This window comes from Paenibacillus sp. B2(2019) (assembly GCF_008370385.1).
In the GTDB taxonomy this organism is placed as follows: domain Bacteria; phylum Bacillota; class Bacilli; order Paenibacillales; family Paenibacillaceae; genus Paenibacillus_AQ.
Map to the genome: position 1 here is coordinate 461,372 of NZ_VTZR01000002.1, position 57,671 is coordinate 519,042.

The 57,671-nt window shown below is 40.2% G+C and carries 61 protein-coding genes and 1 tRNA gene (2 of these 62 running past the window's edge); 34 read left to right on the top strand and 28 right to left on the bottom strand.

The window, feature by feature from the left end:
- Positions 1-872: the 3' portion of an ABC transporter substrate-binding protein gene (locus tag PAENI_RS02420; protein WP_256989875.1), read on the top strand. Its footprint begins 148 nt before the window's first position; only the last 872 of its 1,020 coding nucleotides appear in the window; the start codon falls outside the window, past its left edge; the stop codon is at positions 870-872.
- A gap of 115 nt (positions 873-987) precedes the next feature.
- Positions 988-2,583 (top strand): helix-turn-helix domain-containing protein, encoded by a 1,596-nt coding sequence (locus PAENI_RS02425; protein ID WP_149644133.1) that lies wholly within the window; start codon positions 988-990, stop codon positions 2,581-2,583.
- Between the two features lies 1 nt (position 2,584).
- Here PAENI_RS02425 and PAENI_RS02430 read toward each other — a convergent pair whose 3' ends face one another.
- Positions 2,585-2,776, bottom strand: a complete 192-nt coding sequence (locus tag PAENI_RS02430) for a DUF6199 family natural product biosynthesis protein (RefSeq protein WP_042187270.1) — start codon at positions 2,774-2,776, stop codon at positions 2,585-2,587.
- A gap of 143 nt (positions 2,777-2,919) precedes the next feature.
- Between PAENI_RS02430 and PAENI_RS02435 the strand changes: the two genes are divergently transcribed.
- The 3 genes from PAENI_RS02435 (at position 2,920) to PAENI_RS02445 (ending at position 4,805) form a co-directional block, all read left to right on the top strand.
- On the top strand, positions 2,920-3,132 hold the full coding sequence (locus PAENI_RS02435; RefSeq protein ID WP_149644134.1) for a hypothetical protein: 213 nt from the start codon (positions 2,920-2,922) through the stop codon (positions 3,130-3,132).
- Between the two features lie 194 nt (positions 3,133-3,326).
- Positions 3,327-4,223, top strand: coding sequence for an SDR family oxidoreductase (locus tag PAENI_RS02440; protein ID WP_149644135.1), 897 nt, complete (start codon positions 3,327-3,329; stop codon positions 4,221-4,223).
- 267 nt (positions 4,224-4,490) lie between these two features.
- Positions 4,491-4,805 (top strand): hypothetical protein, encoded by a 315-nt coding sequence (locus PAENI_RS02445; RefSeq protein WP_149644136.1) that lies wholly within the window; start codon positions 4,491-4,493, stop codon positions 4,803-4,805.
- A 38-nt stretch (positions 4,806-4,843) separates the two neighbouring features.
- Here PAENI_RS02445 and PAENI_RS02450 read toward each other — a convergent pair whose 3' ends face one another.
- Complete coding sequence (locus PAENI_RS02450; protein WP_149644137.1) at positions 4,844-5,521, bottom strand: DUF1796 family putative cysteine peptidase; 678 nt, start codon at positions 5,519-5,521, stop codon at positions 4,844-4,846.
- 79 nt (positions 5,522-5,600) lie between these two features.
- Positions 5,601-5,849: a hypothetical protein gene (locus PAENI_RS02455; RefSeq protein ID WP_076299475.1), complete on the bottom strand. Its 249-nt coding sequence runs from the start codon at positions 5,847-5,849 to the stop codon at positions 5,601-5,603.
- A gap of 291 nt (positions 5,850-6,140) precedes the next feature.
- Between PAENI_RS02455 and PAENI_RS02460 the strand changes: the two genes are divergently transcribed.
- From PAENI_RS02460 to PAENI_RS02475, 4 genes are all read left to right on the top strand, one after another.
- The gene (locus PAENI_RS02460) at positions 6,141-6,599 is read left to right on the top strand and encodes an NUDIX domain-containing protein (RefSeq protein ID WP_149644138.1); all 459 of its coding nucleotides are present in this window, start codon (positions 6,141-6,143) and stop codon (positions 6,597-6,599) included.
- A gap of 49 nt (positions 6,600-6,648) precedes the next feature.
- Positions 6,649-6,924, top strand: coding sequence for a hypothetical protein (locus PAENI_RS02465; RefSeq protein ID WP_149644139.1), 276 nt, complete (start codon positions 6,649-6,651; stop codon positions 6,922-6,924).
- 77 nt (positions 6,925-7,001) lie between these two features.
- A complete protein-coding gene (locus tag PAENI_RS02470) occupies positions 7,002-7,412 on the top strand; it encodes a hypothetical protein (protein WP_149644140.1) in 411 nt (136 codons plus the stop codon).
- Between the two features lie 4 nt (positions 7,413-7,416).
- Positions 7,417-7,683 carry a hypothetical protein gene (locus PAENI_RS02475; RefSeq protein ID WP_149644141.1) on the top strand — a complete coding sequence of 89 codons (267 nt, stop codon included), beginning with the start codon at positions 7,417-7,419 and terminating at the stop codon, positions 7,681-7,683.
- A 67-nt stretch (positions 7,684-7,750) separates the two neighbouring features.
- On the opposite strand, the gene PAENI_RS02480 is transcribed toward PAENI_RS02475, so the two are convergent.
- Positions 7,751-8,710, bottom strand: coding sequence for a hypothetical protein (locus tag PAENI_RS02480; protein ID WP_149644142.1), 960 nt, complete (start codon positions 8,708-8,710; stop codon positions 7,751-7,753).
- 327 nt (positions 8,711-9,037) lie between these two features.
- Here PAENI_RS02480 and PAENI_RS02485 point away from each other — a divergent pair, with 327 nt between their 5' ends.
- On the top strand, positions 9,038-9,277 hold the full coding sequence (locus PAENI_RS02485; RefSeq protein ID WP_149644143.1) for a hypothetical protein: 240 nt from the start codon (positions 9,038-9,040) through the stop codon (positions 9,275-9,277).
- Positions 9,278-9,370: 93 nt separating this feature from the next.
- Here the strand turns inward: PAENI_RS02485 and PAENI_RS31725 are convergent, their stop codons facing one another.
- Complete coding sequence (locus tag PAENI_RS31725; protein WP_156113100.1) at positions 9,371-9,511, bottom strand: hypothetical protein; 141 nt, start codon at positions 9,509-9,511, stop codon at positions 9,371-9,373.
- A 363-nt stretch (positions 9,512-9,874) separates the two neighbouring features.
- Here PAENI_RS31725 and PAENI_RS02490 point away from each other — a divergent pair, with 363 nt between their 5' ends.
- From PAENI_RS02490 to PAENI_RS02500, 3 genes are read left to right on the top strand one after another with little or no spacing between them, the layout of a single operon-like run.
- The gene (locus PAENI_RS02490; protein ID WP_149644144.1) at positions 9,875-11,860 is read left to right on the top strand and encodes an AraC family transcriptional regulator; all 1,986 of its coding nucleotides are present in this window, start codon (positions 9,875-9,877) and stop codon (positions 11,858-11,860) included.
- Positions 11,847-12,896, top strand: coding sequence for a FecCD family ABC transporter permease (locus PAENI_RS02495; RefSeq protein WP_149644145.1), 1,050 nt, complete (start codon positions 11,847-11,849; stop codon positions 12,894-12,896). Before PAENI_RS02490 ends, PAENI_RS02495 begins: the two co-directional genes overlap by 14 nt.
- A complete protein-coding gene (locus PAENI_RS02500) occupies positions 12,893-13,900 on the top strand; it encodes a FecCD family ABC transporter permease (RefSeq protein ID WP_149644146.1) in 1,008 nt (335 codons plus the stop codon). Before PAENI_RS02495 ends, PAENI_RS02500 begins: the two co-directional genes overlap by 4 nt.
- Before the next feature lie 277 nt (positions 13,901-14,177).
- On the opposite strand, the gene PAENI_RS02505 is transcribed toward PAENI_RS02500, so the two are convergent.
- From PAENI_RS02505 to PAENI_RS02585, 18 genes are all read right to left on the bottom strand, one after another.
- Entirely contained in the window at positions 14,178-14,369 is a 192-nt protein-coding gene (locus tag PAENI_RS02505) for a hypothetical protein (RefSeq protein ID WP_149644147.1), read from the bottom strand.
- Between the two features lie 772 nt (positions 14,370-15,141).
- On the bottom strand, positions 15,142-16,590 hold the full coding sequence (locus tag PAENI_RS02510) for an Ig-like domain-containing protein (RefSeq protein ID WP_188114453.1): 1,449 nt from the start codon (positions 16,588-16,590) through the stop codon (positions 15,142-15,144).
- Between the two features lie 15 nt (positions 16,591-16,605).
- The gene (locus tag PAENI_RS02515) at positions 16,606-16,953 is read right to left on the bottom strand and encodes a hypothetical protein (protein ID WP_149644148.1); all 348 of its coding nucleotides are present in this window, start codon (positions 16,951-16,953) and stop codon (positions 16,606-16,608) included.
- A gap of 75 nt (positions 16,954-17,028) precedes the next feature.
- The gene (locus tag PAENI_RS02520; protein ID WP_149644149.1) at positions 17,029-17,706 is read right to left on the bottom strand and encodes a hypothetical protein; all 678 of its coding nucleotides are present in this window, start codon (positions 17,704-17,706) and stop codon (positions 17,029-17,031) included.
- Positions 17,707-17,881: 175 nt separating this feature from the next.
- Entirely contained in the window at positions 17,882-18,589 is a 708-nt protein-coding gene (locus PAENI_RS02525; protein WP_149644150.1) for a DUF4145 domain-containing protein, read from the bottom strand.
- A gap of 550 nt (positions 18,590-19,139) precedes the next feature.
- On the bottom strand, positions 19,140-20,459 hold the full coding sequence (locus PAENI_RS02530; RefSeq protein ID WP_149644151.1) for a phage portal protein: 1,320 nt from the start codon (positions 20,457-20,459) through the stop codon (positions 19,140-19,142).
- Positions 20,460-20,474: 15 nt separating this feature from the next.
- Positions 20,475-22,055, bottom strand: a complete 1,581-nt coding sequence (locus PAENI_RS02535) for a terminase large subunit (RefSeq protein ID WP_149644152.1) — start codon at positions 22,053-22,055, stop codon at positions 20,475-20,477.
- Between the two features lie 114 nt (positions 22,056-22,169).
- A complete protein-coding gene (locus PAENI_RS02540; protein WP_223178894.1) occupies positions 22,170-22,667 on the bottom strand; it encodes a phage holin family protein in 498 nt (165 codons plus the stop codon).
- A complete protein-coding gene (locus PAENI_RS02545) occupies positions 22,630-23,025 on the bottom strand; it encodes a hypothetical protein (protein ID WP_149644154.1) in 396 nt (131 codons plus the stop codon). The genes PAENI_RS02540 and PAENI_RS02545 overlap by 38 nt, the downstream gene beginning before the upstream one ends.
- A 4-nt stretch (positions 23,026-23,029) precedes the next feature.
- Complete coding sequence (locus tag PAENI_RS31730; protein ID WP_188114455.1) at positions 23,030-23,170, bottom strand: hypothetical protein; 141 nt, start codon at positions 23,168-23,170, stop codon at positions 23,030-23,032.
- A gap of 127 nt (positions 23,171-23,297) precedes the next feature.
- Entirely contained in the window at positions 23,298-24,188 is an 891-nt protein-coding gene (locus tag PAENI_RS02550) for a helix-turn-helix domain-containing protein (RefSeq protein ID WP_149644155.1), read from the bottom strand.
- A gap of 828 nt (positions 24,189-25,016) precedes the next feature.
- Positions 25,017-25,829, bottom strand: a complete 813-nt coding sequence (locus PAENI_RS02555; protein ID WP_149644156.1) for a hypothetical protein — start codon at positions 25,827-25,829, stop codon at positions 25,017-25,019.
- Between the two features lie 451 nt (positions 25,830-26,280).
- The gene (locus tag PAENI_RS02560) at positions 26,281-27,171 is read right to left on the bottom strand and encodes an SU10 major capsid protein (RefSeq protein WP_149644157.1); all 891 of its coding nucleotides are present in this window, start codon (positions 27,169-27,171) and stop codon (positions 26,281-26,283) included.
- A gap of 34 nt (positions 27,172-27,205) precedes the next feature.
- Positions 27,206-27,631 carry a hypothetical protein gene (locus PAENI_RS02565; RefSeq protein WP_149644158.1) on the bottom strand — a complete coding sequence of 142 codons (426 nt, stop codon included), beginning with the start codon at positions 27,629-27,631 and terminating at the stop codon, positions 27,206-27,208.
- Positions 27,632-29,821: 2,190 nt separating this feature from the next.
- Entirely contained in the window at positions 29,822-30,019 is a 198-nt protein-coding gene (locus PAENI_RS02570) for a hypothetical protein (RefSeq protein ID WP_149644159.1), read from the bottom strand.
- Positions 30,020-30,058: 39 nt separating this feature from the next.
- Positions 30,059-30,973: a tyrosine-type recombinase/integrase gene (locus PAENI_RS02575; RefSeq protein WP_316502728.1), complete on the bottom strand. Its 915-nt coding sequence runs from the start codon at positions 30,971-30,973 to the stop codon at positions 30,059-30,061.
- 140 nt (positions 30,974-31,113) lie between these two features.
- Positions 31,114-31,185 (bottom strand) — tRNA-Val (locus PAENI_RS02580).
- A gap of 131 nt (positions 31,186-31,316) precedes the next feature.
- Positions 31,317-31,619 carry a hypothetical protein gene (locus tag PAENI_RS02585; RefSeq protein WP_042187286.1) on the bottom strand — a complete coding sequence of 101 codons (303 nt, stop codon included), beginning with the start codon at positions 31,617-31,619 and terminating at the stop codon, positions 31,317-31,319.
- A 328-nt stretch (positions 31,620-31,947) separates the two neighbouring features.
- Between PAENI_RS02585 and PAENI_RS02590 the strand changes: the two genes are divergently transcribed.
- The 4 genes from PAENI_RS02590 (at position 31,948) to PAENI_RS02605 (ending at position 34,217) form a co-directional block, all read left to right on the top strand.
- Entirely contained in the window at positions 31,948-33,024 is a 1,077-nt protein-coding gene (locus tag PAENI_RS02590) for a site-2 protease family protein (protein WP_262495480.1), read from the top strand.
- 104 nt (positions 33,025-33,128) lie between these two features.
- On the top strand, positions 33,129-33,341 hold the full coding sequence (locus tag PAENI_RS02595) for a hypothetical protein (RefSeq protein WP_076282950.1): 213 nt from the start codon (positions 33,129-33,131) through the stop codon (positions 33,339-33,341).
- A 107-nt stretch (positions 33,342-33,448) separates the two neighbouring features.
- Positions 33,449-33,892: a GNAT family N-acetyltransferase gene (locus PAENI_RS02600; RefSeq protein ID WP_149644161.1), complete on the top strand. Its 444-nt coding sequence runs from the start codon at positions 33,449-33,451 to the stop codon at positions 33,890-33,892.
- 85 nt (positions 33,893-33,977) lie between these two features.
- The gene (locus tag PAENI_RS02605; RefSeq protein WP_042187294.1) at positions 33,978-34,217 is read left to right on the top strand and encodes a DUF3892 domain-containing protein; all 240 of its coding nucleotides are present in this window, start codon (positions 33,978-33,980) and stop codon (positions 34,215-34,217) included.
- Positions 34,218-34,281: 64 nt separating this feature from the next.
- Here the strand turns inward: PAENI_RS02605 and PAENI_RS02610 are convergent, their stop codons facing one another.
- Entirely contained in the window at positions 34,282-35,019 is a 738-nt protein-coding gene (locus tag PAENI_RS02610; RefSeq protein ID WP_149644162.1) for an MBL fold metallo-hydrolase, read from the bottom strand.
- 164 nt (positions 35,020-35,183) lie between these two features.
- Between PAENI_RS02610 and PAENI_RS02615 the strand changes: the two genes are divergently transcribed.
- Both PAENI_RS02615 and PAENI_RS02620 read left to right on the top strand, forming a co-directional pair.
- Positions 35,184-35,738: a copper amine oxidase gene (locus PAENI_RS02615; protein ID WP_042187298.1), complete on the top strand. Its 555-nt coding sequence runs from the start codon at positions 35,184-35,186 to the stop codon at positions 35,736-35,738.
- An 80-nt stretch (positions 35,739-35,818) separates the two neighbouring features.
- The gene (locus tag PAENI_RS02620) at positions 35,819-36,130 is read left to right on the top strand and encodes a DUF1292 domain-containing protein (protein ID WP_042187300.1); all 312 of its coding nucleotides are present in this window, start codon (positions 35,819-35,821) and stop codon (positions 36,128-36,130) included.
- 130 nt (positions 36,131-36,260) lie between these two features.
- Here PAENI_RS02620 and PAENI_RS02625 read toward each other — a convergent pair whose 3' ends face one another.
- Positions 36,261-37,736: an aminotransferase class I/II-fold pyridoxal phosphate-dependent enzyme gene (locus PAENI_RS02625; RefSeq protein WP_042126789.1), complete on the bottom strand. Its 1,476-nt coding sequence runs from the start codon at positions 37,734-37,736 to the stop codon at positions 36,261-36,263.
- A 96-nt stretch (positions 37,737-37,832) separates the two neighbouring features.
- Between PAENI_RS02625 and PAENI_RS02630 the strand changes: the two genes are divergently transcribed.
- From PAENI_RS02630 to PAENI_RS02645, 4 genes are all read left to right on the top strand, one after another.
- The gene (locus tag PAENI_RS02630; RefSeq protein ID WP_149644163.1) at positions 37,833-39,122 is read left to right on the top strand and encodes an MFS transporter; all 1,290 of its coding nucleotides are present in this window, start codon (positions 37,833-37,835) and stop codon (positions 39,120-39,122) included.
- A gap of 288 nt (positions 39,123-39,410) precedes the next feature.
- Positions 39,411-40,007: a hypothetical protein gene (locus tag PAENI_RS02635; RefSeq protein ID WP_042187304.1), complete on the top strand. Its 597-nt coding sequence runs from the start codon at positions 39,411-39,413 to the stop codon at positions 40,005-40,007.
- 266 nt (positions 40,008-40,273) lie between these two features.
- Positions 40,274-41,689 (top strand): NADP-dependent phosphogluconate dehydrogenase, encoded by a 1,416-nt coding sequence (gndA, locus tag PAENI_RS02640; RefSeq protein WP_042187305.1) that lies wholly within the window; start codon positions 40,274-40,276, stop codon positions 41,687-41,689.
- A 270-nt stretch (positions 41,690-41,959) separates the two neighbouring features.
- The gene (locus PAENI_RS02645) at positions 41,960-42,508 is read left to right on the top strand and encodes a shikimate kinase (RefSeq protein WP_188114456.1); all 549 of its coding nucleotides are present in this window, start codon (positions 41,960-41,962) and stop codon (positions 42,506-42,508) included.
- 4 nt (positions 42,509-42,512) lie between these two features.
- On the opposite strand, the gene PAENI_RS02650 is transcribed toward PAENI_RS02645, so the two are convergent.
- Positions 42,513-42,818, bottom strand: a complete 306-nt coding sequence (locus tag PAENI_RS02650) for a rhodanese-like domain-containing protein (RefSeq protein WP_149644164.1) — start codon at positions 42,816-42,818, stop codon at positions 42,513-42,515.
- A 109-nt stretch (positions 42,819-42,927) separates the two neighbouring features.
- Between PAENI_RS02650 and aroA the strand changes: the two genes are divergently transcribed.
- The 7 genes from aroA to PAENI_RS02685 all read left to right on the top strand — a co-directional run bounded on the left by aroA (position 42,928) and on the right by PAENI_RS02685 (position 52,093).
- Positions 42,928-44,220: a 3-phosphoshikimate 1-carboxyvinyltransferase gene (gene aroA / locus PAENI_RS02655; RefSeq protein WP_042187311.1), complete on the top strand. Its 1,293-nt coding sequence runs from the start codon at positions 42,928-42,930 to the stop codon at positions 44,218-44,220.
- Positions 44,221-44,295: 75 nt separating this feature from the next.
- On the top strand, positions 44,296-44,730 hold the full coding sequence (locus PAENI_RS02660) for a CoA-binding protein (RefSeq protein ID WP_076299469.1): 435 nt from the start codon (positions 44,296-44,298) through the stop codon (positions 44,728-44,730).
- A gap of 417 nt (positions 44,731-45,147) precedes the next feature.
- Positions 45,148-45,816, top strand: a complete 669-nt coding sequence (locus PAENI_RS02665; protein WP_149644165.1) for a PDDEXK family nuclease — start codon at positions 45,148-45,150, stop codon at positions 45,814-45,816.
- A 519-nt stretch (positions 45,817-46,335) separates the two neighbouring features.
- Positions 46,336-48,222, top strand: a complete 1,887-nt coding sequence (locus PAENI_RS02670) for a glucose PTS transporter subunit IIA (protein ID WP_076282943.1) — start codon at positions 46,336-46,338, stop codon at positions 48,220-48,222.
- Positions 48,219-49,988, top strand: a complete 1,770-nt coding sequence (gene ptsP, locus PAENI_RS02675; RefSeq protein WP_042187321.1) for a phosphoenolpyruvate--protein phosphotransferase — start codon at positions 48,219-48,221, stop codon at positions 49,986-49,988. Before PAENI_RS02670 ends, ptsP begins: the two co-directional genes overlap by 4 nt.
- A gap of 181 nt (positions 49,989-50,169) precedes the next feature.
- Positions 50,170-50,700 (top strand): sigma-70 family RNA polymerase sigma factor, encoded by a 531-nt coding sequence (locus PAENI_RS02680; RefSeq protein WP_076299467.1) that lies wholly within the window; start codon positions 50,170-50,172, stop codon positions 50,698-50,700.
- The gene (locus tag PAENI_RS02685) at positions 50,693-52,093 is read left to right on the top strand and encodes a DUF4179 domain-containing protein (protein WP_149644166.1); all 1,401 of its coding nucleotides are present in this window, start codon (positions 50,693-50,695) and stop codon (positions 52,091-52,093) included. Before PAENI_RS02680 ends, PAENI_RS02685 begins: the two co-directional genes overlap by 8 nt.
- A gap of 91 nt (positions 52,094-52,184) precedes the next feature.
- Here PAENI_RS02685 and PAENI_RS02690 read toward each other — a convergent pair whose 3' ends face one another.
- Positions 52,185-52,709: a type 1 glutamine amidotransferase domain-containing protein gene (locus tag PAENI_RS02690; protein ID WP_042126813.1), complete on the bottom strand. Its 525-nt coding sequence runs from the start codon at positions 52,707-52,709 to the stop codon at positions 52,185-52,187.
- A 206-nt stretch (positions 52,710-52,915) separates the two neighbouring features.
- On the opposite strand from PAENI_RS02690, the gene PAENI_RS02695 reads away from it, so the two are divergent.
- The 3 genes from PAENI_RS02695 (at position 52,916) to PAENI_RS02705 (ending at position 55,428) form a co-directional block, all read left to right on the top strand.
- Positions 52,916-53,368, top strand: a complete 453-nt coding sequence (locus PAENI_RS02695; RefSeq protein WP_149644167.1) for a hypothetical protein — start codon at positions 52,916-52,918, stop codon at positions 53,366-53,368.
- Between the two features lie 264 nt (positions 53,369-53,632).
- Positions 53,633-54,643 carry a catabolite control protein A gene (gene ccpA / locus PAENI_RS02700; protein WP_042187330.1) on the top strand — a complete coding sequence of 337 codons (1,011 nt, stop codon included), beginning with the start codon at positions 53,633-53,635 and terminating at the stop codon, positions 54,641-54,643.
- An 89-nt stretch (positions 54,644-54,732) separates the two neighbouring features.
- Positions 54,733-55,428, top strand: coding sequence for a 5'-methylthioadenosine/adenosylhomocysteine nucleosidase (locus tag PAENI_RS02705; RefSeq protein ID WP_149644168.1), 696 nt, complete (start codon positions 54,733-54,735; stop codon positions 55,426-55,428).
- 7 nt (positions 55,429-55,435) lie between these two features.
- Here the strand turns inward: PAENI_RS02705 and PAENI_RS02710 are convergent, their stop codons facing one another.
- Positions 55,436-56,068, bottom strand: coding sequence for a GNAT family N-acetyltransferase (locus PAENI_RS02710; protein WP_149644169.1), 633 nt, complete (start codon positions 56,066-56,068; stop codon positions 55,436-55,438).
- A 160-nt stretch (positions 56,069-56,228) separates the two neighbouring features.
- On the opposite strand from PAENI_RS02710, the gene acsA reads away from it, so the two are divergent.
- Positions 56,229-57,671: the 5' portion of an acetate--CoA ligase gene (acsA, locus tag PAENI_RS02715; protein ID WP_076282936.1), read on the top strand. 282 nt of this gene lie beyond the right edge of the window; 1,443 of the gene's 1,725 nt are visible here — the first part of the coding sequence; its start codon is at positions 56,229-56,231; its stop codon lies off the right edge, out of view.

Consider the following 57,671-nt stretch of genomic DNA (forward strand, 5'->3'; position numbering starts at 1 on the left):
CACCGAGCGAAGGAAGCGGAAATGCTTCGGAAGAGGTTGCAACTCGGACGATTACAGGGGAATTCGGAGATGTTGAGATTCCAGTCAACCCTAAACGGGTGGCCGGGATTTACCTTGAAGATTATTTGAAGGCATTGGGGATTACCCCGGTGGTTCAGTGGTATCATCCAAGCTGGGGCAAACAGGATTACTTAAATCTCGATGTGCCAGAATTTGATATCACCGGAAGCTTGGAAGCGTTGTTGGAGAAAGACCCTGACTTGATTATTGCGGACGGAGGCGCGGATGCGGCGAGGTATGAACAATATTCCAAGATAGCACCAACGTATCGTCTCCCTGAGGCGGCGCTGCAGGACTCAAGACAAGTGCTTACAGCGATTGCAGATGCGCTCGGTATTCCGGAGAAGGCTGAGGCTGTGCTCGCCGAGTATGATCAGAAAGTGGCAGATGGAAAAGCTAAACTGCAACAGGCTCTGGGGCAAGAAAAAGTAGCAGTGATCAGGCTCAACGTAGCGGATAAGACCTTTGCTTTGTTCGGTGTTAAAAACCGTTTTATCGGTGTGATTTATTCTCAATTTGGCCTGACACCCGTGCCTATGGCTGCAGAAATGACCGAATATCAATCTATTATTTCCGAAGAACTTATTCCTCAGCTCGAAGCGGATCATATCATTGTATTCCCTGACAACGGGGGCTGGGATACTGAAGGGAATCAGGAAGCGATCCAAATTCTTGATGGGCCGCTGTGGAAGAGCCTACCTGCAGTGAAGAACGGGAATGTTTATAGAATGGAACGTTCCCACTGGCAGACTGGTGCCATCACGGCCAATTCGATGAAGCTTGATGACCTGCTGGAAGCTATGGTGAAATAAATGGCAGCCGCCTTGAAGGAATAGCAAAAAGAAGGTCTATCAGCACCCTTGATAGACCTTCTTTTTTGTTTTACACTGAAGTGAATGAAAATGGTTCTCAATTGGGGGCGGGAGAATGGCAAAAGATTTGCAAGACAGCAATAGAAGGAAGCTATTCTATAGCTTGATAAATATAGAAACCCAATCCCTGTCAGGAAGCGGACAGAGTGAGGTGTTTCAGGATCATACGCTACTCATTGTATCGGAAGGACAGGGGTATGTTGAGGCTGAGTTGAGGCAGTTTCCACTGGAAAAAGGTACTGGGTTCTTGTTCGAACCAGGGTTATTAAGCAAAATCAATGCCGAGGAGCGGGGGCTTAGCTTTTATCGGCTTACTTTTGAAATCATCGAAACCGGGGAAAACAGGCAGAGTGAAATAGAAGGAAGGACTAAAGAGGACATCCTTCGATCTGGTTTGTTAAGCTGTAGACCCTTTTCACAATGTAAATTACTGCTAGAGGCTATCTACAATAGCCGTAGAAGCACAGATGAGATCGAATGGTTCGCAGGCCATACGCGCTTTCAGGAGCTGCTGCTGCTAATCATGCGTGCAAATTCCTCTTTCGTTCAGGTCACGGGTGATCATGAGGCAATACAGCGTTCCATTCACTATATGGAGGAGCATTATAACCAAGCCGTAACCGTCGATCAGTTGGCTGAAGTAGCAGGTATTACACGTGCGCGTTACACACAAACATTTAAAGAGGTGACAGGGAGGGTTCCCTTGGAGCATTTGAACGGGCTTCGTATCGAAAGAGCGCAGCAGCAGCTACTGCTGACGAATGACCGTATGCATGATATCGCGGTATCCGTCGGATATAGTAATGAGTATTATTTTAATCGGCGTTTTAAAAGATCGGTGGGTGTTACTCCAGGCCAATACAGAAGCTTCCATCAGGATGGGTTGAGGGTGTTTGCTCCTTTTTTGGAAGATTATCTATTGGCTCTGGATATTACGCCTGTGGCGCAATATTCTCACGCCGAGTGGGGGAAACAAGAGTACTTGGCTCTCCACAATGTGCCTGAGGTAGATATTTCGACTCGTAATTGGCAGGAGCTCTCCCGGTATACGCCCGAATTGATCTTGCTGGATAATGGCTTTCATCGTTGGCATCTGGAGGAGTGTAGCCGGATCGCTCCGTTGTTCAAGCTGCCTGTTCATCAAGAGGATTGGCGTGCCACATTGTATTCCGCAGCAGCCGTCTTTGGCAGAACGGAACGTGTCCAGGAAGTGATCGACAATTATGAGCATCAGGCACAGCAAGCCAAGCAGCTGCTTACCCGTTCCGTCTATAGTCAGACCATAGCTTGTTTAAGAATCTCAGTCTACGGAATCACTCTCTATGGATGTGAGGATTTGGGGTATACAGGAAGCGTGCTTCATCATGATTTGGGCTTGCAACCCCATAGCTTGGTTCGGAAGTTGACCCGTGGAAAGAATCGGGTGAACCTGACAAAAGAAGAGCTTGCCAATCTGACTGCGGATCATTTGTTTATTACCTTTGATCAGCTTGAAGGGGGAGGACGGGAACTGCTGGATACACAACTCTGGCGCAACTTGCCTGCTGTACGTAGCGGCTGCGTATATGAGGTGGATTTCATGGCCTGGATGAATTACGGCGTATTGTCACATCAGCGTAAGATTGAGGATGTATTAAGAGCGTTAGGATAAGTCAGAAACTAGACCAGATAAAAAAGAGGACAATAAGTGCCACTATACTGCTGACGCGGGTCATTAATAAATAAGCCTCACTTGGCTCAACGTCACCTTTGACCATCCATCCGTATCTCATGTACCATCCGAATCGTGGGAAAAAGATGTTAAGTAGCGCTAACAGAACAAAGAGGAAAATAAAAAAGCCCATGATTTATCACTCCTTTATGTAATGTATACGCGAAACTGTATGGAGGGTGTCCCGATTCATGTGTGAGTTTCCATATATTTATTTAAGCTTATGCAATATAGACTGATAAAAAATGAAAATTGCTTAAGGAGCGGATAAATCGTATGGAACACACAGGTCTTTTTTTCGGAGGGGGAGTAGGTGTTTTGTTCTTTTTAATTTGGTTGATATCAATTGGCTTGGGAATCTACTTCTTCGTCCTGCTAGTAAAATTGGCACGTAGAGGAATAGTGGCTTTAGATTTATACATCTACGCTAAAAATCGTGAAATACGTACTCGTTATGAGTCGGTTCAAGACAAGTCAGAGGAAATTTAAGGCCATTAAATGATTAATAATACTTAGAGTATGAGATACCCTAGCCACCTTAACAGGTAGTTGGGGTATTTTTGTGGAAATATTCAGGACTATGCTATCGATGAGGTATGTTTAGCGGTGTACTGTTGTGTTTACATAAAAAAGAGTTCGTTAAATAAAAAATGGTTTTCTAAAAATAAAGGAGGAATTGATCGATGTCTAACCAATATACGATGCAAGATCCTACCACTCAGTACACCAAGGCAGGACCTGAATTTCAACAGCAGCAACAAGAGCCGGGGCTTCAGAAGAAGATGAATCCCGTGCCTGATACAGGTGAAGATACCTATAAAGGCACCGGACGTCTGACTGGACGAAAAGCGATTGTTACAGGGGCAGACAGCGGGATAGGCCGAGCTGTGGCAATTGCTTTTGCTCGTGAAGGCGCAGATGTTGTCTTATCCTACATGCCGGAGGAAGAAGAGGATGCAAAGCAGGTTCTCAAGCTGGTGCAGGAAGCAGGACGAACCGCAATCGCCATCCCAGGTGATCTTAAGGACGAGGAGTACTGTGAACAGCTCGTCGATACTGCGGTCAAGCAGCTGGGTGGGATTGATATTTTAGCCAATGTAGCGGGCAAACAGCAATTCGTCCCCGATATTGCTGATCTTACTACGAAGCATTTTGACGATACCTTTAAAACGAACGTATATGCTATGTTCTGGCTGTGTAAAGCGGCAGTGAAACATATGCAACCGGGTAGCACCATCATCAACACTTCTTCCATTCAAGCCTATAACCCTTCGCCGATCCTACTGGACTACGCGACGACCAAGGCTGCGATCAATACATTCAGTAAATCTCTCGCTCAGCAAGTCGCTGATAAGGGGATTCGAGTCAATGTAGTGGCACCAGGTCCCGTATGGACACCTCTTCAGGTGGTGGGTGGGCAACCAGAGGAAGTGCTGAAGTCGTTCGGTGCGAGCACACCACTAGGCCGTCCGGGACAGCCTGCAGAGATGGCTCCGGCGTATGTATTTCTTGCTAGCCAGGAATCGAGCTATATTAGTGGCGAAACGCTAAATGCCAATGGCGGAACTCCAACCCCATAGAATATTTAGTGGGATGTTGCTATTGTAAATACGGAAATTATTCAAAAGTACCCTACTAATTATAGCTGTGGGGTGCTTTTGTTTTTATATGGAGAAAGGTGTATTATAGAATTTAATACTTTTTATCCCATTATTTTTATAGAATATGATCTAGAACTGATCAAGAATGTCGAATACATAGATTTCCTGCGATTACCCGAGAAATATTTGAGTTGGTACAAGGTTTAGAGTTTAGTGTAGACTATAGAAAGAATTAGGAGCTGTATTATGTGTAAAAAGAAACTAGCAATACTCATTTTTTCCTTTGTTCTGATCATGGCGTGTTTTTCATCAGGAGCAGTCTTTGCGGATAAAGGAAACGGAGCTGTAATGGATAGTGGAACAAAGGAAAGGCTGATGGAGAAGTATGATCTTGTAGAGCCTGAACTTACAAATCCAAAATCACTTTGGAGCCAAAGCGATTTTGGAGTCAGTAACCCTATTGCTATATTTGTAGGTATCAGTAGGTTATATCTGAATCCATATGTTTTTGCTGCGCAAGAAATGATTAATCATTTGATTGACCGAAGCCGTCAACATTAATGACCCATGAAAGGGTCATTTTTTAATACGGAGATAAATTAATCGCTCGTTACTTGTATATCTTTCAAAATATAATCCCAGCTATCATAATCGTTCATATCATCAGGAAATCCTAACACACAAATATGATTAATATTCCAATGGATTTCTCGTACTGATGTTAATTCACGAACGGGATAAAGGATAAGGACAGTGAATTCGTTCGGCTTTAATATATCAGACAAAATCGCTTGTAGCTCTACATCCTGTTCGTATGTGGCGAACCATCTAATGAATAGAATTTTTTTACTGCGTAGTAATTTGTCCCAAAATCTCTTAATTCGTAAATCCAGCTTTGCTTTATAAGATGGATAGGTCGTAGACCAATGTTTACCTAAGGTGATAGGAAAATCATGTACCGAGATAATGTTATAAAAGGTATCCTGAATAAAATACGATTTCACTAACGTATTCTTGTTTCCATTAGGATAAGCGGGCACTCCATCCTCTAGAAAAAAATGTGTCTCTTCGAGCATTTGCAGATTTGTTAACTCCATGAAATTCTGAAATCTATTTTTATAAAGTCTGTTTACATCAGTTAATGAATAAGAAATCATCCAGTCGAGAGGCATGGAGAATGTTCTCAAGTTATTCCTTTGCATATTTATAGCAGGAGCACAAGACATACCTAAGCTTACGATTAAATCATAGTTCTTCTTTACATCTTGTAAGTTCATGGACTCACCTAATTTCGATCAGATTCAGGTTCTATTCAACGTTAAAAAAGAGCAGCAACTTAGCTGCCCTCTGAAAATATTAATGGCGTTGTAACAGCAAATAGCCGCTAATCCTTGAAGTTTTTTTACGAAACACAACTTTAAAACCAATGTCATTATCTAATAAACAAGCTAAGGCGGTGTCAAGTAGCCCGTTGGGTCTTAAGCTAGGTCGACAAGGCTCAGCATTTCCAATGATGCGGACAGAAATAATCCTACGTGCAGAGCCACGAACCAAAGGATTTCTGCTCCAAGTGATCAATACCAAATCAGGTTGACGAGTTGCCATTCTGATCCACCCCTTTCTATTAAGCTTCTCTATATAAAATGCACAATAGATTGTAATGTGCTAAACAGAAGCGGAGTGCTATTTTGATCAGCAGTGAGAATTAAAGAGTAACTCTTGTTTAATTTAGGTTTTCAGAATACAATAAAGTAAATTTATGGATGTTCGAATGGCGTAAACGTAGATGACCACAAGGGAGCATATATTCATAACACCGTACGACTGAGCAAGTATTTGATCAATGATCAAATACTTTTTTATTTTCGTTTATAAGAAGCTAAATAGGGGGACACGATGAAGATAGGGAAACCGATTAGAAAGAAGGTATACGGATTTATTTTGCAAGACAATGAAGTTGGAGAAAAGACCTTATTAGTTTATCTTAATGAACCAGAAGTACCCTTTAGATTAGTAGGTGGTAATGTCGATGCCGGGGAAACAGAAGAAGAAGCCTTATTCAGGGAAATTCAAGAAGAAAGTGGACTTAAACAATTTAAATTAGTAAAGAAAATAGGAACACAATATTATTATAAAGATTATATAGATGCAAATGTTGAAAGACATGACTACCTGCTGATTCCAGAAACAAGATTACCTGAAAAGTGGAGATTCACTGGAGAGGGTGAAGGAGAGGACTGTGGGTCTGTTTTTAACTATCAGTGGATAAAACAAGATGAAATATACTTATTAGATAAAGAATTTAGAGAATATATGTCGGAAAAATACATACAAGAATTGTACGGCAATGGATAGGAGGTAACTATCATGTCCATTATATGATCCTTACTCTGAGGTGATAGATATGAATAATCGTAAAATCTTCTCTTTTCTTCCTTTGATCATTTTTTTAGTTATAATATGGTACCTTTTGATGGCGAGTACATCTGCTGTTGTTAATGTAGTGTCAGTAGATAAAAGAGAAATAGTAGTACAAAATATGAGCGGTGATCAAACTACAGTCACAATCCCAAAAGGAATATTTAAGTTGATTAATATAAATGAGGAGTACTTTGTTTCCTATAATAGTAGAATAGGGCAAAAACCTTTTTTAACTTCAATAGAACCAAGTGCTAAATGATTATTGGAAGCAGATTTAACAATAGATCTTATGAATGAAACGGCTGATATATAAAGCATAAAATTGGTGGGATTACTTTGCGTGTAGTTAAGCATATCATGTTATGGTTTGTTTCGACGATTTTATTCACCTTGGCCACTTTTGGATTAGAGCTATGGGAAGGAAATAAAATCAGCACGACTGAATACTATGGGTTTCAAAATATAGGGTTTGTTTTTATTTTCTTAGCATTTCTTTTTTCAGCCGTTCTTTACCCTATTATAATTTTTCCTTTCTCTTGGGTTGTTCGAATGATTGCAAATCCTTTGATTACCCGCATAATGATATTGCTTCTGAGTGGTATCGGGGGATATGTTTTCTTTTACAAGGCATACGATGAACGCTTTATACAGGAATATCATTTGAATAGTAGTATAGCCATTATTCTTTTTGGTATTGCCGGTTCCATTTATGTCTTGGTGGATTATTATCTTGATCAGAGGAGTTGAATATATGAGCTATTTTGAAAGAGTTAATAAAATATCAAACATTTTATTTTGTGTTTTTGGATTGTTTTTTATTTTGACTATAATTTTCTTTTCTACTAGCAGCTTCTCAGAAATCTTGCGTTATAATTTCACAAATGACTTAAGAGGAGCAATGATTACAGTCATTTGTTTTATGATCTCTTTATTTTCACTTGTCCTGGGCATTACTTTGAAATGTCTTGTAAAAGACTCTGATGAAACGATCCAGCTTATTGCCACAAGAATAAAGTAGTTGTTGAAATCTCAGCATGTATAAAAAATCCCTGCAACCTGAGGGGGTGGCAGGGATTTATTTTAATCTAAGAATTGGATAATTTATCTACTTCATCACTAAAAGCATCCTGATACTGATTGAATATTCCTGTATCTAATTTGGTGGTAGCATCATTTGCTATAGGAGGAGTGTCTTGGATTTGCTTGAACATACGATCAATCTCACCAGAGAGCTTAGACCAGATGTTTTTAATTGAATCGTATTTTGCATCCAGGTTGTTGATGTAATTATCGTATTCTAATTTTGTACTCATCGCTTTTCCTAATTGTTCAATTGTAAAATCTATATCTATGGCTTCACCTGTAGAGCTAGTTCCTGAACTTGCATACCAACTGATATCAACAAATCCAACATTCCAAATATCTGAAATGACAAAATTACTAATTTCTTTAAGTGTCGCTTCAGGAGACTGTTCAGTTGTACCTGAATCAGATGTGTTATTTACAGGCTCTTTGAAGAATTTTCTCATTTCGTTAAAGGGTTCTTTATTCTTGTCATTAGACGAATATCCCCAACCAATTTTATCATCCTTAATAAAAATTATAAGTTCACTACTGGAGGACGACTTTTCACCTTGAATTAGGACGATTTTATCTTTTCCACCATCTTTGTCTGTATAATCAGCTGATTCTATTACTGAAGCGTTCTTAAGTTTGTTATTCTCAGGTGTCTCGGTAGATTCAGCCATTTGAAAAATTGGTTGTACATCAGGAAGTATATTTTCGGATACGAACTTCTTTTTTGCTTCGATATCTGAACCATTCAGGAAAATTTCCACATAATCGAGAGCTAATTTCTCGGATTTTGAAAGTTTCTTCTCTGGCACTGGTGTTGCAGCAGCTGTTTTTGAAGAGTCAGCTGTTGCTTCAGACTGAGTAACTTCTGTAGATGTTGTATTCTTTTCCTCTGAATTTGTTTTGGAACTACCACATCCTGTAAGAAGTACAATAGTTGCAACGATACATAAAAAAGCCTTTATTTTCAATCTTATATCCCCCTAAATCTGATAGTAAATACTAATTAATTCTACCAGATATAGGAATGGTAATCTATGTAATGATGAAACCATTATATTGGATATTCGTATTCCTATAAAATGATGTTGAAAGGTCGTGTGCGTGATGGATAACGGGTATTTTGTTGGATGGGGTACATTAGCATTAATAAATGCTGGGTTAGCGCAAGGTAAAAATAGGAGTGGTTTAAACTGGTTTTTAATTTCTTTGCTTTGTGGCCCATTGGCTACATTTTTTCTTGTAATATCGAGTAAGCTGCAAATTCATTAGCCCATTATATTTCGGGAGGGGATTTTTTGCTGAAAGCACTAAGGCTGTTCGGTATTCTATTTAGTGCAGCAACAATCATTCTGGCAATACTATTTTTCCGCGGTCAGGATCAAGTGATCATGTCTTGGACAATGATGGGGATGTGTGGAGCTCTGATTTTTAATGGAGGAGCTAGCTATTTTAAAACTAAAGATAAAATGGCGGCTCTATCTTCGATTGTTGGGATGGTACTCTTAATATTCTCGTTTACTAAATTTCCATTTTAATAAAATACCCCATCAACCTATAAAGGTCGGTGGGGCTTTTTTACGTTTTATCTCTTTTTCAATCAAGTTATAGTAGGTTGCTGCAGGCTATGCTTATTTCTTTTTCTTCTTTGTGGGTCCAATCTGGCGCCTTACTTTATTGTTCTCATCAACCTCAATAATATAAATGTCCTTCACTGTACCGGAAAGAGTAAACCATTCACGTAGAGCATCAGCTTCAGTCATTGGTCCCAATATTCGTTTTCCCCTATAACATATAAAAAACACTCCTACTCCTTAGTGAGTTTGCGAAAATGCAATAATCCTCAAAACGATACTCATTAACGATTTTCAGTAAGTCTCATTATTTTATATTAATGCTAAATTATAGGAGATGCAATGTTGAGAGATTGTTCCTGTTTAGTTCAAGTAACGTTTAGATCCATGGCCATGTTATTTTTGTCTTTTCGAAGTTCATGCGAAGCTATCAGCAAGCACGATACTAAACAGCGATTGACAAAATAGAAGAGCTGCCTAATACTAATTGATAATCATTATCAATGTTTAAGATGTAATTAACTTAAATAGATTGTGTAACGGATCGGAGTGAAATGCAAGATGAAGTTGGAAGATCATATTGCCGCATGGAATTATGCAGCCGTTAAAGTGCTGGATATTCGACATGCTGTGATGGAGCCTGGGGACAAGCTGCAAGGCTATATATTACCTGCATGTGGATTTATCTACTGTGTGCGGGGTGCGGCCAGCTTGAATCTCAACGGTATAGATTACGACGCAGACCGTCATTTTATCGTGCATGGCGGCAAGGGTATGAGACTAAGCATAGAGGCAGGGAAGATTTTTGAATACTATTTATTATTCTATAGAGCCTCCTTACCAGGAAGAAAGGATTTAGCAAGACTTTTGGAACGAAGCAATCCATTTCGGATGCAGTATGGCTTCGAGTCTTTAGAGCCATTGCCACTTCACTATCAACTAATGGCAATGGAACAACTCTGGGCACAAGGAAGCTTATTGGAAAGAATTCAAGTTAAAGGCTTGTTCTATCAGTTTATACATGAATTATTGAAGCAGTTTACAAAGGATGGAATTAACCTCAGGCAACCGGATGTCATTGGGCAGGTCGTCCGTTATATTGAGGTGCATTATCGTCACAATTTATCACTAGAATCTATAGCGGAGCAATTTAATTATAGCCCTCGCCATTTATCAACGCGTTTTAAAGGGGAGACGGGGTTCAGCTTGATCGAATATTTGATACGATACCGGCTTGAACATGCAGAAGAGCTATTACGATGTACCGATGCTCCACTTCGCGATATTGCAGAAGAAGTTGGATATAGCGATGTATATTACTTCAGTCGTATGTTTAGTAAATATAATGGTCAATCACCCATCCGATTCCGCAAGGAAAGCAGGCAGGTGAGCTCATCGGAGAATCGTCCATTTACCACCGCCAGATTCTCCATTGGCGAGAACATACCCTCCCGATATAATGTTGTTGAATATGATAATCATTATCAATACTGTTATCATAATAAAATAACCGGAGGGTCTTCACCTATGCGAATAACAAAGACATCAAGTTTTATTGTAGCGATGCTGCTTAGCTTTACCTTGCTTTTAAGTGCATGCGGATCTGCAAACGTTGGTTCTACTGCCACGAATTCTAAGGGATCCAAAGCTTCTGAAGTTACATCATCATCAGCCAATAATTCAATTGCAACTGACAATAACAATAAAGAGGCTCAGACAAGAACTATCTCTACGGTAAAGGGAGATATTGTCGTTCCGGCTAATCCAGAGAGGGTTGTCGTGTTATACCTTCAAGGGGATCTTGTTGCCCTCGGCATTAAGCCAGTAGGTACTTCGAGTGTCTTTGAAGGAGCGGCCTTTGCAGAAGAGCTGGGAGGTATTGAAGATCTTGGTTCATGGTATGAGCCTAATCCAGAGGCTATTATGGCAGTAAAGCCGGACTTGATCATAGCTGCTTCTGAAGAAACTTACGAAATCCTTAAGGATATTGCACCGACCATTCCAATTCCTTATGAAAAAATGGCGACGGACGAACGTATAATGAAGATTGGCGAGGTATTTGGCAAGGAGCAGGAGGCACAAGCTTTATTAGATAATTTCCATGAGAAGTTGGAGAAAAGTAAGCAGAAGCTTGGTGAACTTGGAATTTTAGATAAGACGGTAACCATTATCGAGGGCGGCAAAAAAGAGATGGCGGTGATCGATAGCAAGCTTTACGGAAGAGGCTCTCAGATCATTTATGAATATTTAGGACTAAAAGCACCAGAGATTCTTCAGAAGAAGATTGATGGCAGGGAGAAGGCTACTGGAGGGTTTGTTTCCTTAGAAGTGTTACCTGAGTATATAGGAGACTTCGTGTTCCGCTCTGTATGGGATGGGGCTGATGATTTGTCGGACAACCCCATTTGGAACAGCATTCCAGCAATCAAAGAAGGTAGATTGATCGAAATTGGGTTTGATTTTTCATATTATTCCGATATCTACTCTCTTGATAAGCAGCTAGATTTTGTAGTTGAGAAGCTAGTGTCAGCGTATGAAAAAAAATAGAAAGCTAGATGATAGAACAGCTGTTATTCCTAATTTAAGAGGGAAATCGTATTTCGGTCTGTTTCTACTCCTAGGGATACTGCTGCTGCTGCTTTCAGTGGCAGCTTCTATCTCTTTTGGCTCTGCTTCCATGAGCCTGAAGATGGCATGGACAGCGATTTTTAATTTTGATCCTGAACTGACCGAGCATCAGATTATTCATGCCCTTCGTATTCCGCGTACAGCAGCTGATATTATTGCGGGTATGTGTCTCGCGGTAGCAGGAGCGGTTATGCAAGGTTATACGCGAAATCCCTTAGCAGATTCCGGATTAATGGGAGTAAATGCAGGAGCAGCTCTTGCAATGGCCGTTACACTGGTTTTTCTTCCAGGGCAACTGCAGACAACAACCTTGCTGGTTAGCTTTATTGGCGCAGGACTTGGCGCAGGATTAACGTATCTTGCCGCTTCATTGAATCGTTCAGGAATGACACCTCAACGACTGGTGCTAGCTGGAATATCAACTACAATGCTATTTGGAGCTGTGGGGTCATTTATCTCATTAAACTATGGAATTGGTCGTGCCCTTGCTTATTGGACTTCGGGTAGTGTGGCTGGAGCAACATGGGTGGAAATTAGGCTAGTTATACCTTGGTTCCTAGGTGGACTGGCTTTGTCACTATTCATTGCACGCTCTATCACTGTTTTAAACTTGGGGGAAGAGATCGCGAAAGGCTTCGGGCAACGGATCGTTCTCGTTAAGATGATAGCTACGCTTGCGGTCCTTTTACTAGCGGGTGTAGCTGTTGCACTTGTAGGGCCAATCGGCTTTGTAGGGTTGATTATTCCGCATATTATGCGTTTTTTTGTAGGTGTAGATTATCGTTATATTATTCCGGCATCAGCCATTTACGGCGGCGCACTTATGGTAGTAGCGGATATCGCAGGAAGGCTGATTAATCGTCCGGCGGAGACAGCACTGGGCATTATTTTTGCAATGATTGGTGTTCCTTTCTTCTTGCTAATTGCGAGCAAAGAGAGGAGAGCCTTCAAATGAATGTTGTTAAATCGCATAAGGCTACAATATGGATTCTATCTCTCATATTACTGCTTATTGCAGGAGCTATTCTTAGTCTTAATTTGGGAAAGGTGTCTCTCAATCCACTTGAAGTATTTCAAGTATTGCTTGGACAAGGTCCAGAGGAGCATAATCTCGTTGTTTATAAGTTTCGTCTTCCTCGGATCGTATTAGCGATACTTGTTGGATTTGGGATGGCACTGGCAGGTGCAGTTATGCAGGCGTTGCTGCGCAATGATCTGGCTGATCCCGGCATGCTTGGTATTAGCTCAGGTTCAGGTCTTATGGTGTTGCTGATTATCTCAACTGTGAGCATTCAAGGCACCGCTATAACATTATTACTGCCGTCTATGGCATTCTTAGGTGGTTTGCTGGCAGCAGCTCTGATCTATATTCTAGCCTATAGGAAACGTCGTATGATTTCTTCTACACGACTTGTCTTGACGGGTGTTGCGATTAATATGGGGTTTAGTGCGCTGTCGTTATTCCTGACTTTAAAGCTTGATGACCAGAAGTATGAGTTTGCGCAGCGTTGGCAAGCAGGATATTTATGGGGGGACAAGTGGTCTTATATCAGCTTGTTGGCACCTTGGGTATTGCTGCTATTCGCATATATTATTTCTTATTTCAGGACATTGAACGTCTTGGTGCTAGGCAACGAAATTTCGATAGGATTAGGAGTCGCTGTAAAGAAGAAATTTTTGCGCCTGGCGATTGCGGCTGTAGGCATTGCTTCTGGCTGTGTAGCGCTCGGGGGCTCCATTTTCTTTATTGGATTGATTAGTCCGCATGTGGCTCGCAAGCTGGTAGGTCACGACTATAAAGTACTTCTACCAACTTCAGCACTTATTGGTGCGCTATTGCTGCTTATAGCGGATACGATTGCTCGAACGGTCAGCTTTAAGTCGGATATTCCCGCAGGGATTATTGTAACAATGCTGAGTGTGCCTTACTTCCTATATTTATTGATGCGTTCAAAATAAATATCGGAGTTCTTTCCAACGTATAAAAAAGCCTTCTTTTTGGGTTTTGCCGCGAGCCCTTACGAGGCTTTTAAAAAAACAAAAAACCGCGAAGATCCTTGATTATACAAGGATTTTCGCGGTTTTTAAACTCCTCTTTTTGTACTTATCTTCTGCTATCATGTAACCACAATGCTTGGTGTACCAAGTAGAATTACGACTGAGTATGAGTAGAACAGTGTTGCAGTAGACCCAAATTGCTCACTAGAGAATTCTAAAAAGAGGCTGTTATGTAGGCTCAAAATTTCTCGGGTTTTGTAATTTTAATTGAGGCTACTTCTCCGCACTTTTTACAAAATGTATATACAACCGGGGAGCCAAAAGTAAAAGATTTACCGATTGGCATTACTCTAGCATCCACAGCGTTCACTTCACCTTTAGCAAAGGTAGTACTTCCACAAGCTTTACAAGTTAAGTTTTCTTGATTCATAATAATCATCCTCAAAAAATATTTAACAATTAATACGTTTTATCCCAAAGATAGGTTTCATTATTAAAAAGTAGTAATGAACAGTACGAAGATACAGATCATTAAGGGAGTAGGAGTATCCCTCCTCTCCCAAGGTTTTGACGAAGTAGACGCATACCGCGCACCGAAAAGTTCAATGAATTACTGCTTTTTGTTTTTTAGAATACACCAAACAACACCGTAAAAATTAAAACAACGATTACAAAACTCATTGATATCAACCTTTTTGGGATTATAGCATGATCTGCCCGTTTGTATAATTCGAATAATTCCAAATAATTAAGTGATAAAGGGGAGTACTGCGATAGAATTGATAGGATTGTAAACATGCTTCCACGTATTTCAAGTTGCAAAAGTGGGAAGGGAATTATATATCAGTAAAGCGGAATTTAGGAATTGGATGGAGGGTAGAAGCGATGATATTTTCCCAGAGGATCACATGAACTGATACGAAAAGTAATCGCGATTCGTATCACAGGGGTTTTTAATAGAATGATAAGTGAATAGAAAACAAAAAAAGCCTTGAAATTCAAGGCTTTTCGATATAGGACGGATGGGGTTCGAACCCATGACCCCTACCCTGTCAATTAAGACTGGTTGGAAATGTGATTCGTCCTTACTCCGACAACGTTTATAATTAATCGACCATCAAATTTAAGAACTTGATAGTATTATTATAATGTGGTCTGTCCTGAAAGTAAAGTGGTCTTTCCAAATCAGGAAGATAGTGGTCTTAGATGGCACTCTTGATTCTTACTCGTTGCCAAGTAATTACACTTGGATCACTCAATAAATAACATTTTAATTGAAAATAAGTCGTGGATACTAATCCCTTAATTTGTATAGTTGATGTCGATTGATTTAATATACTTTGATTGGCTGCTACTGGTGGGTTGACTTTATCATCTGCAAATATAGCCCATCCACAATCCTCTACACCACTAGATACAGTTGCAGTAAATGTTACTCCTGCTGAAGCACCCTTCGTGATATCGACATAGGTTGCGCTATTAGGAGTAATGACAATTGTCTTTTTAACGGTCACTTGATATGCCAAGTTTAAAGCGTAATAATCTACAATTGAATTATCAGCGTCAAGGACTGCTTTAACATAAATAGATTCATTGGTAATACCAGTATTAACATTTGTTATAGTTACAATATTACTGGAATCAACACTAATCGTTGCAATAGTAGAAGGAACCTCAGTGTTTTTATCAGCATAGACAAGTGAATATGTGACCGATTTATCAGTAGTGGACGCACCATTCAAATACACCTTTTTATTGATAATAATTTGTTCATTGTAAGCCAGATCATGCTTATCACCAGTGTTATAGAGTGACATTGTATAGACCTCAGGAGCATAGATGGAAATAGACAAAGTATCATATATAAATCCATTTGTACTGTTTGAGACAGTAACGGTGAAACTACCTTCTTTAACACCTGTTACAAGCCCTGTAGCACTCACAGTGGCAATTGTATTGTTAGATGATGTAAATGTGACCGGAACATTGTTTGTGCTTGTCCAAGCCAATTGAAGCGTGTTACCTATCATTAAAGAAGTAGGATCATTGGTTATATCCACACGGCAAGACAATCCTCCAGCAATGCCATTAACAACATCATCTTTAGCGGTATCAATAGAATCCTTTTCACATGACAAAATTAGAATTCCTTTTTGGCTAAAAGAATCAATTCCGGTGACTTTGAATTTCTGACCATCTACAAAGAACTTAGAATCAATTTTAAGTCCCCATTCCTTATAGGACTCTTTAGTGTAGAGAGTTATCTCCCCATCTAGGACAGATATTACTTTTCCATCAGTTACACCTAAATTACTTACAGTAATATAACAATCCACATGAATAAAACGACATGCCGAATTAACAATTACAGTATGAGGTAAACGGCGCATGATACCCTTATATTTATTGTAACGTTGACCATTTGACTCAGAAATAAACATGTATTTTTTATCCTCATAAACAACAAAATCACCACGATTAAGAGGTGATAGGGAGGATATCTTTTTATCATCATAGTTTTGTTCAAGATTCGTATTAGTGATAAGCGCTTTTGCGACAGTTGGGGAATCATTTATATAAACATCTGAACCAATTTGACTCTGTATAAACTCATAATCTGCTGTATCGGACTTACTGAATAGGTCAAACATTGGATCGCTCCTTTCTTATGAATTGAATAGCATGAACGTTGAACTGTTGCTAGATGAATCATCTGTGACGGACATCATGCGAATCTTACGTTCGAGTTGGTCTATTCTGGATTGGATAGAATCAGCAAAGTCAGAAATAGTGATATCGTCAGATTTGTATGACTTCATTAAAGAAGGATTATTAGCAACACTATTCAGAATGGATAACGCTGCTGAATAGATTTGACGTTTACCAAAGTTAGATGATGGATCATAGTCCAGTTCTGGATTAGTGATCCCTTCTTCTGCTAGGTAGATGGATAGTTCAGCAGGAGATAGGGTAATACCTTGTGTTTCTAGTTGAAGACGCTCTGTGAATTTCATGTGATTGCTCCTTTGTATGGGGATTTTTGGGCATAGAAAAAAGCCCACTCATTAGTAGGCTTGGAATGATTGTTGTTATTTGATTTTCGAGAAATCAACTTTGTAAGTTACAGATAATTCTTTTCCAGCGTACAAATAGATCAATTCTGCTGGTTTACTGAAATCAATTTTATTGATATCAAATGAAGGCATAAGAGAATTACTATAAGCAGGAGAATCAGGCCATGATACTGTCGTATCAGCCATTTCATCTAATCCATCTATTGATAGTGGCTGGTAAATTTTCGCTCCTTGTTTTAAAACAATATTTATATTACTAGCGAAGTCTATGTCATTTCCATAAGCCGTCACATTAAAGGTTAACGTTTCATCGTTTGAAAACATTTTTTTTACTTTCTTTGCATCTGCAAGAGTATATTCTTTGTATTTGTTTGATGCTATGTAAGATTGGCCTACTATTAAAGAATACGGAGTAATTAAAGAAACCTCAGGTTGCCATATCTTCATTTTGTCATACAAGATCGAAAATTCCTGACTACTTTTAAAATTAACATAAGAACTTCTTCCACCATTTCCAATCTTGATGGCATTTTTCATTTGTTGATCCGATAGATTAAATATGCTATTTCTGATAGTTTTGCTTGCTTGACTTTGATTAGCAGATGCAATTTCCGCTTGTGGAAGCGGTGTTGCGAATGCAGGACTTGCAAACAATAGAGTAGCAATAATAAATGAGCCTACAACTTTTTTCATTTTCAATAAACCCCCAATAATATGTAATATTTTCATATTATCGCACTTTATAATTGTAGGTCTATAGAATTAGATAAATAATATGGTTAGTGGTCTAAAAGGAGCAGAGGGGAAATTCGCAAAATAAAAAGCACCCTTGGGAGAGTGCAGATTATTATTTTAGATTAAATCATATCTATTCAGTAATATTGATTTTGTCCAACTGATAAATTTCATGCAGTATTATTTCAATAACATTAATTCCATTTAAGATTGTATTTGGCCTTGGAAAGGTTATGTCATGTGTAGTTTCATTCCCTAGTTTTCTTACTTGATGTAATACATTTGATTGTTTAAAAGTTATGTGTCCATTCTCGTGGAGTCCGTTGATAAGTCCATTCAATTTTTTTGAGCGAACTATTTCACCACTCTGATTAATCACTTTTTCCCCATCATCGTTTAAAACATAGCCATCTGATATATCACAATCTTTACACATTGCTTCCACAATAGTTCTTAAACCTAAAGCAGAAAGGAAATATGACTTAGAGTTATACGCTTTAATAACTTCTATGTAAATATTATAAATATAACTAGTGACATCAGTAAATTTCTTAGGAACAAGATTTTCTTTTTGTATTATATTGGGTTCTTTTTTTGGTTCTTCTGGATAAACAGTAAATTCACTATACAAATTTCTTTGTTTAGTGTGCTCATCAAACTCCCATTGATCTTCATCACAATACTCAGTTAGAAAGGCTATTGTTTCACAACCTAGACATTGGATAATGTAGTATTTATGTTCCCAATGAAACTCATCATAAATATTAGAAGCAGTTTTAAAATCTCTTAAAACTTCATACTTAGTTTTATTATTGCAATTCTGACAATATACTTTTTTCATATATTCACCCTCATTCAATTATCTGTATGAGGTTATATAATTCGATAGAAGAAACTTTTTTCCTTTTTTTGTTCATGTGTAAAGCCATATGCTAAAGCACTCTTTTTAAAGTTTGGGGTAACGTACCTGATAATCTTCCTGATTGGCTGGCATATCATATGTATAATAGTACAAATCAGCGTCTAAATTAAGGGAATTGGATAATATTAGTGGATAAATAGACCACTAACTATCCAAGTTGATGGTCTATTTGCTACACAAGTATAGTTATGTAGCATCTATATCCCCTATAACTATACTTATGAGGGATTTAGACAGGAAATAGGCTATTAATGTAATAATATGGTGATTATCCATCAAATTTGAATGGAAAGTTGACCGGAAATGAATAAAAATTTATGGAATTCCCTATTAATAATGACCAGTGGCACACCTATAATAATCATATATATAAGTGTGCGCGAATCACTATTGTTCCACGGGAAATGTTCCACGATATATCTATCCTTATGTATTATCTATTCATTGATATCAATCATAGTCATTACTATTAAACTTTGTTTCCATCATCGACAACAGCAGTATTCTTGTTTCCTTCTTCGTCTAATCTTAGTAACTCAGTATTCACATCTGTCGTATACGGAGAGTGTCCCAATATACTTTCTACGCTGATTGCTCCCATATCCTTCAACACCTTCAGATTATCAATAACATCACTCTCACTCTGAGGTTGAGCATATTGGAACACTATGTCCAATGTATCCCATTCAGCATCTTCAAACACAATCCCCTGCAACTCTAACAATCGTCTAATCTTTTTATTACGTTGCTTCATTCCTTCTTTTATATACTTCTCACCGATCATGGCTTTAAGGTTAGATAGGGAGAACAATAGTTTAATGGATACTTCACTCAAATTTGAGATATCAACTTTTCCCATCACAATTCCTGGACAAGAACTAATATCAAGTAAACTAGTCATTAGGTGTTTATACAACGTTTCAAATGCTGCATGATCAAACTTATTCTGTGCGTAATAGAAATCACTATCGGAATCTAATGTTAATCCTTGTCCAACAATTCGAGTAGATAATCCCTCGTTATTAGTCAACATTTGCCCTTTTATAATTGGTGTCCCGATGATAAAACGATGGAAAGCATCGACACTCTTACTAAGGAGATCCTCCATTGAATCCAATATAGTCTGATAATCTTCCAAATCACTCCTACCATACACATCATCAATAGGATTATCATTCCGATATAACACAGGCAATCCACTCAAATTAGAAAATGTTCCACGACTTTGTAATGTTCCACCACCGTTAGAATATCTCTCAACACGGTCAGGATAGTAGACGTTGTAGAATGTCACATTGCTAACTGTATATGATTCAACGAATGCAATGTACTCATTATCAGACGATACAACAGGGAAGGAGTCAGCCACATCAATCAATTTACTTGTAATCTTGCCATCCTTAACATAAACATACTCATATGCATTGCCGTACCGATTTACACTATGCACTAAGTCAAAGTCGAGTTTATCATAACCATTCTTATAAACACTCTTAATTGCGTCTACAACCTTCTCATTGCCTGTAAGAGTAACCTTATTCCCGATTAAGTATGCAGTTCCAAAAGCCAATAAACGAACGGCATAATTTAAAATAATGCGTCTAGGAACGAACTCTTTTCCGTTGAATACCTCATTTGGACGCTTGCTAATAGCATGAGCACCAGACAAATACTCTTTAATATCCAGAATCCCCATAACTCTCATTTGATTGTTAACCTCATTAACATACTCAACGAACCATTCATTACTATATCCAAAGTCATTAATAAACTCATTGATTGTACCCAATTCACACGCTCCTTATTAGACATACCATTTGTTATTTTTCATTGCTTGGACACTCAGGGAAATAGCAATAACCATATCATCATGGTTATTAGCACCTTTTTTGTTGCCCATTTTTCCATTTTGCTCAACAAAAAGAATCATCTGTTGAAGAGTCTCCTTATCGTTAACAAGGATTAAACCCTTCTCAAATGATTCTTTGTAGTCGCTTATCATGATTGCTTTAGTTTTATCTGTTGTGAGCCATCCAAGAGCAAACTTCTTATTACCCTTTAAATCAAATGTCTTATGTTTATATAGATTCATGTAACTGTAATCATTTCTAAGCCGTTCGATTATTGGCAATCCAAAACTGTTGCGTTCCACACAATGGAAAGCGTAATTATATAGCCGACCACATATATTCAGAAACTCCGCAAACTCATATACGCTAATTTTGTTACTGGCAAATGCTAATACTTGAACCCCATCAGAATCCATCAACGATAAACTTGAACTATCCCCACCTGAACCACTGGCACAATCTGAGCCACCGTAATACTTTACTCCACGTTTAGGTAAATGGTAGACATTCAAACCTTTACCTATATATTTAAGTAACGTTTCAGGTAATTCAGTTTTCAATTCATCTATAGAGAGAGGAGGGAGGACATTTTCCATTCGTTCGAGTATCTTACCTTGATCAAATACATTCTGACCACTCGTTTTAAATGACTCCTCGGGGAATGAACAGAACTCGGTCTGAAAATCAATTAATGACATAGAAGATAGTTTCCACTGTCTCCACATGAGCATCCTTAAATTTGCACCCATATCATGTATTTTCTTTTCTTCATCTGATAAATCCTTAGCCATTAACCGTTGACCCTTGTTATTTAGTTTAAACCATTCCTCAGATATTTCGTGTTCGTATTTGAATTGATTTTTATATGCTGCCGATAACCATCCATAGAAGAATGCCTTATAGTTGGTTTTACCTTTCCAACTCTTCATAAACAACTCATAATAATGATTTGAAGTACCATTTGAAGTGGACTCGATAACAATCTTGCTATCTGGATTCTTAGCCAATGCTTGTGTAACAGACGTTAATAGTTTAGATTGATCTAGGTCATAGAAAGCGAACTCAGACAGCAATACATATTGATATGTACTACCGCGACCAATATTAACATTTGGTGGACTGACTTGTATTCGACTGCCATTTGATAACACTAATTCATCTCGATTATCTCTAACTGTTTCAGGGAATTTGTATTTATCCCTTGGAAGATTATCATTCATTAATTTTAAGCGTCCAAATAGTACAGAAACCTGTTTATTATCTTGTGAAACAATCATATAACTGGAGTTAGGTCGATTTATTGCATTCCATAAACAATAGGCGAGGGAGACAGTAGAGAATCCGAACTGTCTACTTTTTGCAATAATATTAAATTTACCCATCGTCTTAACGAATTCTGCTTGTTCAGGATTGAACGCAAATGGAATTAAGTCTCCTAAATTGTCTAATATCTTAACAAAGTTCTTGCTAAATAAAGAAAAATCATCCATAACCATATCAAACTTACTCTTCTTTTTTACCGTTGCTACTACCATGAATACTCCTTCCTGAACGTAAAAAAAGCACTCCGTCAAGATGGCGGAGAGCCTGTGAACGTCTATTTGATTTTTACACCTGATACAAACATTGCTTATGTATACTATGTATTTTTATTCAACCTTTGATTTATCCTTATTCTTCAACACTAATATCAGATTCTTAACTTTATCGGGAAGGGGAACACCTAGTTTTCCTCCGTTCTCTGTTATGCTCACCAATTCCACTAATACAAATGCACCTGATATTCCATCTGTTACTATTCCATGACTGCCTAATACAGCAACCTCTACCATATACACAGCACCTATTAATAGGATTACATATGTTTTACGAATCAAACCCATAGTACCGATTCGACTGTTTATATTCTTTTCATAGATTCCTACCATGAATCCAGTTATGAAGTCGATAGCCATCAGACCAATGAGTACAGTAAAAACTAATCCGAATCCACCAATCATCCATGATACTAATCCTGTAACAACTCCAATTACTGATTTGATAAATATATCTGTTCGTTCCATTTTGTCACCTCCATTCAATGTAGGCTCCTCCAAAGGAGACAACCCTTTACAACTCCAAATCATCATCCTTATCATCTTCATCATCAGCCGCAAAGAATTTCTCCGCTTCTTTATTGTGCAGATTGATCTCTTTCATTAACTTGAGCATCATTTCAATATCCTTAGGATTAGGATCTGCTTCAACTTTCTTCTTCAGATTCTCATAGATAGTTAACAAGTCATTTGCCTGTTTAGTTGCCAACACAATTGAAGTAATATGTTTAAATTCGGGAGTCCTTTCCCAACGGTAATATGTACCCATAGATTTCAAATCCACTTGTTTCAGAAACTCTTCTTCAGTCATATTCCGTTCATGTTGCATCCAGATATTAAATTTGTACTTTATGTATAATTGCTTCTTAACAGGGAGTTTCTTTAACACATCATAAATTGTCATAGTCATTCTCTTAACCTCCAAAGCAGACACGATAGATTTCAATAACGACTCCACGGATACTCAAATAAACACTTGAGATTACAAATCCTAGACACATATAAAGAACTACCTTTATCAACTTCGTACGAATTTTCTTTATTACATTTTTCATCGTTTTATCTCCTTTGATTTCCTTATTTTAAACAACAAAAAAAGAAGGGTCGATTGCTCACCCTCCCAATTACCTTACCTATGTAGTTGACGTTCAGATTCATACAATTACTCTTATGAATTATTGCTTAGAATGGATTGTCATCACTCATGTTCTCATACTCATTCACTGTTTCATAATCTTCTTGTTCTTCGAGTATAATGTCATCAGAATTCAGTTCATCATCAATAAATGGGTTGACACTTGTCTTAGGTTTGTTTTTTCTATCTTTTTGCTTATCCCATTTCTTGATATTCTTATCAATAATTGATTCAAACGATTTTCTGAAATCATCCAATGTGGTGATATTTGCGAAAATTACATGATCATAGCGATAAGACATTTTCTTGACACCATTAATAATCCGTGTTCCGTTTTGTCTATACTGTGAACCCATCAATCTCATACGGTTAAGTTTATGGATCATCTTATGAACTTTATCATTAGACATTCCGAGAGTATCGGCCATTTTATTTATAGACATCCAACATTTATGTTCAATGTTGTTGCTATACTTACGAATCAAGCAATAAAAGGCAACCTCAGAACTTCTTAAACTGTTATCTAAGTAGTATTGAATCATTCTCAAATCAATGCTTATGTAATGGTCTGCATCCGTAACAGGAGCATCATATTGTACACCTTTTTTACTTTCTTCTCTTATGGTATTAGGCAAATCAAGCGCTGTAACAAGCATAAATCCATCATCTTCATATCTATCCCATCTTGTGACAGAGCATTCGATAATTTTGTAACGAATAAGAGTTTTAAACAATTCTTTGGTTTTATCAATAGTAAATCCAGTTTCTTTCTTCAACATCTTCAAACTGGTTGCGAATGTACATTTATCTTGATTATAAATATGATATCTATACAGTGTTAGATAGAGTAGGAAAGCATCTGCACCAACCTTACTAAAAGTATTACCTTTGTCAAACCAATTAGATTTAACCTTAATGTGACTATCTACAAATTTCATTTAACACATCTCCTGACTAATTTATAAATCTATAATGAATAAAGTTGAATAAGAGTAGAGGATAAAATACAATTAATACATGTTCCAGCGCTTTTGAACTTGATGTTTAAGGTTTACCTCTTTTGAACTTAATCTTTGAACGAAGTTGAAATCTAATAAATAGGGAATAAGCGTAGCGTTGTACTATGAAAAATTACTATATTTATATCTTACTTATTATATATAGTAATAAATGTATCCGTTTTAGCATCATATTGTCATACTATTCCGTTGAAACACTGTAGCCTATTTATCATTTTGTCAAATCGAATATTATGTATATTGTTCAAAATAGTCATATATAATAAGGGTTTTTTGGTCATTTTACTCAAATGCACTATATATCCGTTTTAGGGGCATTTTGTCAAAAATATATTTCCTAAATATATACCCTATTACATGTTTTGTCAAACTATTATCGGTATATGTGTACCCTTTTGTTTATTCTGTCAAATGACACGCCTTTAACCCTTATGTATCAACGGTTTTTCGATTTAGTTTTGTCACACTATTTTTAAGGTTGTTAATATTACGATTTAGATTTGTAATTATACTCTGAAATAACACGTACCAATTCTTCAGTGAATGGAAACTGCCAGAATGGATTTAGTGTTTGTTGATGAAGTCCTGAACATATGTAAGATTGCTTATTCTTCATTAACTGATTGCGTAGCCGTTTGTCATAACAATAAAAAAACCGTTGTGTATTTTCCACGATTTATTATCTCCTTTGTTGTGTGAATAGAAAAGAGGGGTCGGCAATTTCGCCTAGTCCTCTCAATAATTTATTTAAACTACACTATTTCCTGCTGTCGTATATTTGAATTCATTTCTACCTGTTAAGGCAAAACTGTATACCTCGGGTTTTGACATTCCAATAGCAGGGTGTCTACCACGCACACTGAACTCATAAGTTTTAATAAAATTCTCTTCTGACAATTTCAAGTCAACGTCAAATAAGCCTTGCATGGCTACAAGGTCAATTGTGGTATATAAATGTCCGTTGTTAACTGAAATCTTGCCGTTTAAATTATACTTACGTTTAACATCGTTATACGCCTGTACAGACGTTTCCTGCTCCAATACATCTATTAAATCATACAATTCTAACTGTTCCATATAGCGTCTATGAGTGTCCTTAAAATCCTTGTTGTAATGTCCCATATAACTAGAATCAATGGCTAGGAGGATTAAACGGGCTTCTCTACTCTTGGGGATAGGGATGTTGTAATATGAAAATATTTGTAAGAGGGTAGAACCAGCATACTTGGTAAAATAATTATTGCGGTTTGTACCATTGATTGCGTTTATGTTTGCTGATTGAGGATTTACTTTGTCATTTGGCATTATTTTAACTACATGATTATCCCATGTCATTCCTTGCTCGATAGCAATATCAACGCATACTGTAGGCTTATGTATGTGTGGTGCAGAATAAATTGAATCAAAGTCATAGAAGTATTTGATTTCATAGCCGAATAATTTATAGAGGATTGAACAAGAGAACAGGGAATCTAAGTCATCGGACATACATAGATTATATTTACCTTGTTGTGTTTCATTACACCATTGTGGAAATTTGTCTTTAAGTTGTTTTTGCATAATTAGATGAATTGAAACCATCTAACTCGAAACTTATGGTGCTCCCTACAGATAAAAATGATTGGTTTGGATTTACCTTTTACGGTAGCCAATCGTCTTCACCAAAGGGAGTTAAATAAATTCAATCATTTTTGACACCTGCCTTGTTATAGTTTAGTCATTGCTGATAAATTGCTTATAGTGGGCGATTCTGTAATCTGACATGTCACCTTTATTGTTTTCGTATAGAGATATGAGAGTGCTGGAACAATTTAAATGTGCTGCTACGGTGTTCTGTTTAATCTGTCGCTGAATCCTTTTAATTTTCCACTCCATTCTTTCCGTGTTCATATAGTTATCTCCCTAAATAAATTTATAAAAATAAAAGGGGTCTGTATTGAATACAAACCCCAATCAAATATGTAACTATAAAGAGGTCAGCGAAATAGTCCACCAACCTTAATGGTATGTATTAGGCTTTCAATGTATATTGTGCAACGGCTTTCTTGCTGCCCACACGTAGAGTTGCTTCAGCAGTAACCAAACCACGTACGCTATCTCCGGTTTTAGCCAATGCTTCAAACTCAGGTTGACGCAAGTAGTCAAGAGACAGAGCGCCAGCATCAAAGATTGTCATCTTGTCAGCGGTTGCATGACGTGACAGGACAAGGTTGATGCTACCGTAGTTTGTGCGAATGGTATCAACAATCAAACCAAATACATTTTGTTGTGCAATATAACTGTATTTGTCCTTGTACAAGCCATCAATTTTTTCTTTCAAGTCTGCATTAACTAATGCGAAGTATTGACCTGATTGATTACCTTGTGTCCATAGTTTCTTAACTGTATTCTTTACTTCATCCTCAGTAATAACACCACTCGCTGCTCCTGTAAGAACGTTGGAAGCATGTGCCCATTTCTCGATACCATCCATCTTACGGATGAAAGGAGTCAGGGAGCCATCATTACGTGTACCAGATGTGAGTGCTTTCTCCATAGCCACTTTAATTTCAAGCAGACGGTCAGCAACTTCACCAGAGAATACATTACCTTGACCAGTTACATTGATTGCATTGGCTGTACCGGAAATGGAGCAACCTTTCTGAAATATGTGCAAAACGTTATTGAGTTCAGCGCGACCCGATTCATAGAAAACAGGGGATTCGTTACCTTCAACAACACTAATATCATCAGTAGTATCAAGCGTCTTTTCTCTCCAAGTTTGAATAGTTCCATTGGCTTTACCGACAAGTCCTTTAGCCATCAACAGGGAAGTAAGAGGAGTATCCTGAATACCAATTTTCGCAATTTCATTCACCAGTGAAATCTTTTCGCCAGCAGTAAGGTTAGTAGTTTTAAACATTAATGATCATCCTTTTCAATTTAAGTTTTTTATTTTAGTTGAACAGTTTTGCTAATTTTGCACCGATCATGCCATTTACATCATTCTTAGCGGCGGCTTGATCGTAGGCTGTTGTTTGTTTGTGATTATCAGGGACATAACCATTGTTGAGTTTTCTTGCTTCGAGAATCTTGGTTAATTGTGTAACCTTAACTTTCAATTCATCAGCGTTGCTAACATTCAGAAATTCAGCAAAGTCATCGAGTTTATTTGCTTTCAACTCAATGCCAACTTCCTTTTTAAACAAATCTGCTTCACGTTGTTCCAGTGCTTTCTCTGCGTCTGACTTTGTAACAGGTTTAAATGCAAGTAACTCATCACGCTCAGTAGTAAGCGGAGTTAATACCTCTGTCTCCCATGTTGTCTTTGTGTCGGCTAACATCTGATCAATGTGTGCCTGTTGTTCTGGTGTAAATTCCATTCGTTCCATCCTCTCTAATTTGATATTGGTATATCCTCAGTAAAATTTTTACAAAAAAAGAGACGTGCTGAAAATTAAGCCGTCACTCATATGTAAAGAGAGGATATGAAGTTTGCGAAGGATAACCAATCCTTCATTCAACCCACGTTGAAACATGGATTCAATGAAAAGTTGGGTATTCTATCATCTATATAAAAAATCAAATGTGACTTAAAACCCTTGGTACATAAAGGTTTTTCAAGCATTTCTATTTGATTAGATATTATTCTTTTTATCCCCCTTAAACACACATCTAATTTTTTTGATGAATTAATAAAAACCCTTATTATATTAGGGTTTATGCTGGTTTAAACTTGTTCTCGTTTCCGTCGTTTTGATTACATGTTTAAATATGTCTCCTATACTGATATATAAGGTTCTAACTGGTAACATACCCCTATCATATGGGAACCTTGGACATCATCAAAAAAGCCAATGTTCGTGCCGATTTTAAGTACTATTTATTTTAAAAGTGTGCCGTTTTTGATCTGAAATCGTGATTTGCGATAATCCGCAATATCTCCCTTGTATAACATTATCTATTTCTCGCAAATATGCTATTTACCAATGGTATATATGGGTTCTTGAACATTATGCAGAAAATTTTATTTTCGCCCCTGAGTCCTCTCCTTTGTATAGCATTATCTATTTTCACAGATGAATAAAAAACGTATGCTACATATAGGATTTATCGACATGTGTACACCTATTAACTTTATGGAGTTAACGAGCATTTATTTCTTTCTTCCATATATAAGAAATAGACTCGATATACAGAAAACCCTATGTAACAATGGATTTAGACATTCTCTAAACATACACATTATTTATATATAGTAATCGTGAATCATTATATCGGATACGTCTCCCTTGTATAGCAGTATCTTTTTTTGAAAATGAATAGAAAAACGTATGCTACATATAGGATTTATCGACTAATAGAGTAATTCTCTACTTTATCGAGAATATAACGTCTCCTTAAAAGGCCATCAACCATATATTTACATATTATTGAAATACCTTGATAAATCAACGTTTAATGAGAGTTGAAATTAATAGAATGTCCAAGTTAAGCATTTTTTCGTTATGGAACTGAGTAAAAAACTCATATAAACATTGACTTTAACGAAGAATAACCAATTGTCCACATTTCGCGACATAGACTAAACTATTGCTCTCCTTAAAAGACCATTAAGGAATTTGAACAATACGTTGATTTGTAGCGCTATTTTTATCAAGCGTGTATATTCAGACATTGGAAAAGTATCATTTAAAGGCTGGAAATCAGGCGTAACGAGAAAAATAAGAATCAAACTCAGCGTTCCATTATTTTCGCCATTTGTCAGATTAACATTATGTTCATCTGCCACCCTAAAAGAGTATTAAGATTCTCTCATGTTTGTTGATTTCTAGGGTTATTATTGATTTGAAAGGATCAGGTTCAACTTGAACTTGAGTGTTAGAGATTGAAAAATCAACGTTTAATGAAAAATCAATCAACTTGGACATTTTTATTGCTGTTATCTTCCCTATTAGCGTTTTTGGAAAAGAGGTAAAAAAGTCAATATTTATAAGGGTGTTTTGATGATTTCTAAACTTGGACATTTCTATTTTCTTTTTAGAGACTTTGTAATGAAAGACTTGTTTTATGGGGTATGGGGGAGGAGGGAGCATCGACTAATAATGCAAACTAAATATTAACGTTATTTATCCCTTATTAGCGTTTTTTACTTTACACCTGTTGAGCCTTATAAAATACGGAGAATAAAGGGATTTCTAAATAGTCTTAATTGATTTCTAAATGCTAACATTTTTATATCCCATACTGATAAATACCATAGACTGTCCACTGTATCCATACTGATAAATAGAACACGAAAAATCATCGTTTTCCCTTGATACATATGGGTTCTTCATCGTATATTTATGTTTTCTAAACCATGTTAAACCTAATTTCGCTACTCCGCATACCATACTGATAAATAAACCATCGAAAAGTGACTCAATGCTTACTGCCGCAAGGCTTTCAGCGTTTTTCTAAAAAGTCTAGCATTTCGCTACTTATACTGATAAAGATGTCATTGAAATACACAAAAAACCCTTATGATTACAAGGGTTTCAGCGTTTTTGAAAAACCTAACATCTCCAGAATCACACGAACAGCATTGTTTCGCACATCATGAGCGCACCTGAATTTTGTCTTCCTTCATCATCAGTCACATACATTTCACCGTCAAACTCATTCTTCAGTATTGGATAAGTTTTACCTACAGTTACTCCAACGGATTGGAATGGGACGGTTAATACCAAAGCATATTTAGCGATTTCAGCATTTACTGTTGTTTTCATTTTTAATTATCTCCCTTAGTATTATAGTTTTTAAAGATGTTATATATCCAAATTGTTCAAAGCGTTGAATTTTTCGTTTTGCTCGGCTAATGCCGTTCCCCAAAGTGAGAAGTATTTCAGGGTCATATTAACATTACTGTGTCTAAGTAATTTTTGAATTGTACCAATATCACAACCAGCCATAATCATTTTATGCGCTGCTGTATGTCTGAAGGTATGGCAGGAAAGACGTACTGATTTGAAGTTCATAATTGCCTTTAAATGTTTAAATACCATTTTCAAGGCGTTATCTGTCAACTGTTTCCCATTACGATCAGTGAACACTGTTTCAGGCATGGTTGGGAAGTATTTTTCAATGAATATGCGATACTCTACAAATTCACGTTTTAATCTGTCTGACATTGGTATACTGCTGGCAACTCTCTTTTTACCATTAACGGTTATAACTTGATTGACTAGATCAACGTCTGACCATCTTAAACTTACTGTTTCACCTAAACGACATGCAGAGCCTAATAACCAAATGATTAGAAAGTAATCTCGATAGGCATATAAGGATTTATCACGATATTTGATTGATTGGTAATAACGTAACATTTGTTTAATTTGAGCATCGTTGAAAACTTCAATCTTAACATCTTCTTTAGCAAAGATAATTCGTTTAGTTGGATTGGTTTTAGGAGTGAAGACTTCCATTTCAGTTTCAAAGTAATTGAAGAATATCTTAAGGATGTGTAACTTGGTGTTTACCGTTGTGGGGTTATTGCCTTTTTCCTTGCAATGAAGGAGGTACTGTTTAACGAAGGATGCTGTGCAATCTTCAACATTAATGATCTCATGCTGAATACAGTATTGGTGAAACTCATTCAACAAACCCATATAAGCGGTTAGAGTACGATCAGAGACATTACGATATTCACGATCTTGGCGAAACTCTGATAATGCAAACTTCATAAGCATACAAAAAACCACCACTTTCAAGGATTATTGTCCTTAAATGTGATGGTCTTTTATTTTATAAACGTGTCACTGTGTGACCACTAATTATAGATAAGGGAAGAATATGCTTCAAACCCTTGCTACAATTGGAGATATAGGACGGATGGGGTTCGAACCCATGACCCCTACCCTGTCAAGATAGTGCTCTCCCGCTGAGCTACCGTCCTGCGACGAATTTCATAATACCATACGATAGAGTAGGATGGCAATTCTTTTTTTACAATCTATAGGGATGATAGTTTACATAGTCTTTAAAATAATAAGAAAAGGGGATGCCGCTCCATCCCCATGAGCCACGTCAGATAAAGAACGGGAGTAGAAATATATCGCTTATACCGAAAAAAGGGATGCGTCGTGGAAAGAAGCGACGTCTTGGGAAAAAGCCAGGCCGGAATCCAAATTGTCTATACGCCGATTCGTGTGTAGGCATTCCGTTTAAACGTTCTACCATTTCGTTGCTAGGAACCGCAAGAGTAACATAGTTTTGATCTACATGGGCAATAAAGCCATCAAAGGACTGACCGTCAGTCGTTGTAATACCAACGTATTTGTTCATACAATTCCAACTGACCTGTTGATGTAAATTTGCATTTGTATCCATAAATAACCTCCTCAATTGAATAACCCTGATAACAGTCTATGGTTCGTAGCCTATAACGTTCACGGCGTTAGCCTATAGGGTAACCATAAAATTTGGGTTATTTTGTGTGAGGTGGTGGTTGTGTATTGGAGCGAAATCACTTTCTTCCCTTGAATAATAGTAAAAATTATCCATTATCTGTTTGTTTGACGTTGAAACGATTCTAAAAGTTGTGTCGTATACTTAGCCAAGTGCTTTTTTATGGAAATACTCCTTAAGCGCTTATGATAAAATGGATGGTAATGTACAGCAGTTAGATAAAAATTGAAAGAAAAAGGAGCTTGAGAACTTGCCGCAAAATGAGCAGAAAAAGGATTCTTCCACGCCATGGAAATGGTTGGGGGGCGGGGCGGCGATGCTCCTGTTTAAAGGAAAGGCAATTCTGTCTCTTCTGAAAATAGGTAAAATTGCCGGGCCGTTAATATCAATGATGATTTCAATATGGGCTTATGCTTTGATTTACCCGTGGGGATTTGCCGTGGGTTTTGTCCTGCTCTTGCTAGTCCATGAATTAGGACATGTAATAGCAGCGAAACGGATCGGGCTTCCAGTCAGCGCTCCGCTGTTTATACCGTTTTTGGGAGCTTTAATTACAATGAAAAAACAGCCGCTGGATGCCCAGACGGAAGCTTATATTGCTTTTGGAGGTCCGATCTTAGGAACCATTGGGGCTACAGCCGTTTTTGGGGCGGCTTATTACATGGATAGTCCACTTCTCTATTCCTTGGCTTATATAGGTTTTTTACTTAATCTGATCAATCTGCTGCCGATTCACCCGCTTGACGGCGGCCGTATTGCAACCGCGGTGACGCGCTGGCTGTGGCTTGTGGGGCTCGTGGGTGGTTTAGCCATCATCATCTATATGCGTTCGATCTTGTTCTTTATTATTTGGGCGTTATTTGCTTACGATCTGTATAACAAATATGTGAAGAGACGCACTAACAATCGCCTTTATTCTGTAACGAAGAGTTTCTTAATTCCAGTAGAGCCACTTAGAGATGCAGGCTACATGATTCCAGGACCAGAGCATAGAAGAGATTTACCTTTTACTACTTACAGTGATTTGGAAAGACAGCAGTATGTAGGGGTGAGATGGGATCAACTGAACTATATTGGTAGAGCTACGCTTTCGCAACAATGCATCATTGAAAAGGTACGTATCTCGCAGCTAGAGCCTGTGACCTTAGAGAATGGGCTTCATCTTAAGATGAATTGTGATATCAGCTATTCGGTCTACGAGAACGATAAGTATTACGATGTGCCGGTTAGCTCACGCTGGAAATACGGTATCGCTTATTTTGTATTAGCTGGCTTTCTGGCAGGAATGATGTACATGGTCCATGTCGTTGGAAATGTGAATCTATAAGGGTTAGAATCGGGCAATGAAGTGATCCAATGGTTTATAAAACTCATGAACCGTCAAAGCTGTAATGAGAATAACCGCAGTTGAACGGTGAAAGGAGTAAAACCATGCCTAAATTTTTGAAATGGGAAGTCGGCGTTTGTTTGCTGTTACTGATGGTTTTGGGAGGATGTTCCGAGGCGAAGCCAACAAAAGTCATGGAAATCAAAGAAATGACCAACCTAGATGGAAAGCCAAAAGGTCAGTACCCTCCATTGTCACCAGTGATGCAAGACACATACAATCGTTCGATTCCTGAAGAAGTATATTCTGCAGATTAGAGCAGCGTAGAAGATGATTTCTCATGCTCAGGCTTTTCTTTCTAGTCGAATTTTTATATAATAGACAACTATCGTTGGATACATAGAGAGAGGAGTTTGGGACTAACATGGCGGCAGAAATCTTACGGGTAACTACAGAGGAACAGCTTCAAATGGGGCTGGATATTCGTACCAAAGTATTTGTAGAGGAACAAATGGTACCGGCTGAGGAAGAAATTGATGAATACGATATTATCGGTCCGAATGCGCACCATATTCTAATTATAGATGAAGGTGTACCTGTGGCTACGGGAAGATTGATTTATTACAAAGCAGGTACAGCCAAAATGCAGCGTATCGCCGTACTGAAAGATTATCGAGTCAAAGGATACGGACGTGTTCTGTTGCTAGCTATGGAAGAGCTTGCTCGGGAACTTGGACTGGAAGCTTCGATTCTTGATGCACAGTGCCAAGCTGAGAATTTCTACAAGAAGCTAGGATATGAAGTGATTTCTACGGAACCTTTTTATGACGCAGGTATTCTACATGTACGGATGCAGAAAACTCTTTAAAAATAGTGCACATAATTTACCGTTCCATGAAGCAAGCTAGGATGTGCCATATGATGGCAAATCCAAGCGCAAGGGGCGAGCTGAAGTGCCAAATAACGAACGCGAAAGTTTCGTAGCTGTACAGAAAAATGGAGACGGAGATTTAACCAGTTTCCAGACCTCTACAGGACGTGTCCTGGCGTATGACCAAGCGCTTCAAGAAGTACAGGCCGGAAATATTGCCGGAGTGAATGCTTTTAAAGGTAAAGACGGAGGAACTTATATTCGCGGCGACGCGGATGGGGATCCAACCAACAATTTGGATAATCTTCCGAGTTTCTCATAGTTCTAAAGGCAAAGACCGTACATACGTCATCGGACGTCAATGTACGGTCTTTTTTTAATCATAATCAGAGTTTATAAATTACATGCTGCTCAATAAACTCCATCTCTCCAGTAAGCCCGACGAATTGAGGTTGTTCATCGCTATAATGCATGAGCTTGATGATACGTCGAACATCTTCAGGTAAAGACATTAACTCCTCCAGTGTGGTGTGAACAACACCTGATCCACCAAGCTGACAGTCATGCAGAATCATTCGGATGCCGTGCTCACGGACAAGGCGTATAAGTAGATCCGGCTGAAAAGTCATGTCCGCGCTGTAGAAAATCTCATTATTTATTAGAAGGGAATAGCTATCTTTGCCAGGAATATGCGGCGTATGTATGATCTCGAGCGAAAGAGAAGGAGCGAGCTTGTACGTAATTCCGGGTTTCATAGGGTTAACCTCGAAGATATCGGTCAGGGAGGCTACTGCATCTTTTTGGTATAATCCACCCTTTAAGGTGTTGTTCCAAAGTGGCTCAACAAGCGTCTCAGGTAAATGTAATCTCATAGTTTTCCCGTATACGTGCTTTAGCGTAAGTGCTAGCTCTTCCAGACCTCCAACATGGTCCGCATGAATATGCGTAATTAGAGTAGCGTTTACGTCACGGAAGGATTTCCCGATGGTATGCATGGCAAGTGGGGCTGTAATCCCGCAATCAATCAGTAGGGTATAATCATCAGCTAGTAGCAAGCCATTATTGTTAAAATAGTTTTTAGCAAAAGCATTGCCAGTTCCTAGCATTTGTAGGCTCAGACTCATAAGAAAGTACCCTCCTAAAATCGCTGTTAGCTAATATATCAACTTTGAACAAGTACATAATATCATTTTTCGGAAGATGAATGAAATATTTACCTACAATTAGCGCAACTTGCTGAGACAAAGTAAGTATACATTAATAGCATGAATTATTTGGAGGGTTTCAAATGAATAGATGGAAAAAAGTCACTTTATGTGTGTTTGCTTTTTCCTTGATGGGTGGCTCCTTATTGTTCGCCGATTCTGTGAGTAAGAAAATCAGGGTATGGAACAACGGGACGGAAATTGTAGACGGCGGTTATTTGATTGATGGAAAAACATATATTCCCGCTAGAGAAGCGGGCGGGGTAGTGAATTGGGATGGATCTGGAAAAGTGACGATTCTTAAGCCTAATGTTCATATTGTTCTTTTTAAGGATAATACGGTCTTTGGTAACGTAAACGTAGGCAAGCTTAAGATTAAAATATTAACCCAGGTAGATAGCTTAACAGAAGAGGTTTCAGCTGTAAAAGTAGCCATAACGGACCCCTCTGGTAATGTTAAGGATATTCAGTCGCAGGAGCTTGAAGGCTCGCAGAAGGATAATTTCTGGTTTCCGACCTCGGAGTTTACTTATGATTTTAAAGAAACCGGAAAATATCGGGTAGGCTTCTACATGAAAGCTTCCAAAAATGCGGATTACGTTCTTGTGTCAGAAAAGGTAATTACAGCTCTTAATTAAGGCTTCTAAATTGACCTGAACTAATCTAACGTGGTAGTATACCAGATGTAGGATAATACAATTCAAAGTGAGGTATTACAATGAGCGATCACAAACATGAGCATGGTGAAGCATGCGGTTGCGGGCATGATCACGACCATGAGCACGAGGAGTTTGTGCTGACCTTGACGAACGAGCAGGGCGAAGATGTTGAAATGGTATTGGTTGAAACTTTCGACATCGGTGAGAAACTATACGCGCTGCTGTTAGAAAAGGAAAATCCTGAAGCGGATGGCATTATTCTGCGTATGGAAGAAGAAGACGAAGAAATGGTATTGTACAATATCGAAGATGAAGAAGAATGGAAAGCTGTTGAAGAAGCTTACAACAATCTCCTTGCTCAGCAAGAATAGATTTTAGCGACTAAATTAAGCTGTTCTATTGTGTATATGACAGTTGATGTTTATATACAGAAACCCGATACTTATTATGGTATCGGGTTTTTGTATAAATGAATGAAGTTTTTTAGGAAAATGATGGGTCTTAGGAAATAGGATCGGCTTCTACAATCACTTTTATGTTCGTGATGCTGCGATCTTCAGGACCTTTAACCGGAAGTCCGATCTCCACATGGTCAATAATATAATCGATGTTATCCTGAGTGATAACTTCGCCAGGGAGAAGAATAGGAATTCCAGGCGGATATACATATATAAACTCTGCAATAATGTAGCCAGCAGATTCACGGAATGGAACTAACTGCGTATCCGCATAAAAAGCGTCCCTTGGAATCAGAGCAAGCTGTGGAATTTCTGGAACCTGAACCTTAAGTTCGTAGATTTCACCCTTGCTGTAATGAATGGCGGACAACACCCGAAGTGCAGCTAATAATTTATCTACTGATTCTTGGGTATCACCTGGGGTAATAAGGCAAAGAATATTATACATGTCACTTAGTTCTACTTCGATGTTGTACTTCTCGCGCAGCCAGTTTTCGGTTTCGTATCCTGTGATCCCTAAATGGCGCACATGAATGTTAAGCTTAGTTGGGTCATGATCAAATGTTGCTTCTGTCCCAAGGATCTCTTTTCCAAAGCTGTACAGGCCTTCGATCGTATTGATCGTTTCGCGTGCGTAGTTGGACAGTCTGATGGTTCTTTCCGCCATTTCATGACCGTTCAGCGCGAGATTACGTCTTGATGTATCCAAAGACGCTAATAAAATATATGAGGTAGATGTTGTAGTCAGCATGCTCATAATGGTCTGTACCCGTTGCGGGTTAATCAGACCCGTCTTAGCATTAAGATTCAGTACCGAGCTTTGCGTCATGGAGCCGCCAAGTTTATGCACACTAGTGGCAGCTATGTCCGCTCCGGCCTGCATGGCCGATACCGGCAGATCCTCATGAAAATGAATCAGTACTCCATGTGCCTCGTCCACCAATACGGGTACACCGTAACGGTGAGCCAGGTCGACAATCGAACGCAGGTCGGCGCATACACCGAAGTACGTGGGATTGATTACTAGAACTCCTTTGGCGTCTGGATGACGCCTTAACGCTCGTTCCAGCGAACTGGTCGTTATGCCGTGATCTATCCCGAGATTCTCATCCTGAACAGGCGAGACAAACACAGGCTTGGCTCCGGAGAAGATAATGGCCGACATCACAGATTTATGAATGTTGCGCGGCACAATTATTTTATCACCCGGTGAGCAGACAGAGAGGATCATCGTCATGATGGCATTGCTCGTGCCCTGTACGCTAAAATACGTATAGTCGGCGCCGAAAGCCTTCGCAGCCAGCTTCTGAGCTTCCTGGATTACTCCAGTTGGCTGATGTAAATCATCAAGCGGTGCGATGTTGATTAGATCGATGGATAGAGCGTTATCGCCGATAAACTCACGGAATTCGGCATCGGTTCCTAGCCCCTTCTTATGCCCCGGGATATGAAATTGAACGGGATTGCCGGCGGCATGCTTTTTTAAAGCTGTGAAGAGGGGAGTACGGTGTTGATTCATTTAATGCTGTCACAACCTTTCGCGAATATTAAAATTTAAGGCAAGCATCAGTATAACAAAACAATCTACAGAATACTAGGATTTGGATGTGATAGAATGTCCACAAAAGCTGCACAACGTACACATATCAGTTTGACGTCCCCATTTATCATGGAGATGTGGGTAATTATTTTTTTAGTTGAGTTTGTTAAAGGGTCGTTACTTGTCGCTTTGTTACCCGTATATATGGAGAATATTTTGGGTCTATCTGTTACGGTAGTAGGCTTTGCCTTTGCACTCCAGTATTTGGGGGATAATCTATTCCGTAGCCCTTCTGGCTGGGTTATGGAGCGCATAGGATTTCGCTGGACCATGACAAGTGCCTTGTTGTTGATCCTAGTAGCTGTTGGAATGATAATATATGCCAAAACAGCAGTTACGCTCTCGATTGCCTGTCTTATTCTTGGGATCGGGACATCCCCGCTTTGGCCTTGTGTGATGACCGGAATAACGGAATTGGCGGGATCTACTAAAAGCGGCAGCAGTGGTGCAGCTATGGGTGCTGTTGAGATGGCATCGCTCGCAGGAACGGGAATCGGTCCAATTGTAGTGAATTTTTTGATGGATCAGGGGGGACAAAGCTATCGTGTAGCCTTTTTGGTCCTGCTAGGGTGTGCTGCTGTAGTAGTTGTAGTTGCCCTATTTCTACCTAAAAGAATCTCGTCAAGTGGCACTCATGCAGTTGTTAGGGACATGCAGGGGCTTGGTGGAGTCGTTGAACGTAAAAAAATTAGTCCGTTAGAAAGTATAAAAAGAACACTACATCAGGTCAGAACGACGCTTAAAGTCAGTCGCCTACTATATCCGGCCTTATTTCTTCAGGCTTTTGCCATTGGCTTGATGACGCCTGTAGTTACCTTGTTTGCACGTACGGAGTTGCATGTTAGTCCAAATCAGTTTAGCCTACTTCTGATTGCCGGTGGTGGGATTACGGTGCTCGCTCTAATTCCAGCAGGCAAGCTGGTAGACAGAATAGGAACAACTGTGTTTCTGAACATTGGTTTTTTGCTCGCCGCCTTTTCCCTTGCCCTGTTCTCACAGGTACGCTGGCTCCCGCTTGCTTTTATCGCGGTGGCATTGGTCGGTATAAGTTACGCGCTTATTCTCCCGGCATGGAATGCCTTTCTGGCTAAGCAAGTGCCTAAGGGGGAACGAGGGACTGTGTGGGGGCTTTTCTTGACCTTGCAAGGCTCAGGGATGGTGGCAGGACCAGTGATATCAGGGAGACTATGGGACCATGTAGGTCACGGTGTTCCGTTTCTGATGAGTGCAATTGTAATGTTGATGCTCTTTGGGCTGCATTTACTAATTGTACACAGAACGAAGTTGAAATTTAAAACTAGTTGACCTTAGATGTGAAAAGCCGCTGACAACCTGAGAATTAGTTGTCAGCGGCTTTTTTTAGGAATTAAAAGGACTAAAAGAAATAAAAAATTGAATCAGCGTTTGGAGAAAGTCTGTTGCGGGTAAAAATAGTCAATAAACCAAGTTACCGCTACATAAACTGAAGTATAAAATAAGACTAAGACGAACGCAAAAGTAACTACTACTTGAAGAGGTCCGGCAGCCATAAAAAATCAAGAATTCAACAATTGAGTTGGCTTTGCAGATGTGAAGCAGTTAGGGGGGAGTGCCGTGAACAAAAACGACGAGGTGGAGTATTGTAACCTGGAGCTGCGTTTCGACAGACAGCATATCCAGGACCTGATCAAGGATTTGATTCAAAAAGGTTATTCCCTATATTGGAGCGAGAACGAACAGGTCTTTGTAATTTCGGTCCGTACGGGTCGTAAACTGGTGAAATTACGTTTTCAAAGGATCAAAGATGGCTATAAACTCGTGGGTGACTATATGATTCGTGATGCTCGCTTGTCAGAATGGATGGAGAAGTTAATTGGGGACATGCGAGGCCATGCCATTGTAAAGCGTTTCCGGGATCGTCAGATCATTATTGAAAATATTTTGTTCGGCGAAGTGATTCGTCTTGTTGAAATCTCGGGTTATCAGCAGCGAGTCTTATATCAGAAGGGTCCTATGCTCACAGATGAGGAGCTGACCAAGCTCTATTATTCTGTTGAAGGAGAGGAACGAATTCGCCAGCGCAGGATTGAAGTGGATGAGCAGCTGGATCGATTAAATGATGCACTTAAGGCTGAGGATATGATTCGCGCGGAGAAATGCCGAGCTCAGCTTACCTTTTTGACGAAGGAATTGTATATGTTAGAATGGTAAACAAGGTGCCGAAATAAGTTGCTTAGGGGCACCCCGAATTTCGGGGTGTCTTAGATTTGTTTGAGAACTTGCAGACAGGGGTTCACTTCTGGCGCTAAAAACGTTAAAATAGTCATTGTGATCATTTTCATATTGGCAATGGTTTTGTCGATGAATTTGATCTTTATTCGCAGGGCAGGCTTTGCTGTCTCTGATAAAGGGTGGTATTCTTATACTGCGAGAAATGGATTTCCCAAAAATATAGGGTGCAAAGGGTGGAGGACCAGATGGCAAAACAACAAATCGGCGTTATTGGCTTGGCGGTAATGGGCAAGAATTTGGCTCTAAATATCGAAAGCAAAGGTTTTTCCGTATCCGTGTTTAACCGCTCACCGGAGAAGACACATGATCTTCTTGCTGAGGCGGAAGGTAAAAACCTCGTAGGCACATTTTCCGTTGAGGAATTTGTAGCTTCGCTGGAAACACCGCGCAAAATTCTGATCATGGTTCAAGCTGGTAAAGCTACTGATGCTACCATCGAGCAACTGTTGCCGCATCTTGATCAAGGCGACATTATTATCGACGGAGGAAATGCTTATTTCCCTGATACGGTTCGTCGCAGTAAATATCTGGAAGAAAAAGGTTTCCGCTTTGTCGGAACTGGGGTTTCTGGCGGTGAAGAAGGAGCTCTTAAAGGTCCTTCCATTATGCCTGGCGGTCAAGAAAGCGCGTATAAGCTAGTTGAACCAATCCTAACTGCAATCTCAGCTAAAGTTAACGGTGAGCCTTGCTGTACATATATCGGACCAGACGGTGCGGGACACTATGTTAAAATGGTGCACAACGGTATCGAATATGGTGATATGCAATTGATCTGTGAAGCTTACCAGCTGCTCAAAGACGTTCTAGGTCTGGATGCAAAAGAACTTCACAACATTTTCAAAGAGTGGAATAGCGGTGAGCTCGACAGCTACCTGATCGAGATTACTACAGATATTTTTGCTCAGTATGATGAAGAAACTGGTAAACCAATGGTTGACGTGATCCTTGATTCCGCTGGCCAAAAGGGAACTGGTAAATGGACAAGCCAAAGCTCATTGGATCTTGGTGTACCTTTGTCCATGATTACCGAATCCGTATTCTCACGCTTCCTCTCTGCAATGAAGGATGAGCGCGTAGAAGCAAGCAAAGTGCTTAACGGACCAGAAGCTACACCATTTGATGGTGACAAAGCTGAATTCATCGAGAACGTGCGTAAAGCATTGTTTGCAAGTAAAATCGTATCCTATGCTCAAGGTTTCGCTCAACTTCGCGTAGCTTCCGACGAATACGGTTGGGATCTGAAATATGGCGAGTTGGCTAAAATTTGGCGCGGTGGCTGCATTATCCGTTCCCGTTTCCTACAAAACATCACGGATGCTTACGAGAACAATGCAGATCTTAAGAACCTATTGCTTGATCCTTTCTTCAAGGATGTTATGGACAATTACCAATCCGCATGGCGTAAAGTTATCGCTTCAGCTGTAACGATGGGTGTTCCAGTACCTGGATTCTCCAGCGCATTGGCTTACTATGATAGTTATCGTACAGAAAGACTGCCTGCGAACCTGCTTCAGGCTCAACGCGATTACTTCGGCGCACATACGTTCAAACGTGTAGACAAAGAAGGCGTTTTCCACCACAACTGGATGTCTGCAGAATAATCTAGTTTATTACGGTTATAAGCAATAACGCCTTCGGCATCCCTAAAGGACGGTAGAAGCGTTTATGCGAGAAATATAAGGTTAATGTATAACATGAAACTTGTACTTTCTTATATTTTAAAAAAGTGGCCCGAATTGCTTCACCAGAAATGGGGAGGCTTTCGGGCCTTTTTTGTTGAAGTTTTGATGTGTATTTACTAAGTGAAGCAGATTGTCTAATGTTTTGACCCTGTGTTATGATATGACAAATATCGCGGTTGGAGGATAGACATGGCTGGGGATACAGAAGAATTTAAAAAGTTGAACGAAGAGCAAAGAAATAAGAACATTATTTTAGTAGGGATGATGGCAACGGGGAAGTCAACAGTAGGCGCTATTTTGGCCGAGGAACTGGGTTATGAGCTAGTTGATCTGGATCATGTCATTGTTGAAACTGAAGGCCGAAGCATTGCAGAAATTTTCGCGGAAGATGGAGAGCATTACTTTCGAAGCGTGGAAACAGCAGTACTAAAGCGTATGCTAGAGTCTGAGAATAAATTAATATCTACTGGTGGTGGCGCGGTATTGGCGCCGGGGAATACAGATTTAATGCTGAGTAAAGGGCATGTGGTTGCGCTAACGGCAACAGAAGAAGAGATTATTGCCCGCGTTAGTGGAGATCAGAATCGTCCGCTGCTCGCCGGCAATGCAGAAGAACGGGTTAGACGTATCATGGAAGACCGTCGAGAAGCTTACCTGTTCGCGCATTACACGGTCGATACAACGGGACTGACAGCGGCAGAAGTGTCGCAATATATTTTAATGCATTACCGCGGCTGAGCTTTTAAGAGAGTGTTTCATTCCATTCAATCATACCGCCGCTTAAATTTGTAGCATGATAGCCAAACTGTTGTAGATATTCGCAGACACGCTGGCTTCGAGCACCGGAACGGCAAATAAAGATCACTTTGGCATCGCTTGGAATATCCTCAGTGCGGTGTGGAATTTCTCCCATGGGGATATGCTGTGCACCGGGAATCATCCCGAAGGCAACCTCTTCGTCTTCACGAACGTCGATGAGTACAAGGTCTTCCCCTGACTCTAGACACTGCCGCAATTCTTGCGGTGTAATTTGTGGAACATTATGCATGGTTGTGACCTCTTTTCATCAGAAGAATGGTTTAATGATAACACAAGCATGGAATACCCTGTCAAACGAGCACTACATACAACTATATCTACTAAGGAGAGTTTATATTATGGACGTTATTGTTAGGCCAACGCCATCCCTGCAAGGAGAATTTGGGGCCCTCTCTTCCAAAAACTATACCACTCGTTATTTGCTGGTTGCCGCATTGTCAGAAGGCGTAAGTACGATTTATCATCCGGCACATAGTGAAGATAGCGATGCCATCCGTCGTTGTATTGCAGATTTGGGAGCTGTACTCACAGAAGATGATGAGAAGATTGTGATTCAAGGCTTTGGTCGCAAACCTAAGGATGTTAAGGAACTTAATGTGGGGAATGCTGGAGCAGTACTACGTTTTCTAATGGCTGTTGCTGCGCTGAGCCCTGAAGTTACATTCGTAAACACGTATCCTGACTCATTGGGCAAACGTCCACATGACGACCTGATCGTGTCTCTAGAACAGCTTGGTGTGAAGGTAGAGCATAATGAAGGTAAGTTGCCGATCACGATCCGCGGAGGCAAACCTGTTGGGGGTAGAATTACAGTTTCAGGTGCTGTCAGCTCCCAGTTCCTAAGTGCTCTATTATTCTTGACACCATTGCTTGAAGAAGATAGTGAAATTATTGTCCTTGATGATTTGAAATCTAAGGTTGTCGTAGGTCAGACGCTAGAAGTATTGGAGCAGGCTGGAATTGTGGTTCATGCGGCGGATGATTATATGTCCTTTAAAGTGCCAGGTCGTCAAGCCTATGCGGCAAAAACGTATACCGTTCAAGGTGACTATCCTGGCTCTGCGGCTATTCTAGCAGCAGCTGCGGTTACAAAGTCAGATGTTAAGGTACATCGACTTGTGGAACAGAGTAAGCAGGGAGAAAGAGCCATTGTTGATGTGTTGCGTATGATGGAAGTACCGCTTACTCATAAAGAGGGAACAGTTCACGTACAAGGGAACGGCGTTCTAAAAGCTGTTGAATTCGACGGAGATGCTGCAACCGATGCGGTGCTGGCTATGGTAGCTGCTGCCGTATTTGCTGAAGGCACTTCACGATTCTATAACGTTGAGAACCTTCGGTATAAGGAATGTGATCGTATAACTGATTACTTGGCAGAATTGACTCGTGCAGGAGCCAATGTTGAGGAACGCCGCGATGAAATTATCGTTCACGGGATGCCTGAAGGCGTCGAAGGTGGTGTGACCATTAACGCGCATTACGACCACCGTGTAATTATGGCGCTGTCAGTAGTAGGTTTACGAGCGCGTAAACCACTATTGATCAAGGATGCTCACCATGTCGCTAAGTCGTATCCGCAATACTTTGATCACCTGCGTGCGCTTGGTGCGAATGTGGAGTGGGTACAATAGAAGTAAGGGGGCTAGCGAATTTAGCTTCAGTTAAATAAGGATCATAAAGTGTAACTATGGAAAGGGGCACTATGTATGAGCTTTGAGAATCCAAGTCGGGAACAGATCGGAGATATCCTTGCTTCTGCTGGTAATATTGCAGTTGTTGGCCTGTCTGACAAAACAGACCGTACCTCCTATATGGTCGCAGGTGCTATGCAAAGTCGGGGATACCGGATCATTCCTGTAAACCCATTGGTTGATGGTGAAATACTGGGAGAAAAGTGCTATCATACGTTAGCGGAAATTCCAGAGCCGGTGGACATTGTTAATGTGTTCCGTCGAAGCGAATACTGCGCAAAGGTCGCACAGGAGGCCGCTGAAATCGGCGCACGTGTGCTCTGGCTTCAGCAGGGTATAATCAGCCAGGAAGCCGCTGAAATCGCCGCTGAGCACGGTATGACGGCGATTATGGACCGTTGTATCAAGGTCGAAGAAGCGATCACGATGCATGGGCGTACTCGGGCATAAGGTTCGGTAGTTCAACACTTTATCTGACTATTGAAAAAATGATGATCAGAGCGTGTATCAAGGGATTTCGAACGAACCGACGAACGGGCAAACGATGAACTGACGAGCTTACGAGCCGACAAACGAACCAACAACAAGAGAATAATGAACCGGCGAGCATACGAGCCGACAGACAAAAGAAGGAACTAACAAACCAGCGAACTAAATTTTTTAGCGCTGAAGTAGTTGCAACTTTAATGTTAAAGAACAGCCAAGATCAAAAGCATCGTTTGATTACGATTGGCTGTACAGACTGTGCAATTTCTAATGCAAATCACTAACTGAGCTTGTTATACTGAAGTTAGACGAAGAACGTCCTTTATCCGCATGATTTGCGGTGAAGGGCGTTTTTTTATTTTTATAGGGGAGGATACCATAATGGAATTTGAAGAAGCACATGGTATGTTCATTAACAAGCACTTGACTGAAAGATCAGGAGAAAGAAGGGGGAGGCTGGTTAGAGGCCATAATTATGCGGAGAAGTTGTTCTTGCAGAATGTATGGTGGCCATTGTTTGAGAGCCTTGATGATTTGCATCCAGAATACGAAGTGTACGACTGGAACCGTAAATCTCAGTTTCTGGACTTCGCTTTTCTTCCGCAGAGCGGCGGCAGTCTCGGGATTGAGTGCGACGGGTTTCAAAGCCATGTGAAGGACATGGACCGCGAGAGATTTAACTATGCAGTTAATCGGGACACTTTTCTGACCGGAATGGGGTGGAAAATGATTCATTTTTCTGTTGATGATCTTCAGCACCGCCCCGAGGTGTGCCGGATGCTTTTGCAATTGGTGCTGGCACCTCATTTGGCGCGCAAATCTGCAGGCATGGATATTTTGTCTGAGGAGAAGGAGGTTCTGCGGTTGGCTTGGCGACTGGGTAGGGCGATCCGTCCAAAGGATGTGACCACTCATTTCAGCATTAACTTTCGAACGGCGCGCAGATTGTTGCACTCGTTGAGTGAGAAGGGGCAAATAAAGCCTGTAATTACGGGAGAACGGGTTCGACAATACGAAGTGAAAGCTATGCGACCAGATCAAATATGGTAGGAGTGGGAGAATAATTGCACTATATACAACTATATCGGAAATATCTCTATTCTATTGTGGTTTAGTTGTACTTTGTACACTTATTACACACCAAAGGTTAGGAAAAGGGTGGAATTATTAAAAATAATTGCACAAAGTACACTTATATGGATTTCAGTTTTTATAGGATATAAATAGTTGTACAAAGTACAATTAACATCTTCTTTTATCATCGGCAGCAAAAGAAAGAGACTCAGTCAGCAGACAAAACTTCATTCAATAAATATAACTCATACACTTGAAGCATTATTAGAGACGCACATTCATTCAGAGTAACTTTTATCGGTTTTAACCAACTTTAGCATTGTTTGCTTTAGTGCTTTGGAATCCTGAGCCCATAGAATGGTGTTTCTATGTGATTTTATTGTGGAGTGAGTGTGTATTTGTTTTAAATATATCCTGATCTTTTCCTTCAGTTTATTTTGACAAAAACCCCCGCAGCGCTTACCATTCAATATAGAAAGAAAGGAGAGGGTAGCCTTGAATTGGCTCGGATCATTGCAGCAATTGGGCAGAGCCATAATGCTTCCTACCATGGTACTGCCGGCGGCAGCCATTTTGCTTAGTTTGGGCAGCTTACCTTGGTCTGCATGGGGACTTTCTTCGGTATCCGAAGTGGCTACATACGCTGGGCAGGGAATCTTTTATTTTATGCCTTATTTGTTCGCTGTGGGTGTAGCATGGGGATTATCCAATCAAGCTGGAACGGCGGGTCTTGCAGCACTGGCTGGAATGTTCACTTACGACCGGATTGTTACCCATATGGGAGACGGGCTTGTACAACCTGCAACACTTATCGGAATTTTGCTGGGTATAGTTGCCGGTATCGCTCAAAACCGGTTCAAAAATATCAAGCTTCCAGAGGCGATACAGTTTTTTGGAGGTTCGCGTTTTGTTTTGCTGTTCATGGGATTGTTTTCGGCTGGCTTTGCATGGGTGATGTTAGGGATCTCTCCACTGCTGCAAAGAGGACTGGATGATCTTTTTCAAGGGATATTGCAGACAGGCGGATTTGGCGTTTTTATTTATGGAGTGCTATATAGAGTACTAACAGCCTTCGGTCTTCACCATATTCTCAACAATGTGTTTTGGTTTCAGTTTGGAAACTTTACAACTCCTGATGGTAGCACTGTCGTTCAGGGGGATTTGCCACGTTTTTTTGCAGGCGATCCTACGGCGGGCATTTTTATGGCGGGTTTGTTTCCGATTATGATGTTCGCACTGCCAGCCATTGCTTTTGCAATTATTCAGGAAGCGCGCGAGGACTTGAAGCCTAAGATTAAAAAGACTTTTATGCGAGCGGCTTTGGTCTGTTTTCTGACCGGGGTTTCGGAGCAGATTGAATTCGCGTTTTTGTTTGCTTCTCCGTATTTATTCGCGATACATACTGTAATGTCTGGCCTCGCTATGGTACTGACCTATATGCTGGGAATTCATCACGGGTTCTCTTATTCGGCAGGAGCAATTGACTTCTTTTTGAATTTGCATCTGTCACAGAGAGCTTGGCTTTTGATTCCGATCGGTATTGGCTATGGGATTGTGTATTACAATTTGTTCCGCTGGGCGATTCGCCGTTTTCAGATCCCGACACCAGGGCGTGAAGAAGGTTCTGAACTTGGTGATTGGGCAGGCAATATCCCTTATCAGGCACCATTGATTTTGGAGGCGCTTGGTGGCAAGGAGAATATTGTACAAGTACAATCCTGTATCACTCGTTTGAGGCTAACCGTCCATAATGATCGATTTATAGATACAGGGGCGCTTAAAGGTCTTGGTTCCGCTGGAATTATCAAGCTCGGTGGCGGGAATGTCCAGGTAGTATTTGGTACGTATTCAGAGTTGATCCGCGAGGAGATTAATAAGCTAATGCTTCGTGATTTGCCTCAGGTATTGTTCAGTTCTCCGATGCAGGGTAGAATGATGCCCATTGAGGAAGTGCCGGATCACATCTTTGCAGCGAAGCTAGTGGGTGATGGAGTTGCATTTTTGCCTGAAAAAGGGGAGCTTACTTCGCCTGTATTCGGGAAGGTTATGCACGTCTATCCTACAATGCATGCCGTTGGTATTGCTACGCCGGAAGGGCTGGAGGTACTTATGCATATAGGGATCGACACTTCGCAGCTTAAAGGGCCATTTGAGGCGGTTGTAAAAGAAGGCGACAGTGTGGAACCAGGTCAATTGCTTGTTAAATTCGACCTCGCTTATTTGCGTGAGCATGCAGCTTCACTGGCTACACCAATGGTGATTACGAATCCTGATCGAGTAAAATCATGGAGCTATGCTCCATTTAAAAATGTTAAAAAGGGGCAATCTTCAGTAATGTCCGTAGTCTTACATGAAAGTAACGTTGGAGGGATAGAAGGATGATACAAGGCATAGGCGCAGCAGCAGGTGTAGCTATCGGGAAGGCCTTTGTCTTACCGAACTGGGAGTGGAGCTTACCAGACACACAAGTCAACCCAGTGGATCTAGCTAAGGAGTTTGAGCGTTTATACGAAGGTATCCGTACCTCTAAGGACGAGATTGAATTCATCAAAAAAGAATTCAGAGAAGTAGTCGGTCCGGAGGAATCCAGCATTTTTGATGCTCATCTGGCGATTTTGGATGATCCGGTGTTTATGAGCGAAATCCGGGGGATTATTGAACGCCAGTATAAGGCGGCGGAAGTGGCTGTTAAGGAAGCGATTGATCATTTTGTAGCGATGTTTGATCTGCTGGATGATGAATACATGAAGGAGCGGGCGGTTGATATCAAGGATGTCGGTAACCGTCTGTTAAAGCATCTTTTAGGTGCTCCTGAGGTCACGCTGCCATCGGATACACAGCCGTATATTCTCGTAGCGAAGGAGTTGTCTCCTTCCCAGTTAGCTCACTTGAACCCAACTTATGTTCTAGGTATTGTTACTATGATGGGCGGTAAAACCTCACATTCCTCCATTATGGCTCGTGCGCTGGGCATTCCGCTCGTAGCAGGTTTGGAGAATAATTTATCTAACCCAATTCAGACCGGAGACATGCTCGTGATAGACGGAGACACCGGATCAGTGCAAATTCATCCTGATGAGGTAACGATCAATGAATATGTTTCTCTTCGGAATAAGCAACATAAAAAGAAAGAACAACTGGAACTGCTTGCTACAGTCGATGCCGTCACTAAAGATGGCGTTAACCTGCGATTGGCCGGTAATATCAGCTCCGTCAAAGAACTGAATTTAGCGCTCAAGTATGGAGCCGAGGGTGTAGGTCTATTCCGTACAGAGTTTCTTTATATGGATCGCAGTTCTTTTCCGACGGAGGATGAACAATTCGAAGTGTATAAACAGGTTGTCGAGAAGGTAGGCAGCAATATGGTTGTGATCCGTTCGCTGGATATAGGCGGGGACAAGCATCTGGATTACTTCCAGCTGCCAGAAGAGCAGAATCCGTTCCTTGGCTATCGCGCCATTCGAATCAGCTTAAATCGACAAGATATGTTCAAAACTCAGCTAACAGCCATTTTGCGGGCGAGTGCGTATGGGAATGTAAAGCTAATGTTCCCTATGATATCTTCCGTAGAAGAAGTACAAGCAGCAAAAGCTGTACTGGAAGAAGTGAAGGCTGAACTGGAGCTACGGGGCATACCGTTTAATCGGAATATTCCAGTCGGTATTATGATTGAAGTTCCAGCTGCGGTTATGATTGCGGATTTACTTGCGGAGGAAGTTGATTTTTTCAGTATCGGTACGAACGATTTGGTGCAATATGTACTAGCCGTAGACCGAATGAATGAACAAATTGCGCATATGTATCATCCATATCATCCAGCGGTTCTGCGAATGATCCGTATGACTGTAGAAGCAGCGCGTAATGCAAAAATAGATATTAGTGTATGTGGTGAAATGGCGGCAGATGAGCGTTCTTTGCCACTTTGGCTGGAGTTAGGGATTAGTGATCTTAGCATGTCGCCACAGGCACTGCTGAAGGTTAAACACCGTACCCTGAATACACTGGCTATAGACGCTACAAGGGTTGCCAAAGCTTGCTTCCATCATCGTACAAGCTCGGAGACAGAAGAAATCCTAAGTGCTTATGCTCAGAAAAGCGGTATTACGCTTGGAACGAGCGTGGAAACAAAGGAGAAAGCTTCTTCATAGTTATCAAGCGCTACATCATCAAGTCCACATCAAGGTTCGGCATTCTTGCCGAGCCTTTTTCTTTTGTACTAGATTGTTATAAAAAAACAAAACCGTTTGCGCTTCAGCGCAGTCTATACATAGAGCGTGCTGTACAGGAATGATTTATGCGTGAAGGCAAGGGGGGGAGGACAAAACAAGGATGGAACACATTATTAAAGACGAAATGGAAATAGTTGCTACGGAAGAAGATACATTCTACGAGCTGGTAGCTGAACAGAAAAGAAAGCTTTACAGCATTGCTTACAGCTATCTGCGAAACGAGGCGGATTCGTTAGAAGTTCTGCAGGAGGCAACCTGTCGTGCATGGATTAAACGTAAAAGCTTAAAGGACTCCGAAAGGTTTGTTCCTTGGTTAACACGCATTCTGATCAATTGTTGTAATGATGAGTTGAAGCGCAGAAAGAGGAATGCTGTCACAGAAGCTACTCGAAGTGATATAGGGATTATGGAGATGAAAAGCGACCGCAGATTGGACATGGAACAAGCGCTGGATGGGGTTAAGCCGAAGTATCGCCAGGTGCTTGTACTCAAATATTACAAGGATATGACCCTTGCAGAAATTGCAGAGGTGCTCGATAAACCTGAGGGTACGGTGAAGACATGGCTCAACAAAGGTCTGAAACAACTGCGTGACAGAATGAAACGGAAGGGAGATCTATTTTATGGCTGAGTCTGAAGAAAAGCTACTTAACGAATATTTTCATAAAATTAATGTCGAGGCTGAGGAAATCCCGGAAGTTAAACTAGACGCCGCGATTCGCAAGGGGATGCAGCTAGGTAACCGAAAAGGGTTCTCTTTTAGAAAAAGATACGCTGTTATTACGTTGGCGGTCCTAGCTATAGCCTTATTGATTATTGTCCCATGGGTAAATCAGATGGCCAATCCTGTACGTGCACAGTTACCACCAAAAAGCTGGGGATCGCTTGAAGTATTCCGCCCTACTATCGCTAATAATCTGACCATAACATCAGCACTTGATGCGGGAATAATGAAGGAAGTGAATATTTCTTCAGCTGAGGTGGATGGAATAAAGTGGACGGTTAATGGAATTATGGCCGATCGAAGAGGCATTGCAGTTCTGTATACAATTGAAAACAATACAGATCGGAAAATGCAGCTGTTTGGACTATCCTTGAAAAAGACTCCTGAAAGTAATATTTATCGCACAGGATACAGCGGGTTTAGCACTATTAACGCTCAAGAGGTTGGATCTCCTGGGACAACTCGTATGTACGAGCAAATCGTATGGGATGAATATCAGGATGAGTTGGAAGACCCGTTGAATATTTCTCTAAGGTTGCTTCCAGCATCTGATGATCCAGCTTTATCAAGCGGTGAGCTTAAATCTTTAAACATTCAGATTCCAATGGATACCAACAAGGTTTATATTCAAGGAAAAAGAGTTGATCTAAAGGATAGTCTGTCCATCTCCGGACAGCAAATTAATATGGAGAATATCTATATTGGACCTACGGGGATTTATATGCGGGAAAGATATGACCAAAAGAATACAATGAGGATATTTAATATGCTTTCACCTAAGCTTGTCATCGGAAAAGGAGAGCAACAAGAGGAGTTAATGTGGGTAAGTGGATCGAATATTTATCATAATGATAATATGAGACCTGATGATCCGATTAAGTTTGAAATTGAAGGGATTTCTGCTCTAGATCAATCTAAGCTGGAGCTTGTGATTAATACCGAAACACAGCAGATTCTGAAGGTACCGGATAGCAATCTGACGATTTCCAAACGAATGGAGAACGAAGAGCAGGGAATTCTGGTGTTAGATTACTTTATTCCTAAAGAAGAGAAGGACTCGCTTAATGATAGAGGTTTTGGATTGAGCGATTATTTTGAAGATAGCTCTGGAAGCGGGCATATGATGGAAACTATCAAAAATGATTACTCAGGGTATAGAGAGTTTAATGAAAGTAGTAAGGGAACTACAATAACCTATTTCTTCAATGTAGGTAAGGAGAAGTTACCCCAACCGTTGACTTTCTGGTTTAATTCTTATCCAAACGTAATCAAGGAGAAAGCGTCCATTCGAATTAAGTAAGTAGCTCGAAAGTCGAGTGAAGCAAATCAAAAGCCCTGTTCCTCAAATTGAGAGACAGGGCTTGTTTGATTTTAAACTTTAATTCTACTGTCTATTCCCCAGCTAACGCATCACAAAAAGCTTTGCCATAGGGCGGCAGATCTGGTGGGCGACGAGCAGAAATAATATGTCCATCCGTAACCACAGCTTCATCTTTCCATATCGCTCCGGCATTCTCCATGTCATCACGGATGCCGGGTGTGGAGGTGACGGTTACACCTTCCAGAATTTTAGCGGAAATTAATACCCAGCCTGCGTGGCAAATCTGCCCAATAGGTTTCTTAGCTGCATTGAAATCCTGTACTAGCTTTAATACGGCACTGTATCTACGGATTTTATCAGGAGCCCAGCCACCAGGAACTAAAATCCCGTCATAATCTGCGGCATTAAGATCGTCCCAGGAGTACTCCGCTTTTGCAGGCACACCATATTTGCCGATGTATGTTTTATCTTTTTCCAAACCTGCCAAGTGAACCTCAGCGCCTTCTTCTCTTACTCGGTACACGGGATACCAGAGCTCCAAATCTTCAAATTCATCGTCTACGAGTGCTATGACCTTTTTGCCAGCTAGTCTCATTTTGTTAAGCTCCTTTCGTATCACATGATCCTTCATATTCTATCAAATTTAAAATACGAAGTCATCTGAAGGGTTGTAAATTATAGACGAATTGCCAATTTAATCATTATATGCAATTAAGGAGGGTTTTAATCGAGGGAGGTCGAATATAGAAATTGAAAAGTCATACTTTGTACTTAATTCATTTCTTGCAAGAGGTGTAGAAGATGTATACAGATAACTTAATGGAGAAGTTGTGCAGCTGCGGTGGCCTCATGAACTTACATATGCATTCATTGATTTTTAATACGAGGGTGAAGATTACACATGTCCCTGTCTATACTTGTCCGAAATGTACTAGTTATGAGCCCTTGTCGTTTATTAAAGCAGATCTAGGAAAGTTAGTGAAAGAATTGAACGCGGATGTGCCAAGACAAGATTTTTCGTTTACTCAAAGAAATGAATTAGCTAGTGTCCTAAAAGAAGCTTTGACAGAGGTTATTGTCGGAGGATTTCAAGAATTAGAGTTGGCTATCCGAGAGACAATTCAGGCTAGAGTGGATATGTTACTTGATCTATACCGACTAGCTGAGGGGCTCAAAGACCAGAATTGGATGGAAGAAACTAGTCGAAGACTGTCTCAATTAACGTTCCAAACGACTAAAAACGCAAATTATTAAAACATTCTGTGAAAATAATGAAAAACTTTCACGGAATGTTGGATTTTTCACTCACTTTTTGTTACGATAGATAGAAGTTACATTATTGTGCTCGTGAATAGGGAAACCTACACTAGTCAAAAATTGTAATTAGGGGTTACGTCTTCAGCCTTGAAAGAAATTTTGAAAGGAAAATGAAGCGTTATCATTGCACAATTGTACAAAGTGTCGTATCATATTTTTAATTAGTCGAACGATAAAATTTATCGCAATGGAGAGAGTAATTTGACGGTAACCATTTACGATGTAGCTCGAGAAGCAGGCGTATCTATGGCTACGGTATCACGGGTTGTGAACAATAACCCTAACGTGAAACCGCAGACCCGGAAGAAAGTTTTTGAAGCGATTGAGCGTTTGGGATATCGTCCCAATGCCGTGGCGAGAGGACTTGCCAGTAAGAAAACGACAACCGTTGGGGTTGTCATCCCTGATATTTCAAACTCGATTTTTGCAGAAATTGCACGCGGGATTGAAGATATCGCGAACATGTATCATTACAATATCATATTGTGTAACGCGGATAAGCGTAAAGAAAAGGAAATCCGTGTCATCAATACCCTTTTGGAGAAACAGGTCGATGGTCTGCTCTTCATGGGTGGTACGGTAACCGAAGAACATATTCAAGCTTTCCAGACTTCTGCAGTTCCGATTGTCCTATGTGCTACACGGGATGAGAAGGGAACTTATCCTTCCGTTGACATCGATCATGAAACCGCTGCTTTTGATGCAGTGAATACTTTGATTCGTCACGGTCACCGAGAAATCGCAATGATCAGTGGTACACTCCAGGATCCTGCGAATGGATATGCACGTTTCCATGGTTATAAGAAGGCACTTGAACAGGCTGGAATCGAGTATCAAGAAGACTTGGTACGTATCGGTAACTACCGCTATGAATCTGGTGTCGAAGCCATGAAGTATTTCCTTGGACTCAAGAAGAAGCCAACCGCTATTTTTGCCGCAACCGACGAGATGGCTATTGGTGCAATTCACAGTATTCAGGATGAAGGCCTGAAGGTACCGGATGACTTCTCCATTATTAGTGTGGATAACATCCGTATGGCTTCGATGGTTCGTCCATTGTTGACAACTGTAGCCCAGCCTATGTATGACCTAGGTGCGGTAGCAATGAGACTTTTGACGAAACTCATGAAGAAAGAGACGGTTGAGAATCCGCGGGTTATCTTGCCTCATGAAACGATTCTCCGCCTGTCTGTTAATCATCTGAATAAGTAATTTATGAACTAAACAGTATTTCCGTAAAAAGCTCCTTTTGGAGCTTTTTATGTTTTTTACAGAGTAAATCATCGGAGGAGGCGTTATCTTTGCCTGAAATAATCGGATTAATTGGTGCGATGGATGAAGAGATTAAGCTATTACTAGAAAGGATGGAGAATAAGGAGACGAAGGTCAAGGCAGGAATTCATTATTACATAGGAAATATATTAGGAAAGTCTGTAGTGCTCTGTAAATCTGGGGTAGGTAAAGTAAATGCAGCAGTTACGACACAAATTCTAATTGATTCCTTTGGTGTGTCTCGTGTGTTGTTTACTGGGGTTGCTGGGGCTGTGCACCCTGAATTGAATATTGGAGATATTGTTATATCATCTACTTGTGTTCAGCATGATATGGATGCTACAGCACTTGGCTTTTCAAAAGGTGAAATACCTTATCAGGATAATTCTGTCTTTCAGGCAGACCCTTCATTGGTACTCCTTGCTGAGAGGGCGTGTAACGAGTTAGGCCAAAAGTACTTGGTCGGCAAAGTACTTTCAGGTGATCAATTCATTTCTAATGCAGAGATTGTAGCTAAATTAAGAGAGGAATTGGACGGAGCGTGCGTGGAGATGGAAGGGGCGGCGGTTGCACAAGTGTGTGTGATGAACGCCACTCCCTTTGTTATTATTCGTTCGATGTCTGATAAGTCTGACGGGTCAGCAAATGTGAGTTTTAAGGAGTTCACGGTGGAAGCCTCAGGGCGCTCACATTCTATATTAGAATATATGTTGCTGCACCTTTAATACTCGTTTAGTACATGAAGCGCTGTCTAAAGCGTACCCTGTCGAAAGTCTCCTGTGAGGACATAGGTACCTCTTGTCCAATACGAACCATTAGGCAGTTTGCTGGATGTGAACAGATTTCGGGATCATCCGTAGCATACCAAACCATATTTACAGTTTTCATTAGCCGCTCCATCATTTGACGATAAGCCCACACATCAAGCCCACTTCCTTTTAAATCCCAGTGCCAATAATACTCTGTTGTAAAGACGATACAATTCTCCAATTGCTCTTGCTCAAAAGCAGTGGAAATCAGCAGCCGGCCTAGTCCGGCTCCCCTATAATCATTACTCACCTCAATAGCTCCAAGCTCAATTAGATCCATCATTCCACCCTGTGACCAAAGCTCCATTTCATCCGGATAATGAAAGGTTACATAGCCTATTAGAGTGCCATCCTCTACAGCTGTAATTATACGTCCTTCTGGCAGGCTAGCAATCTCTATGAGAGCTTCGTGCTGTTCAATCGGCTTGCGGAAGGCATCAAGATCATGATGCATGTGGAGGGCTTTAAGGTCCTCTGGAGATCGGGGGCCACTTATTGTTATTGTTCTACCTTTATATGAAAGCGTATGGGAAACAGGGATTTTACGATGCTCCATAGCCGTGCTCCTTTCTGATGATAAAATATGGAATGTAAACGTTTGCTATGTTATACTAATTCAGACATAAAAAATTCACATTCATTGCATTGACATCATTATCTAAGAGAAGAGTCTTACCCTTAAAGCTTAAATCAAACGAGTGAGGGAGGCAAGAGTGATGGGTCAAGTCCATAGCGAAATTTTGCCTGGCCGTGTGCAGAGCTCCAATATGTCTGATTACACCCAGGCAGTAGCCAATTTTAAGTGGGAGGATGTTGAACGTAACTTCTCATGGTATGACACTGGAAAGGTTAATATGGCACATGAAGCAGTGGATCGCCACGTTCAAGAAGGACGGGGAGCGGCGACGGCCCTGCTCTACAGTGATGCGGTGCGGGATGAATCCTATACATTTGCCGATCTGCAGGAACGGTCGAATCGGTTCGGAAATGTATTGCGTAAATATGGTATCGGTAAGGGAGATCGGGTATTTATTTTTATGCCTCGTCAACCGGAACTATATTTTAGTTTACTAGGTATTCTGAAGATTGGGGCAATAGCGGGCCCTCTGTTCGAAGCCTTTATGGAAACAGCAGTTAAGGACCGGCTGGAGGATAGTGGTGCGGTTGCTTTGGTTACTACACCTGAACTACTTCATCGTGTGAAGCGAGATGAGCTTCCGAATTTGCGTCATATTTTTCTAGTAGGCGGTACCACTGATATCGAGCAAGGTAACTTAGGTTTCACTGAGGAGATGGATAACGCGTCTTCTGAGCTCGAATTGGAATGGCTTGACCTGGACGATGGCCTTATCATGCATTATACATCTGGTTCTACAGGAAAACCTAAAGGCGTTTATCATGTGCAAAGAGCAATGATTCAACATTATTATACAGGTAGAGTGGTGCTGGATCTACGTCCAGATGATATTTACTGGTGTACAGCTGATCCAGGCTGGGTGACAGGAACATCTTACGGAATATTTTCTCCCTGGTTAAATGGGGTAACGAATGTCGTGAGAGGGGGACGCTTTAGTCCTCAGGATTGGTATAAGACGATTGAACGAAATAAGGTTAGTATTTGGTACAGTGCACCTACAGCATTTCGTATGTTGATGGGGGCAGGAGAGAGTTCAATTCAGGGAATTGATTTGAGCAGCCTGCGCCATGTCCTGTCTGTTGGAGAACCGTTAAATCCTGAAGTGGTGCGGTGGGGAGATAAGTTCTACAATCAGCGCATTCATGATACTTGGTGGATGACAGAGACGGGAGCGCAACTGATCTGTAATTATCCTGGAATGGATATCAAACCAGGTTCTATGGGCCGTCCGTTGCCAGGCATTGAAGCAGCGATTTTAGATGATCGAGGCAATGTTCTCCCACCATTCTCAATGGGGAATCTTGCAATACGGACTCCTTGGCCATCCATGATGAATTCGATCTGGAACAATAAGGCGAAGTATGAGGAGTATTTCCGCATTCCTGGTTGGTACATTTCTGGTGATTCTGCTTATATGGATGATGATGGATATTTCTGGTTTCAAGGACGGATTGACGACGTTATCAACTCTTCTGGTGAGCGTATAGGACCTTTTGAAGTGGAGAGTAAATTGGTAGAGCAT

What these genes read in the sequence shown, in the direction of transcription:
- PAENI_RS02500 (WP_149644146.1), top strand. Translation starts at nt 12,893, where the DNA reads ATGAATGTTGTTAAATCGCATAAGGCTACAATATGGATTCTATCTCTC.
- PAENI_RS31730 (WP_188114455.1), bottom strand. Translation starts at nt 23,170, where the DNA reads ATGAAAAATGTAATAAAGAAAATTCGTACGAAGTTGATAAAGGTAGTT.
- PAENI_RS02455 (WP_076299475.1), bottom strand. Translation starts at nt 5,849, where the DNA reads ATGGCAACTCGTCAACCTGATTTGGTATTGATCACTTGGAGCAGAAAT.
- PAENI_RS02510 (WP_188114453.1), bottom strand. Translation starts at nt 16,590, where the DNA reads ATGTTTGACCTATTCAGTAAGTCCGATACAGCAGATTATGAGTTTATA.
- PAENI_RS02680 (WP_076299467.1), top strand. Translation starts at nt 50,170, where the DNA reads ATGGAACACATTATTAAAGACGAAATGGAAATAGTTGCTACGGAAGAA.
- PAENI_RS02560 (WP_149644157.1), bottom strand. Translation starts at nt 27,171, where the DNA reads ATGTTTAAAACTACTAACCTTACTGCTGGCGAAAAGATTTCACTGGTG.
- PAENI_RS02460 (WP_149644138.1), top strand. Translation starts at nt 6,141, where the DNA reads ATGAAGATAGGGAAACCGATTAGAAAGAAGGTATACGGATTTATTTTG.
- PAENI_RS02445 (WP_149644136.1), top strand. Translation starts at nt 4,491, where the DNA reads ATGTGTAAAAAGAAACTAGCAATACTCATTTTTTCCTTTGTTCTGATC.
- PAENI_RS02650 (WP_149644164.1), bottom strand. Translation starts at nt 42,818, where the DNA reads ATGCATAATGTTCCACAAATTACACCGCAAGAATTGCGGCAGTGTCTA.
- PAENI_RS02490 (WP_149644144.1), top strand. Translation starts at nt 9,875, where the DNA reads ATGAAGTTGGAAGATCATATTGCCGCATGGAATTATGCAGCCGTTAAA.
- PAENI_RS02505 (WP_149644147.1), bottom strand. Translation starts at nt 14,369, where the DNA reads ATGAATCAAGAAAACTTAACTTGTAAAGCTTGTGGAAGTACTACCTTT.
- PAENI_RS02595 (WP_076282950.1), top strand. Translation starts at nt 33,129, where the DNA reads ATGCCTAAATTTTTGAAATGGGAAGTCGGCGTTTGTTTGCTGTTACTG.
- PAENI_RS02660 (WP_076299469.1), top strand. Translation starts at nt 44,296, where the DNA reads ATGAGCTTTGAGAATCCAAGTCGGGAACAGATCGGAGATATCCTTGCT.
- PAENI_RS02710 (WP_149644169.1), bottom strand. Translation starts at nt 56,068, where the DNA reads ATGGAGCATCGTAAAATCCCTGTTTCCCATACGCTTTCATATAAAGGT.
- PAENI_RS02575 (WP_316502728.1), bottom strand. Translation starts at nt 30,973, where the DNA reads ATGAAGTTTGCATTATCAGAGTTTCGCCAAGATCGTGAATATCGTAAT.
- PAENI_RS02525 (WP_149644150.1), bottom strand. Translation starts at nt 18,589, where the DNA reads ATGAAAAAAGTATATTGTCAGAATTGCAATAATAAAACTAAGTATGAA.
- PAENI_RS02430 (WP_042187270.1), bottom strand. Translation starts at nt 2,776, where the DNA reads ATGGGCTTTTTTATTTTCCTCTTTGTTCTGTTAGCGCTACTTAACATC.
- PAENI_RS02645 (WP_188114456.1), top strand. Translation starts at nt 41,960, where the DNA reads ATGGCTGGGGATACAGAAGAATTTAAAAAGTTGAACGAAGAGCAAAGA.
- PAENI_RS02565 (WP_149644158.1), bottom strand. Translation starts at nt 27,631, where the DNA reads ATGGAATTTACACCAGAACAACAGGCACACATTGATCAGATGTTAGCC.
- PAENI_RS02555 (WP_149644156.1), bottom strand. Translation starts at nt 25,829, where the DNA reads ATGCAAAAACAACTTAAAGACAAATTTCCACAATGGTGTAATGAAACA.
- PAENI_RS02550 (WP_149644155.1), bottom strand. Translation starts at nt 24,188, where the DNA reads ATGAAATTTGTAGATAGTCACATTAAGGTTAAATCTAATTGGTTTGAC.
- PAENI_RS02450 (WP_149644137.1), bottom strand. Translation starts at nt 5,521, where the DNA reads ATGAACTTACAAGATGTAAAGAAGAACTATGATTTAATCGTAAGCTTA.
- gndA (WP_042187305.1), top strand. Translation starts at nt 40,274, where the DNA reads ATGGCAAAACAACAAATCGGCGTTATTGGCTTGGCGGTAATGGGCAAG.
- PAENI_RS02425 (WP_149644133.1), top strand. Translation starts at nt 988, where the DNA reads ATGGCAAAAGATTTGCAAGACAGCAATAGAAGGAAGCTATTCTATAGC.
- PAENI_RS02520 (WP_149644149.1), bottom strand. Translation starts at nt 17,706, where the DNA reads ATGAAAAAAGTTGTAGGCTCATTTATTATTGCTACTCTATTGTTTGCA.
- PAENI_RS02545 (WP_149644154.1), bottom strand. Translation starts at nt 23,025, where the DNA reads ATGACTATGACAATTTATGATGTGTTAAAGAAACTCCCTGTTAAGAAG.
- PAENI_RS02495 (WP_149644145.1), top strand. Translation starts at nt 11,847, where the DNA reads ATGAAAAAAAATAGAAAGCTAGATGATAGAACAGCTGTTATTCCTAAT.
- PAENI_RS02435 (WP_149644134.1), top strand. Translation starts at nt 2,920, where the DNA reads ATGGAACACACAGGTCTTTTTTTCGGAGGGGGAGTAGGTGTTTTGTTC.
- PAENI_RS02535 (WP_149644152.1), bottom strand. Translation starts at nt 22,055, where the DNA reads ATGGTAGTAGCAACGGTAAAAAAGAAGAGTAAGTTTGATATGGTTATG.
- PAENI_RS02540 (WP_223178894.1), bottom strand. Translation starts at nt 22,667, where the DNA reads ATGATGAAGATGATAAGGATGATGATTTGGAGTTGTAAAGGGTTGTCT.
- PAENI_RS02690 (WP_042126813.1), bottom strand. Translation starts at nt 52,709, where the DNA reads ATGAGACTAGCTGGCAAAAAGGTCATAGCACTCGTAGACGATGAATTT.
- PAENI_RS02440 (WP_149644135.1), top strand. Translation starts at nt 3,327, where the DNA reads ATGTCTAACCAATATACGATGCAAGATCCTACCACTCAGTACACCAAG.
- PAENI_RS02585 (WP_042187286.1), bottom strand. Translation starts at nt 31,619, where the DNA reads ATGGATACAAATGCAAATTTACATCAACAGGTCAGTTGGAATTGTATG.
- PAENI_RS02630 (WP_149644163.1), top strand. Translation starts at nt 37,833, where the DNA reads ATGTCCACAAAAGCTGCACAACGTACACATATCAGTTTGACGTCCCCA.
- PAENI_RS02465 (WP_149644139.1), top strand. Translation starts at nt 6,649, where the DNA reads ATGAATAATCGTAAAATCTTCTCTTTTCTTCCTTTGATCATTTTTTTA.
- PAENI_RS02570 (WP_149644159.1), bottom strand. Translation starts at nt 30,019, where the DNA reads ATGAAAACAACAGTAAATGCTGAAATCGCTAAATATGCTTTGGTATTA.
- PAENI_RS02600 (WP_149644161.1), top strand. Translation starts at nt 33,449, where the DNA reads ATGGCGGCAGAAATCTTACGGGTAACTACAGAGGAACAGCTTCAAATG.
- PAENI_RS02615 (WP_042187298.1), top strand. Translation starts at nt 35,184, where the DNA reads ATGAATAGATGGAAAAAAGTCACTTTATGTGTGTTTGCTTTTTCCTTG.
- PAENI_RS02625 (WP_042126789.1), bottom strand. Translation starts at nt 37,736, where the DNA reads ATGAATCAACACCGTACTCCCCTCTTCACAGCTTTAAAAAAGCATGCC.
- PAENI_RS02685 (WP_149644166.1), top strand. Translation starts at nt 50,693, where the DNA reads ATGGCTGAGTCTGAAGAAAAGCTACTTAACGAATATTTTCATAAAATT.
- aroA (WP_042187311.1), top strand. Translation starts at nt 42,928, where the DNA reads ATGGACGTTATTGTTAGGCCAACGCCATCCCTGCAAGGAGAATTTGGG.
- PAENI_RS02475 (WP_149644141.1), top strand. Translation starts at nt 7,417, where the DNA reads ATGAGCTATTTTGAAAGAGTTAATAAAATATCAAACATTTTATTTTGT.
- PAENI_RS02620 (WP_042187300.1), top strand. Translation starts at nt 35,819, where the DNA reads ATGAGCGATCACAAACATGAGCATGGTGAAGCATGCGGTTGCGGGCAT.
- PAENI_RS02515 (WP_149644148.1), bottom strand. Translation starts at nt 16,953, where the DNA reads ATGAAATTCACAGAGCGTCTTCAACTAGAAACACAAGGTATTACCCTA.
- ptsP (WP_042187321.1), top strand. Translation starts at nt 48,219, where the DNA reads ATGATACAAGGCATAGGCGCAGCAGCAGGTGTAGCTATCGGGAAGGCC.
- PAENI_RS02695 (WP_149644167.1), top strand. Translation starts at nt 52,916, where the DNA reads ATGTATACAGATAACTTAATGGAGAAGTTGTGCAGCTGCGGTGGCCTC.
- PAENI_RS02610 (WP_149644162.1), bottom strand. Translation starts at nt 35,019, where the DNA reads ATGAGTCTGAGCCTACAAATGCTAGGAACTGGCAATGCTTTTGCTAAA.
- PAENI_RS02665 (WP_149644165.1), top strand. Translation starts at nt 45,148, where the DNA reads ATGGAATTTGAAGAAGCACATGGTATGTTCATTAACAAGCACTTGACT.